Origin of the sequence: Slackia exigua ATCC 700122 (assembly GCF_000162875.1) — a bacterium.
Classification (GTDB): domain Bacteria; phylum Actinomycetota; class Coriobacteriia; order Coriobacteriales; family Eggerthellaceae; genus Slackia; species Slackia exigua.
In genome coordinates this window covers 1,334,832-1,392,502 of the sequence record NZ_GG700630.1, presented here as the reverse complement: position 1 = coordinate 1,392,502, position 57,671 = coordinate 1,334,832, and the positions used below count along the sequence as shown (strand labels likewise).

The 57,671-nt window shown below is 61.8% G+C and carries 48 protein-coding genes and 1 tRNA gene (1 of these 49 only partly in view); 32 read left to right on the top strand and 17 right to left on the bottom strand.

The window, feature by feature from the left end; all coding sequences use genetic code 11:
- Together HMPREF0762_RS06030 and serS are read right to left on the bottom strand one after the other, a co-directional pair.
- Positions 1-306 carry the 5' end (the start) of a hypothetical protein gene (locus HMPREF0762_RS06030; protein ID WP_245935512.1) on the bottom strand. 774 nt of this gene lie to the left of the window's left edge, so the window shows 306 of its 1,080 coding nt (coding positions 1-306); its start codon is at positions 304-306; its stop codon lies beyond the left edge, outside the window.
- 11 nt (positions 307-317) lie between these two features.
- Positions 318-1,598: a serine--tRNA ligase gene (gene serS / locus HMPREF0762_RS06025; protein ID WP_006362635.1), complete on the bottom strand. Its 1,281-nt coding sequence runs from the start codon at positions 1,596-1,598 to the stop codon at positions 318-320.
- 322 nt (positions 1,599-1,920) lie between these two features.
- Here serS and HMPREF0762_RS06020 point away from each other — a divergent pair, with 322 nt between their 5' ends.
- A complete protein-coding gene (locus tag HMPREF0762_RS06020) occupies positions 1,921-2,124 on the top strand; it encodes a DUF6724 family protein (protein WP_006362633.1) in 204 nt (67 codons plus the stop codon).
- Between the two features lie 120 nt (positions 2,125-2,244).
- Here the strand turns inward: HMPREF0762_RS06020 and HMPREF0762_RS06015 are convergent, their stop codons facing one another.
- From HMPREF0762_RS06015 to HMPREF0762_RS06005, 3 genes are all read right to left on the bottom strand, one after another.
- On the bottom strand, positions 2,245-3,240 hold the full coding sequence (locus HMPREF0762_RS06015; protein WP_006362632.1) for a GTP-binding protein: 996 nt from the start codon (positions 3,238-3,240) through the stop codon (positions 2,245-2,247).
- Between the two features lie 81 nt (positions 3,241-3,321).
- Entirely contained in the window at positions 3,322-4,380 is a 1,059-nt protein-coding gene (locus HMPREF0762_RS06010) for an NAD(P)-dependent alcohol dehydrogenase (RefSeq protein ID WP_006362631.1), read from the bottom strand.
- Positions 4,381-4,664: 284 nt separating this feature from the next.
- The gene (locus HMPREF0762_RS06005; RefSeq protein WP_040619101.1) at positions 4,665-5,549 is read right to left on the bottom strand and encodes a PfkB family carbohydrate kinase; all 885 of its coding nucleotides are present in this window, start codon (positions 5,547-5,549) and stop codon (positions 4,665-4,667) included.
- A gap of 233 nt (positions 5,550-5,782) precedes the next feature.
- Between HMPREF0762_RS06005 and HMPREF0762_RS06000 the strand changes: the two genes are divergently transcribed.
- Positions 5,783-5,869 (top strand) — tRNA-Leu (locus HMPREF0762_RS06000).
- A 148-nt stretch (positions 5,870-6,017) separates the two neighbouring features.
- Here HMPREF0762_RS06000 and HMPREF0762_RS05995 read toward each other — a convergent pair.
- Positions 6,018-7,025, bottom strand: coding sequence for a helix-turn-helix domain-containing protein (locus tag HMPREF0762_RS05995; protein WP_006362629.1), 1,008 nt, complete (start codon positions 7,023-7,025; stop codon positions 6,018-6,020).
- 104 nt (positions 7,026-7,129) lie between these two features.
- Between HMPREF0762_RS05995 and HMPREF0762_RS05990 the strand changes: the two genes are divergently transcribed.
- Genes HMPREF0762_RS05990 through HMPREF0762_RS05975 form a run of 4 tightly spaced genes read left to right on the top strand, consistent with a single transcriptional unit; the run spans position 7,130 to position 13,725 of the window.
- Positions 7,130-7,867, top strand: coding sequence for an energy-coupling factor transporter transmembrane component T family protein (locus tag HMPREF0762_RS05990; RefSeq protein ID WP_006362628.1), 738 nt, complete (start codon positions 7,130-7,132; stop codon positions 7,865-7,867).
- A complete protein-coding gene (locus HMPREF0762_RS05985; RefSeq protein ID WP_006362627.1) occupies positions 7,864-9,282 on the top strand; it encodes an ABC transporter ATP-binding protein in 1,419 nt (472 codons plus the stop codon). The genes HMPREF0762_RS05990 and HMPREF0762_RS05985 overlap by 4 nt, the downstream gene beginning before the upstream one ends.
- A gap of 60 nt (positions 9,283-9,342) precedes the next feature.
- Positions 9,343-9,948, top strand: a complete 606-nt coding sequence (locus HMPREF0762_RS05980; RefSeq protein WP_006362626.1) for an MptD family putative ECF transporter S component — start codon at positions 9,343-9,345, stop codon at positions 9,946-9,948.
- Positions 9,949-9,969: 21 nt separating this feature from the next.
- On the top strand, positions 9,970-13,725 hold the full coding sequence (locus HMPREF0762_RS05975) for an ABC transporter ATP-binding protein (protein ID WP_006362625.1): 3,756 nt from the start codon (positions 9,970-9,972) through the stop codon (positions 13,723-13,725).
- A gap of 246 nt (positions 13,726-13,971) precedes the next feature.
- Here the strand turns inward: HMPREF0762_RS05975 and HMPREF0762_RS05970 are convergent, their stop codons facing one another.
- On the bottom strand, positions 13,972-14,397 hold the full coding sequence (locus HMPREF0762_RS05970; RefSeq protein ID WP_009076707.1) for a flavodoxin: 426 nt from the start codon (positions 14,395-14,397) through the stop codon (positions 13,972-13,974).
- A gap of 449 nt (positions 14,398-14,846) precedes the next feature.
- On the opposite strand from HMPREF0762_RS05970, the gene HMPREF0762_RS05965 reads away from it, so the two are divergent.
- Both HMPREF0762_RS05965 and HMPREF0762_RS05960 read left to right on the top strand, forming a co-directional pair.
- Positions 14,847-15,968 (top strand): DNA/RNA non-specific endonuclease, encoded by a 1,122-nt coding sequence (locus HMPREF0762_RS05965; RefSeq protein ID WP_040619312.1) that lies wholly within the window; start codon positions 14,847-14,849, stop codon positions 15,966-15,968.
- A gap of 72 nt (positions 15,969-16,040) precedes the next feature.
- Positions 16,041-17,363 (top strand): homoserine dehydrogenase, encoded by a 1,323-nt coding sequence (locus HMPREF0762_RS05960; RefSeq protein ID WP_006362620.1) that lies wholly within the window; start codon positions 16,041-16,043, stop codon positions 17,361-17,363.
- Between the two features lie 47 nt (positions 17,364-17,410).
- Here the strand turns inward: HMPREF0762_RS05960 and HMPREF0762_RS05955 are convergent, their stop codons facing one another.
- Together HMPREF0762_RS05955 and HMPREF0762_RS05950 are read right to left on the bottom strand one after the other, a co-directional pair.
- The gene (locus tag HMPREF0762_RS05955) at positions 17,411-17,968 is read right to left on the bottom strand and encodes a DUF2812 domain-containing protein (RefSeq protein ID WP_006362619.1); all 558 of its coding nucleotides are present in this window, start codon (positions 17,966-17,968) and stop codon (positions 17,411-17,413) included.
- A gap of 1 nt (position 17,969) precedes the next feature.
- A complete protein-coding gene (locus tag HMPREF0762_RS05950) occupies positions 17,970-18,293 on the bottom strand; it encodes a PadR family transcriptional regulator (protein WP_006362618.1) in 324 nt (107 codons plus the stop codon).
- 300 nt (positions 18,294-18,593) lie between these two features.
- Here HMPREF0762_RS05950 and HMPREF0762_RS05945 point away from each other — a divergent pair, with 300 nt between their 5' ends.
- From HMPREF0762_RS05945 to HMPREF0762_RS05905, 9 genes are all read left to right on the top strand, one after another.
- Positions 18,594-18,971, top strand: a complete 378-nt coding sequence (locus HMPREF0762_RS05945; protein ID WP_006362616.1) for a RidA family protein — start codon at positions 18,594-18,596, stop codon at positions 18,969-18,971.
- 3 nt (positions 18,972-18,974) lie between these two features.
- Positions 18,975-19,766: an ABC transporter ATP-binding protein gene (locus HMPREF0762_RS05940; RefSeq protein ID WP_006362615.1), complete on the top strand. Its 792-nt coding sequence runs from the start codon at positions 18,975-18,977 to the stop codon at positions 19,764-19,766.
- Positions 19,767-19,919: 153 nt separating this feature from the next.
- Positions 19,920-21,131, top strand: a complete 1,212-nt coding sequence (gene ilvA, locus HMPREF0762_RS05935) for a threonine ammonia-lyase (protein WP_006362614.1) — start codon at positions 19,920-19,922, stop codon at positions 21,129-21,131.
- Between the two features lie 231 nt (positions 21,132-21,362).
- Positions 21,363-23,039 (top strand): 2-isopropylmalate synthase, encoded by a 1,677-nt coding sequence (locus HMPREF0762_RS05930; RefSeq protein ID WP_115314231.1) that lies wholly within the window; start codon positions 21,363-21,365, stop codon positions 23,037-23,039.
- Positions 23,040-23,208: 169 nt separating this feature from the next.
- Positions 23,209-24,477, top strand: coding sequence for a 3-isopropylmalate dehydratase large subunit (gene leuC / locus HMPREF0762_RS05925; protein ID WP_006362611.1), 1,269 nt, complete (start codon positions 23,209-23,211; stop codon positions 24,475-24,477).
- 68 nt (positions 24,478-24,545) lie between these two features.
- Positions 24,546-25,055: a 3-isopropylmalate dehydratase small subunit gene (gene leuD / locus HMPREF0762_RS05920; protein WP_006362610.1), complete on the top strand. Its 510-nt coding sequence runs from the start codon at positions 24,546-24,548 to the stop codon at positions 25,053-25,055.
- Positions 25,056-25,064: 9 nt separating this feature from the next.
- Entirely contained in the window at positions 25,065-26,126 is a 1,062-nt protein-coding gene (gene leuB / locus HMPREF0762_RS05915) for a 3-isopropylmalate dehydrogenase (RefSeq protein WP_006362609.1), read from the top strand.
- Between the two features lie 18 nt (positions 26,127-26,144).
- On the top strand, positions 26,145-26,966 hold the full coding sequence (locus HMPREF0762_RS05910) for an acyl-[acyl-carrier-protein] thioesterase (protein WP_006362608.1): 822 nt from the start codon (positions 26,145-26,147) through the stop codon (positions 26,964-26,966).
- A 273-nt stretch (positions 26,967-27,239) separates the two neighbouring features.
- Positions 27,240-27,758, top strand: coding sequence for a CarD family transcriptional regulator (locus tag HMPREF0762_RS05905; RefSeq protein WP_115314286.1), 519 nt, complete (start codon positions 27,240-27,242; stop codon positions 27,756-27,758).
- A gap of 142 nt (positions 27,759-27,900) precedes the next feature.
- Here HMPREF0762_RS05905 and HMPREF0762_RS05900 read toward each other — a convergent pair whose 3' ends face one another.
- Positions 27,901-28,875, bottom strand: a complete 975-nt coding sequence (locus HMPREF0762_RS05900; protein ID WP_248676496.1) for a Fic family protein — start codon at positions 28,873-28,875, stop codon at positions 27,901-27,903.
- Positions 28,876-29,718: 843 nt separating this feature from the next.
- On the opposite strand from HMPREF0762_RS05900, the gene HMPREF0762_RS05895 reads away from it, so the two are divergent.
- From HMPREF0762_RS05895 to HMPREF0762_RS05885, 3 genes are all read left to right on the top strand, one after another.
- The gene (locus HMPREF0762_RS05895; RefSeq protein ID WP_248676494.1) at positions 29,719-32,001 is read left to right on the top strand and encodes a molybdopterin-containing oxidoreductase family protein; all 2,283 of its coding nucleotides are present in this window, start codon (positions 29,719-29,721) and stop codon (positions 31,999-32,001) included.
- 2 nt (positions 32,002-32,003) lie between these two features.
- Complete coding sequence (locus HMPREF0762_RS05890) at positions 32,004-32,549, top strand: 4Fe-4S dicluster domain-containing protein (RefSeq protein WP_006362604.1); 546 nt, start codon at positions 32,004-32,006, stop codon at positions 32,547-32,549.
- A 289-nt stretch (positions 32,550-32,838) separates the two neighbouring features.
- Positions 32,839-33,639: a trimeric intracellular cation channel family protein gene (locus tag HMPREF0762_RS05885; RefSeq protein ID WP_115314229.1), complete on the top strand. Its 801-nt coding sequence runs from the start codon at positions 32,839-32,841 to the stop codon at positions 33,637-33,639.
- A gap of 111 nt (positions 33,640-33,750) precedes the next feature.
- Here the strand turns inward: HMPREF0762_RS05885 and HMPREF0762_RS05880 are convergent, their stop codons facing one another.
- On the bottom strand, positions 33,751-35,022 hold the full coding sequence (locus tag HMPREF0762_RS05880) for an ATP-binding protein (protein WP_006362600.1): 1,272 nt from the start codon (positions 35,020-35,022) through the stop codon (positions 33,751-33,753).
- 359 nt (positions 35,023-35,381) lie between these two features.
- Between HMPREF0762_RS05880 and HMPREF0762_RS05875 the strand changes: the two genes are divergently transcribed.
- Entirely contained in the window at positions 35,382-36,269 is an 888-nt protein-coding gene (locus HMPREF0762_RS05875; protein WP_006362599.1) for a MerR family transcriptional regulator, read from the top strand.
- A gap of 195 nt (positions 36,270-36,464) precedes the next feature.
- On the opposite strand, the gene HMPREF0762_RS05870 is transcribed toward HMPREF0762_RS05875, so the two are convergent.
- From HMPREF0762_RS05870 to HMPREF0762_RS05860, 3 genes are read right to left on the bottom strand one after another with little or no spacing between them, the layout of a single operon-like run.
- Positions 36,465-36,758 carry a hypothetical protein gene (locus HMPREF0762_RS05870; protein ID WP_006362598.1) on the bottom strand — a complete coding sequence of 98 codons (294 nt, stop codon included), beginning with the start codon at positions 36,756-36,758 and terminating at the stop codon, positions 36,465-36,467.
- Positions 36,755-37,549: a molybdopterin-dependent oxidoreductase gene (locus tag HMPREF0762_RS05865; protein ID WP_006362597.1), complete on the bottom strand. Its 795-nt coding sequence runs from the start codon at positions 37,547-37,549 to the stop codon at positions 36,755-36,757. The genes HMPREF0762_RS05870 and HMPREF0762_RS05865 overlap by 4 nt, the downstream gene beginning before the upstream one ends.
- 11 nt (positions 37,550-37,560) lie before the next feature.
- Positions 37,561-39,162: a molybdopterin-dependent oxidoreductase gene (locus HMPREF0762_RS05860; RefSeq protein WP_006362596.1), complete on the bottom strand. Its 1,602-nt coding sequence runs from the start codon at positions 39,160-39,162 to the stop codon at positions 37,561-37,563.
- A gap of 308 nt (positions 39,163-39,470) precedes the next feature.
- Between HMPREF0762_RS05860 and HMPREF0762_RS05855 the strand changes: the two genes are divergently transcribed.
- Entirely contained in the window at positions 39,471-40,505 is a 1,035-nt protein-coding gene (locus HMPREF0762_RS05855; RefSeq protein WP_006362594.1) for a tyrosine-protein phosphatase, read from the top strand.
- A gap of 51 nt (positions 40,506-40,556) precedes the next feature.
- On the opposite strand, the gene HMPREF0762_RS05850 is transcribed toward HMPREF0762_RS05855, so the two are convergent.
- Positions 40,557-41,822, bottom strand: coding sequence for an ArsB/NhaD family transporter (locus HMPREF0762_RS05850; protein WP_006362593.1), 1,266 nt, complete (start codon positions 41,820-41,822; stop codon positions 40,557-40,559).
- A 196-nt stretch (positions 41,823-42,018) separates the two neighbouring features.
- Between HMPREF0762_RS05850 and HMPREF0762_RS05845 the strand changes: the two genes are divergently transcribed.
- The 6 genes from HMPREF0762_RS05845 (at position 42,019) to HMPREF0762_RS05820 (ending at position 49,063) form a co-directional block, all read left to right on the top strand.
- The gene (locus HMPREF0762_RS05845) at positions 42,019-42,513 is read left to right on the top strand and encodes a phosphatase PAP2 family protein (protein ID WP_006362592.1); all 495 of its coding nucleotides are present in this window, start codon (positions 42,019-42,021) and stop codon (positions 42,511-42,513) included.
- Between the two features lie 113 nt (positions 42,514-42,626).
- Entirely contained in the window at positions 42,627-43,274 is a 648-nt protein-coding gene (locus HMPREF0762_RS05840; protein WP_006362591.1) for an MptD family putative ECF transporter S component, read from the top strand.
- 19 nt (positions 43,275-43,293) lie between these two features.
- Positions 43,294-44,001, top strand: coding sequence for an energy-coupling factor transporter transmembrane component T (locus HMPREF0762_RS05835; protein WP_006362590.1), 708 nt, complete (start codon positions 43,294-43,296; stop codon positions 43,999-44,001).
- The gene (locus tag HMPREF0762_RS05830) at positions 43,998-45,473 is read left to right on the top strand and encodes an ABC transporter ATP-binding protein (protein ID WP_006362589.1); all 1,476 of its coding nucleotides are present in this window, start codon (positions 43,998-44,000) and stop codon (positions 45,471-45,473) included. The genes HMPREF0762_RS05835 and HMPREF0762_RS05830 overlap by 4 nt, the downstream gene beginning before the upstream one ends.
- An 18-nt stretch (positions 45,474-45,491) precedes the next feature.
- Positions 45,492-47,342 carry an ABC transporter ATP-binding protein gene (locus tag HMPREF0762_RS05825; RefSeq protein ID WP_006362588.1) on the top strand — a complete coding sequence of 617 codons (1,851 nt, stop codon included), beginning with the start codon at positions 45,492-45,494 and terminating at the stop codon, positions 47,340-47,342.
- Positions 47,339-49,063, top strand: coding sequence for an ABC transporter ATP-binding protein (locus HMPREF0762_RS05820; protein WP_006362587.1), 1,725 nt, complete (start codon positions 47,339-47,341; stop codon positions 49,061-49,063). The genes HMPREF0762_RS05825 and HMPREF0762_RS05820 overlap by 4 nt, the downstream gene beginning before the upstream one ends.
- 129 nt (positions 49,064-49,192) lie before the next feature.
- Here HMPREF0762_RS05820 and HMPREF0762_RS05815 read toward each other — a convergent pair whose 3' ends face one another.
- A complete protein-coding gene (locus tag HMPREF0762_RS05815; RefSeq protein ID WP_006362586.1) occupies positions 49,193-49,519 on the bottom strand; it encodes a putative heavy metal-binding protein in 327 nt (108 codons plus the stop codon).
- Positions 49,520-49,651: 132 nt separating this feature from the next.
- Here HMPREF0762_RS05815 and HMPREF0762_RS05810 point away from each other — a divergent pair, with 132 nt between their 5' ends.
- From HMPREF0762_RS05810 to HMPREF0762_RS05795, 4 genes are all read left to right on the top strand, one after another.
- The gene (locus HMPREF0762_RS05810; RefSeq protein WP_006362584.1) at positions 49,652-49,966 is read left to right on the top strand and encodes a DMT family transporter; all 315 of its coding nucleotides are present in this window, start codon (positions 49,652-49,654) and stop codon (positions 49,964-49,966) included.
- A gap of 2 nt (positions 49,967-49,968) precedes the next feature.
- Entirely contained in the window at positions 49,969-50,325 is a 357-nt protein-coding gene (locus HMPREF0762_RS05805; protein ID WP_006362583.1) for a DMT family transporter, read from the top strand.
- Between the two features lie 158 nt (positions 50,326-50,483).
- The gene (locus HMPREF0762_RS05800; protein ID WP_040619099.1) at positions 50,484-51,071 is read left to right on the top strand and encodes a uracil-DNA glycosylase family protein; all 588 of its coding nucleotides are present in this window, start codon (positions 50,484-50,486) and stop codon (positions 51,069-51,071) included.
- Positions 51,072-51,111: 40 nt separating this feature from the next.
- Positions 51,112-52,029, top strand: coding sequence for a Ppx/GppA phosphatase family protein (locus HMPREF0762_RS05795; RefSeq protein ID WP_006362581.1), 918 nt, complete (start codon positions 51,112-51,114; stop codon positions 52,027-52,029).
- A 208-nt stretch (positions 52,030-52,237) separates the two neighbouring features.
- On the opposite strand, the gene HMPREF0762_RS05790 is transcribed toward HMPREF0762_RS05795, so the two are convergent.
- Positions 52,238-57,670 (bottom strand): Cna B-type domain-containing protein, encoded by a 5,433-nt coding sequence (locus HMPREF0762_RS05790; RefSeq protein ID WP_006362580.1) that lies wholly within the window; start codon positions 57,668-57,670, stop codon positions 52,238-52,240.
- Position 57,671: the final 1 nt, after the last annotated feature.

The following is a 57,671-nucleotide window of genomic DNA, read 5'->3' as shown; positions in this document are numbered from 1 at the left end:
CCGACGGTTCTGCACGGGCGGACGCGCTCCAGCGGGATTTCCTTTTCCGACGTTCGCGTCCGGCGTATCGGCCGGCGCATGCGCGGCAGGAACCTCGGGCTGCGCGGCGGTTTTGCCGGACGTCGATGCCGCAGCCGCGGCTTTCGCGTCGCGCTCAGGAGCACGCGTCCCGCGAGGTGCGTCGTTTTTCGGATCGATCCGCGTCGTGGAATCGGGCGCAGCAGAAGAGGCGAGGCTTTTCTCCGTGCGACGCGCGGAAGCCCGCCTCTTCCCCTTGACCGAAGGACGCCTTGGCGATTCGCTCATGCCCTCTGCTTCTATTCAGGCTTGATGCACTCGACGCCGCCCATGTAGGGAACGAGGACGTCAGGCACTTTGACGGAACCGTCGGGCTGCTGGTAGTTCTCGATGACGGCGGCCATCGTGCGCCCCACCGCAAGGCCGGAACCGTTCAGCGTGTATGCGTAACGCGTGCCCTTGAACGAAGCAGCATCGCGATACTTGATATCGGCGCGACGCGCCTGGAAGTCGGTGCAGCACGAGCACGAGCTGATTTCCTTGTAGCCGTCGTAGCTCGGCAGCCAGACCTCCAAGTCGTATGTCTTGGCCGCGGAGAATCCCAGATCGCCCGTGCACAGGCTGATGACGCGATGCGGCAGGCCGAGCAGCTTCAGGATGTTCTCGGCATCGGCTGTCATGAGTTCGAGCTGGTTGAAGCCGTCTTCGGGCGTCGCGAACTTCACCATTTCGACTTTGTCGAATTGATGCACGCGGATAAGGCCGCGCGTGTCGCGACCTGCGCTGCCCGCTTCCTCGCGGAAGCAGGGCGTGAACGCACAGTATTTCAGGGGCAGATCGGAGGCGTCGAGCACTTCCTGCGCATGGATGTTGGTGAGCTGCACCTCGGCGGTCGGAATGAGATACATGCCTTCACGCGTCTTGAACAGGTCGTCTTCGAATTTAGGCAGCTGGCCGGTGCCGAACAGCGTCGTGGCGTTCGCCATGGCCGGCGGCCACCATTCCTTGTAGCCGCGCGAGATGTGGGTATCGATCATGAAGTTGATGAGGGCGCGTTCGAGACGGGCGCCGAGACCGCCGAGCAGCACGAATCGGGTGCCGGCGAGCTTCACGCCGCGTTCGAAGTCGAGGATGCCGAGCTCGGGACCGAGATCCCAATGGGCCTTGCGTTCGAAATCGAATTCGGTCGGCGTGCCCCAGCGGCGGATCTCGGGATTCTCCGTTTCATCCTTGCCGACCGGCGTGGTGTCGGAAGGCAGGTTGGGCACGTGGCTCAGAAGCTCGGTCAGAGCGCGTTCGGCCTCATCGCGCTTCGCGGACGCCTCGGCGATCTTCTCGTTGATGACGCGGACGGACTCCTTGGCCGCTTCCGCCTCTTCGTTCTTTCCCTCGCGCATCAGCCGCCCGATTTCCTTGGACGCGGCATTGCGCCGGGCCTGAAGGCCTTCTTCCTCGGAGATGAAGGAGCGGCGCGATTCATCCAGCTCGTTGAACGCATCGGAATCCCAGGAACCGTTGCGGTTCTTCATGGCCTGCGCCACGACATCTTGGTGTTCGCGCACGAACTTGATATCAAGCATGCTTGCTCCTCACGTCGCCTCCGAAGATGGTGACCTAGTATACCCCACGCTTCCGCGCGGCCGCCGAGGGCATCGGGCATCACACCCTATTTGCAAGCCGAAATGCATACGGCGCGGAACGGGTGCCGCCTGCGCTGCCGAAGCGCGCCCATGCAAGGCCGCGATCCTCCGACGAAGAGGCGACGGGCGGTTTTTCGATGCGCTTCTTGCGTGCCCGCAAAGGGGTTTACTACAATGCACGGGTATTTCGAACGCACGTTCCCGAATCCGGCGGACCGGGCGCCCCGAGCGCGGGCGCGACAGGAAAGAGACGCGATCTTCCATGGACCTTCAGGCCATCTACAGCTTTCTGTTCGAATCGTACGCAGGCATCGGCGTGCTCGTGGCGAGCGCGCTCGTGCTCAGCATCATCGTCGCCGTCATCATGGAGTGGAACACGCGCCGCACGTTCGTCGATCGCGGACCCGCGGACGAAGAGGACGACTGGAGCTTCTTCGACGACGATGACGAGGAAGAGGACAAGTAGGCCGAAAACGGCATCCCGGAATCCGACGCACGCGCCGTCGATAAGGCGTATGCACCGTTCCGCTCGCACGGACGCCTGGCGCACGACGCATCGTCTGCAACATGGCGCCAGACTGGAACCCTAGGTGCGTTGCTCGTGCTCCCCCTGCTCATACGTGCGATGCTCGCAGTTGCGGCCGTGCCGATGCCCGTGACGGGCTTCGGCACCATCGCGCCGAAGCGCAGGGACGAATGCCTCGCGCAGGCCGTTGCGATACAGGTCATGACCGATGAAGATGCAGCGATCCTCCTCTATCTCGTCTGCCCCCGTCACCGCCCACGTACGCTCCACCAGATCGAAGCGAATCCACTGATTGCCGCAAGGCAGCGCCCCTTTGGCGCGGTCGAGGCGTCCGAACACGCCCGCCGACATGGCATCCAGAAGCCACAGAAGATGGCTCGGCGTCGGCAGGGCGGCATAATCGAGCATCATGGTTTCCAGCTCGTCCGGCTCGAAGCCCCCTTCGGCATCTGCGGCCCCGTCGAACGAACCGTCCACGCGTCGCTCCAGAAGAGACGACCACCATTCGTCCGGCAGGTCGGACCACGCGCCCATCACAAGCTCCGCCTTGGGATTGAGCTTTGCAGCCAGCTGTTCGACAGCCTGCTCGGCACCGAGGGCGCCGAGCTTGGACACGACGATGGATGCGGCGTTTTCCACCTGGTCGTCGAAGACCTCGGGAGCGTTTCTGCGCTGGGCTTCCCACGCGCCGGCATCCACGACGGCGACGGGCGCCAGAAGTTCGATGCGCACCCACGACACCTGCGCGAGGTTGTCCATCACGCGGCCGAGCCTCGCCACGCCCGTGGGTTCCACGATGAGATATTCGGGATCGAGCGTGTTGGAGATCGTGAGAACCGATGTGGCGAAGTCCTGCTTGCCTGAGCAGCAGATGCAGTTCTCTACCGATTCCCAGACCTTGAGATCGGAATCCGCGCGCAGACGCCGGGCATCGACATCGGCCTCGCCGTATTCGTTCTCGTAGATGACGACGTCCTTGCCCGTGCGCCGCACGAGCTCTTGGATAAAGGTCGTCTTCCCTGCGCCGAGAAATCCTGAGACGACAAGAACCTTCACGATACGACCCCCCTTGATGTGCCGACGGCATGCCGAAGGGGCCACCGCTGCAGACGATGGCCCCTTGATGGACGGATGGCGCTAGTCGATCACGACGACCGGCTTGATGAGGTCGGCGGGCTTGTCCTTCATGAGGAAGAGCGCCTCCTCGATGTGATCCCAGCCGTGGAACAGATGCGTGACCTCGGGATGCAGGTCGAGTCGACCGGAAGAGACGAGGCTCGCAAGCTTCTCCATGCGCAGACGGCCGCCAGGCATGAGGCCGCCGCGGATATCCTTGTGACCCATGCCGACGCCCCATTCGACGCGCGGGATGTTGATGTAGTCGCCGGAGCCGAGGTAGTTGACGTTGCCGATCTTGCCGCCGGCCTTGAGGGCCTTGACGGCGGGTTCGAAGGTCGCGACGGTGCCGCCGGCGATGCAGACGCGGTCGACGCCCTTGCCGCCGGTGAGCTCCATCACCTGTTCGTCGATGGGGCCGTTCTTATACGAGATGAAATCGGTTGCGCCGTAGCCCTTGGCGGCCTCGACGCAGACGGGACGGGTGCCTACGGCGATGATGCGGGACGCGCCGCGCAGAGCCGCGCCGGCGACGGCCATAAGGCCGACAGGGCCGATGCCGACCACGAGGACGGTATCGCCGAACTGCACGTCGGCGAGCTCGACGGCATGGAAGCCGGTCGGAACCATGTCGGAAAGGATGCAGGCATCCGCGGGGTCCATGCCCTCAGGCATGAGGGCGAGATTGCCGTCGGCATCGTTGACATGGAAATACTCGGAGAAGACACCGTCTTTGAAGTTGGAGAACTTCCAGCCGGCCAGCATACCGCCGGAATGCATGGAATACCCGGCCTGGGCCTCGAGGGAATTCCAGTCGGGCGTGATGGCGGGGATGAGAACGCGGTCGCCGGGCTTGAAATCCTTGACTTCGGAGCCGACCTCGACGACTTCGCCGGAAGCCTCGTGGCCGAGGATCATGTCGTGGCGATCGCCGATGGCGCCTTCCCACAGCGTATGGACATCGGACGTGCAGATGGCGACGGCAAGGGGTTTGACAATGGCATCGAGCGGACCGCATTTAGGCGTATCCTTCTCGATCCAGCCGGATTCGCCGATCCTGAGCATCGCGTAACCTTTCATGGAACACCCTCTTTCTCTTGAAAAAGCACTAATTCCACTTCTGAACAGCCGAAATACATCAAAGAACATGAACGTAGGACGGCTTTATCGAGTGTAGCATCCGAAGAGAATCGAGGGTGCGAAAGGGGGCGTGAACGACCGTTTGAACCGCCTGGACGGCGTATACCGATGCTGCTTCGATCGAAATCGAAGCAGCATCGCAAGAGCCTCTATGCGGATTCCCGGCTGCGCGCATGAAGGCGCGAGACCGCAGCAGGCATTCCGTTGCCGAACGATCGATCGCGCTATGCCAGCAGGGACGCGACCTTTCCCAAAAGCGGCTCGAAGCTCACGCCGCGGTTCTGGAAGTCGGGCTGCTGGGCGGAAACGAGCATCGCATCGTGCGTGAGCAGCCCCGCGAACGAGACGGCATCCGCGAGGGTGCGGCCGGCCATGATGGCGGCCAGGAGCGCGCTTGCGTACAGATCGCCCGTGCCGTGGAGCATATACGGCACGAATTCGTTCTTCACCTCGAAGAAACCGGTATCTGCTCCTGCGACGAAATTCCTGATGAGACCATCGCCGCGCTGGATGCCCTTCAGAACCACGTTCTTCGCGCCACGCGCGAGCAGCGCGTCGATGATGCGATGCGCCTCGTCGTCGGAGATGTTCTCCCCGCCCCACGCATCGCCGATCGGCTCGCCCAGGATGATGGCGGCTTCCGTCAGATTCGGCGTCAGAAGATCGGCGTCAGACGCCAGATCGGCCATGGCGGCGCAGAGGTCGGGCGTGTACGTGGGATAGACCTTGCCGTGATCGGCCATGACGGGATCGACCACCTTGAGGGCGCCAGGATAGGACGCATAGACGCCGCGGATGATATCGACCTGCTCGGCCGATCCGAGGAAGCCGGAATACACGGCATCGATATCGACGCCGATGCCCTTCCAGGCGTCGAGATAGTCGTTCAGGATATCGGTGGTGTCATGCATGTACCATCCCGGGAATGCGGTATGGCTTGAGAAAAGTCCTGTTGGAACAGGACAGACATCGCAGCCCGCAGCAGACAGGACCGGAATGGCCACGCCGAGCGAGCACTTCCCGTATCCGCACAGATCGTGGATGGCGGCGATGCGGGGGATGTAGGCGCCCTGGCGTTCGTACAGAACGGTTTCCTCGGCCTTGCTCATAGATAAACCCACCTTTCCAGTAGTTTTTAGCATTTCGATAATCATACAGGGGCCGATACATGAACGCGACCCCTGAAGAACAGATTACGCGAAAACGAAGGACCTCGGTGCCGCTACGACAGGGCCGCGAACACGAGCGAAGGATTCCGCGCTTTCTCGAAATCTCCCCTTGTCGGGCGTGATGCGTTCCGTTAGTATGCTCTTCTGCTTACATCGTTCATCGATTCAGGCATGCGGGCGTGGCGGAATTGGCAGACGCGCATGGTTCAGGTCCATGTGGGGGTTACCCCATGAAGGTTCAAGTCCTTTCGCCCGCACCACGTACATGCAAGGGGCCGTAACAGAAGTTACGGCCCCTTTCTTTTAAAGCGCCGAGCGCTCAAGCGGGATCATAGGGCGAAACGCCCTTGCTGCAAGGGCGGGATCGAGGCGGCGATGCCTCAAATGAAACGCGGCTTGCCTCGCGTGCTAACACAGCTCGACGGTTCGGACCGGATCGTCTGAAAACGCGACGCGCGCGAGCTTTCGGAACGTGCGAGGGGGCATTCCGACGCGTTTCGAGAACAGCGCCGAGAAGCTCGTCGCACGCGCGAAGCCGCACATGCGCGCAATCTGGCCGATGCTCAGCTCGCTCGAGGCGAGCAGCCGCTTCGCCTGTTCGACGCGCTCGATCGCGATGAACTCGGTGGTGGTGGTTCCGGTCGTCTGCCGGAAGAGCCGTTTGAACTTGGTTGCGCCCATCTGCGCCCTATCGGCGAGCTCCTCGAGACGAAGCGGGGCATCGATGTTGGCTCGGATATGATCGGCCACGAGCACGATCGCCTGACGGTCCCCGTCGTCGACCGCCTCGGAAAAACGCTCCTCCATGATCAGCAAACGCCCCATCACCTCGTTCGCGATGCCCGCGAAAAGCAGCTCGGCCGCCCTGCCGTGCGCCTCGGTGTTGCCGATCGTTTCGAGCAGATGCGGGATCTGCGGATCCCACATGCTCCTTCCGCGCATCGCGCCAAGGCATGCGGCAAGGCGGGACAGCGACCCGGAGCACCCGCTGCCGAACGCTTTCTCGAAATATCCGTCGTAGTACTCGATCTCGGTATAGGCGACGTGCGTGCCTGCCGGCATGAAGACGCGTCCGGTGCGAGGCCTGGTCTCCAGAAACGTCATGATCTGAGCGGGCGGAAGAATTCCCGCCGTTTCATGGCGGATCGCGAAGTAGTTGGTGAAATCGAATGCGAACGGAACCCGCTTGAGCAGCCTGAAGTCGCAGCTTGCCACGACAAGGTCCCGATCGAGCGACCACGCGTGGTACCAGCCCTCTGAAACTTCGCCGTCGCCCATGAAAAACACGCCGCAGTCTCGCGGATTCTCGCACGAGGGGGCAAGCCCGACATTCGCCAGAGGGGCGGTGAAGAGCGACTCGGCCCAGGAACCGCCTAGGGCATCGGAGTCGGATATTCGCGATCGGACACGATTCATACGCGTCGAGCCCTTTCCCTTCGATCCTCGTTCCCCATAGTTAGGAGTAGCTAACATCTATACGATACATCGGATCGTATACGTGGGATGCGAAGGAACAGCAAGTGGTTTTGACCAACGACAACGGGCTATGCGACCGTCTCGACGCGCGCATCAAGCTTGCGGTGCTCCTTGCGCTCATCGTCACCGGCGCGTTCGTCAAAGATTTCGCGTGGGGCAGCGCGATCTTTGCCTTCACATGCATGCTGACCTTCGCGATTGGGCGGAAGAAGATGGCGTTGTCGTTCGCGGCAAGCTATGCGCTCATCATGCTCGTCTTCTGGACCACCTTGTTCTTGCCGCGGAGCGTGTCGGGGGCCATCGGCTCGGCCGTCCTACTGGCGCGCACATGCATGCCGGTATTCCTGTTCGCCGCAGCGTTCGTGTCGTCGACCAAGATCGGAGACCTCACGGCGGCACTGTATAGCCTGCGCCTGCCGCGCGCTTTGGTGGTGCCGCTCGCGGTGTGCGTCCGTTTCTTTCCGACGCTCGGCCAGGAGGCCGGCGCCGTGCTCACCTCGATGCATCTGCGTGGGCTGGGCCTTTCGCCGCGCAACGTCGTCGTGCACCCGGTTCTCACGTTCGAATCGCTGCTGGTGCCTCTCATGCTGCGCTGCGCGAAGATAGCCGACGAGCTCGCGGCGTCGGCGGTGGCGCGCGGTATCGACCGGCCGGGCCTCCGCACGTCGTACAGCCCTATCCGCATCACGGCGGCCGACGTCGCCGTGATGGCGAGCACTATCGCCTGGTGCGCCGGCGTCATCGCCGCCAAGACGTATTTCGAAGGCGGCCTGGTCGTATGAGCGCGCCGGTCATCGAGTTCGAGGACGCATCGTTCACGTATGCAGGCGCCGACGAGGCCTCGGTGCAGAAAGTCTCGCTTGCGGTCGAGGCAGGAGAATGCGTGGTCCTGTGCGGGCGCTCGGGCTGCGGCAAAACCACCCTGACCCGCCTTGCCAACGGGCTGGCCGGCGGCTTTTGGGAAGGAACGCGCGCAGGCGCGGTGCGCGTCGAAGGACGAAACGTCGACGAGCTCGAAGAATGGCGGCTCGCCGAGCATATAGGCAGCGTGTTTCAGAACCCCCGCACGCAATTCTTCAACCTCGACACGACAGGCGAGATCGCGTTCGCCCTCGAGAACCTGGGCGTTCCGCGCGACGAGATGCATGCGCGCGTGGCACGCGTGGCAGACGAGCTGGGCGCGACCGACCTGCTCGATCGCTCGATCTTCAAGCTCTCGGGCGGCCAGATGCAGTCGATCGCCTTCGCAAGCGTTTCGGTCTGCGAGCCAAGGGCCTACGTGCTCGACGAGCCGTCGAGCAACCTTGATCCCGTCGGCATGGAGCGGCTCGCTGCGCTCATCGCCAAGGCGAAGGCCGCGGGTTCCGCGGTGCTTGTCGCCGAGCATCGCCTGGCCTACCTCTCAGATGCCGCCGACAGGTACGTCCTCATCGAAGAGGGCCGGGTCGCGCATGCATGGACCTCGAGCGAGTTCAAAGCGCTCTCTGCCCTGGAACGCACCCGTATGGGCCTGCGCTCGCCGGCACCGCCGCGCACAGCCGATCTCGTTGCACGGCTTCGCATCGGTGCGACGTCGGCGTTTCCGGCGCTTGAGGCGCGCGGCATCGTCGCGGAGTACGACCGCGGCGACGAGGTGCTGCGCAACGTGACCGCGGGCTTCGAGGCCGGGCACGTCACCGGCGTCGTCGCCCCGAACGGGACGGGCAAGTCCACGCTGCTCAAATGCCTGGCCGGCGTGCACCCCGAGGTGCTGGGGCACGTGCGCATCGACGGGGCCGTCACGGTTCCCAGGAAGCGCGCGGACGATGTCTTCCTAGTGATGCAGGATCCCGACTATCAGCTGTTCAGGCCGACGGTTCGCGACGAGCTCACGACGCTTCCCCGCGTCGAGGGCGGCATCGACCCTGCACGCGCCGACGCGATGCTCGAGCGATTCGGGCTGGCTTCGGTTGCGGATCGCCATCCCGCCTCGCTTTCGGGCGGTCAGAAACAGCGCGTCGCATGCGCCTTGGCTGCGCTCTCGGGCGCCCGCGCGCTGCTGTTCGACGAGCCCACAAGCGGCCTTGACCTGGACAACATGCGCCGGCTTGCGCGAACCATGCGCGAGCTGGCGGGCGAAGGCCGAACGGTCGTGGTGGCAACCCACGATCCCGAACTGCTCTCAGAGGCATGCGATCGGATTATGACGCTTGGATGAACTGCGCAGACGCGCTTCGTCAAGAGAGACCTGAACCTGCAAGCAGAAAGGACATCGCACATGGAAGCAAACGTTGAAGAGAGGAAGCTCACCTCGAGGGATCTCATAGCGCTCGGCGCCTTCTCGCTGCTCTTCATGATCGTGAGCATGCTCGTCGTCGGCATCACCTCGATAAGCGTCTTCGCCTACTGCGGCTGCTGCGCCATCGCGGCCATCCCCGCGGGCATCATCTGGATCTACATGCACGTGCGCATCCCGCGTGCGGGCACATCGCTCGTCATGGCCGCCGTCTTCGCCATCGTCGTGTTCGCCGTCGGCAGCGGCTGGCCGGTCGCCCTGGGCCTCCTGATCGGAGGCGGCGTCTCCGAATTGGTGCGCGGGGCGGTCGGCCGCAGGCGCTTTTCGGGGATCGCCGTCGGCTACGCGCTGTTCGAGACCTGCTGGGCCGCCGGCATCTTCGTCCCCATGTTCGCGGATCAAGACTACTACCGCGCCCTCATGGGCTCGAACAACATCGATCCGTCCTACATGGAATCGATGCTCTCGCTCGTGACGCCCCAGACGTTCGCCGCCATCGCCGCCGTCACCATCGTCGGGGCGCTCATCGGCGCCTTCCTGGGGCGCGCCGTCTTCAAGAAGCACTTCGAGCGCGCCGGTATCGCATAAAGGCAGAAAGGAGTGAGCCGCATGAAAGCGCAGGATGCCATGCAGGTCGAACCTGCGGCCGGGGTCGCAGGCAAGATCTCGGCCGGATCCGCGGACAGCAAGGGCACGCAGCCCAAACGGCCCGGAGTGTTCGCGCGCTGCATGGCGTTCGCCGGACCGCGCAAGCCCCTCATCGTGCTGTCGATGCTGCTGGCCGCGCTGTCCTCGGCGGCGTCGTTCATACCCTACATCGCCATCTATGCGACGATATCGGCGATCGTGTCCGTCTATCCGGATCTGTCTGCGCTCGACGCGCGCCAGCTCTCGGGCTACGGCATGCTGGCGCTGGCGGGAGTCGTCGCCGATGTGGGATGCTACCTGTGCGCGCTGCTGTGCTCGCATGCGGCTGCGTTCGACACGCAGTACCGCATCAAGATCGGCATCGTCGACCATCTGGGCAAAGTGCCGCTAGGGCACGTCGCCCGGCTGGGAACGGGACGCATCTCCAAGATCATGGACGAGGCGGTCGACGGCATAGAGCAGTTCATCGGGCACTCGATCCCCGATTTGGCCGCCACCGCCGTCGCACCCGTCGTGCTCATCGTGCTGCTCTTCGTGTTCGACTGGCGCTTCGGCGTGGCGACCATCGTCGCGGTCGCCGTTGCCTGCATCGTGCAGTTCTCGTGCTACGCCGACAAGCGCCTCATGAGCCAGATGGGGCGCTACCAGCAGGTCAAGGAGGAAATGGGCAACGCCGCCGTCGAATACGTGCGCGGCATGCGCGTCGTCAAGGCGTTCGGGCAGACCGCACGCTCGTTCAAGAAGCTCGCCGAAGCCGTCAAGGACTACACGGGGCTGGCGCTGGACGTCACGTTCTTCTTCCAGAACTCCATGCCGGGCTTCACCGCGCTGCTCAACAGCGCCTACCTGTTAGTCCTGCCGGTAGGAATCCTGCTCGCCCCCGGCGCGGACGACTGGCCGGCCTTCGTCCTCTCGCTCGTCTTCTACCTGCTGTTCGTGCATTCGATTTCGAGCGTGTTCCAGAAGATCCTCTATGTGAGCGAGGATTCCATGATCGCCGGCGCGAGCATCGGCCGCATCGATTCGGTGCTGAAGCTCGACGAACTTTCCTCCGTCGGCGAAGCGCAAGTCCCGCGCGATGCATCGGTGCAGTTCGAGAACGTGAGCTTCGCGTACGAGGAAAGCGGCCCGCAAGCGCTCGAGAACGTGAGCTTCACCGTGCCCGCCGGAAGCGTGTGCGCGGTCGTCGGGCCGTCCGGTTCGGGCAAGTCGACGCTCGCGAACCTCCTCGCGCGTTTCTGGGACGTCGATCGCGGCTGCATCCGCATAGGCGGCGCCGACGTGCGCTCGATGGGATCCGACGAGCTCATGGAGCAGCTGAGCCTGGTGTTCCAAGACTTCCACCTGTTTCGCGAAAGCATCGCGGACAACATACGCCGCGGCCGCGACGGCGCCACGGATGCCGAGGTGATCGCGGCGGCGCAGGCGGCCCAGGCGCACGATTTCATCGAGCGGCTGCCCTCCGGATACGACACCGTCGTGGGCGCCGCGGGCATCCATCTGTCCGGCGGCGAGGGCCAGCGCATCGCCCTGGCGCGGGCGATCCTTTCGGATGCCCCTGTCGTGGTGCTCGACGAGGCCACCGCATTCGCCGACCCCGAGAACGAGCGGCTCATCCAGAAAGCGTTCGAGAAGCTCATGGACGGCAAGACGGTGCTGATGATCGCGCACCGGCTGTCGACGGTGGTCGGTGCCGACAAGATCGTCGTCATGGACGACGGCAAAGTGGCGGAAGAGGGCACGCACGCCGAGCTGCTCGCTTCAGGCGGCACCTACGCACGGATGTGGGAACGCTACGAGCAGTCGCTCGCTTGGGGCATCGGCTCCGACGGCGGCGCGCGAATCGCTGCGGCGCCGCCTGCCGCAGCCCTCCCGTCCGAAGCGACGGCGCCTGCAGGATCCGCCGTCGCGGCAACCGCATCCGCGGCCGCCGCAAGCGCCGATGGAGACGAGGATGCCCCGGGCAAGAAGCAGCCGTGGCTCAAGCGGCTTCTGAGCCTTTCGGACGAGGGGTGCAGGAGCTTGGCGCGCTCATCGGTCGCCTGCACCCTCACCGACCTATCGCTCATGATCCCGTTCATGTGCACGGTCGCCGCGTTTTCCATCCTCATCGGAACGCTCGCGGGCGAGACGTTCGAGGCTGGGAAGCTATGGGCGGTGTTCGTCTGCGGCATCGCGGGCCTCGTCGTCACCTTCATCGCCGCGAAGAACGACTACAGGAAGACGTACGTCGCCGCCTACACCGAATCGGAAGCGATGCGCCTATCCCTTGCCGAGCATCTGCGCCGGCTGCCCATGAGCTTCTTCAACCGGCGTGGGACCGCCGATGTCGCCGACCGCATCATGAGCGATGTGACCGCGCAGGAAACGATGCTTTCGAGCACGGTGCCGCAGCTCGTGGCCGGATGCATCTCGACGGTCGCGATCTGCGCGCTGCTCGCGTTCTTCAACTGGATGCTTGCGCTCTGCGTGCTCGTGACGCTGCCGATCGCCGCGCTGATCGTCCTTGCCAGCCATCGGCGCGAGAAGCACCTGTTCGAGCGCCAGCAGGATGCGCGCATCGAATCGCTCGCCTGCATCCAGGATTATCTCGAGGGTCTCAAAGACATCCGCGCCTGCCATATGGTCGGCGAAAAGTCGCATGAGATGAACGAGGCGCTCCTATCGCTCAAGCGCATGACCATGAAAGTCGAGCTGGCGGTCGATATATCGGTATCGCTTGCCAACGCGATCCTGCGCTCGGGCGTGGGCATCACGGTGTTCGTCGGCACCGCCCTGCTTGCGGGCGGCAGCGTCGACTTCATGACGCTGCTCATGTTCCTCCTCATCGCCTCGCGCGTGTACGGGCCGATTCTCATGCTGGTCTCCAAGCTGCCCAGCGTGCTGAGCCTTTCGACCAAGACCGCGCGTCTCAGGGCCATCATGGACGAGCCCGAGGCATGCGGCGACGCGGAAGTCCTGGTGAACAGCCATCAGATCGCCTTCGAGGACGTGCGCTTCGCCTACGAGGAAAAGGAAGTGCTTCACGGTGTGAGCTTCATCGCGCGCGAGGGGCAGGTGACGGCGCTTGTCGGGCCGTCCGGCTCGGGCAAGTCGACCTGCGCCCAGCTCGCGGCCCGATTCTGGATTCCCGGCGGGGGACGCGTGACCTGCGGCGGACACGACATAGCGGGTTTCCGCGAGGAATCGTGGCTGTCGCATGTCTCGATGGTGTTCCAGGATGTGCTGCTCTTCGACGATACGGTGGCGGGCAACATCCGCATCGGACGCGAGGACGCGACCGATGACGAGGTGCGCGCCGCGGCGGAAACGGCATGCTGCACCGAGTTCATCGACAGGCTTCCCGACGGCTTCGACACCATGCTGGGCGAAAACGGAGCAGCGCTTTCGGGCGGCGAACGCCAGCGTCTCTCGATTGCCCGCGCCCTGCTCAAGGACGCGCCGGTCATCCTGCTCGACGAGGCCACGGCCTCGCTCGACCCTGAGAGCGAGACGTTGGTCCAGCAGGCCGTGGGGCGCCTGTGCGCCGGCAAGACGGTCATCGTGATCGCCCACCGCATGCGCACGGTGGCAGGGGCCGACCATATCGTGGTGATCGACGACGGCCGCGTTGTCGAGGAAGGGAGCCATGGGCTTTTGCTCGAACGGCAGGGCCTTTATGCCCGGCTGTGGGAGCTGCAGCACGAGAGCGCCGGCTGGAACGTCGAGAGGCGCTAACGCGGTCCGCAAAGGCGCACGAGGCTCCGGCGCAGGCATTCGAGGCGGATGCGAGCCTGGGTGCCTTGGACGAACGACGGAGGTTGCATCGATTCCAGCCATCCGGACTGCGAGTTCCGCATCATGAATGGATCCGTCGGCCATTTGGCTGCTTTCCGTCGGCCGGAACATACGGAAGAGGACCGGACTGCACGTCCGATCCTCTTCCGGGGGGTCGATGCAACCTTGTATAGTCCGGCGAAGCTTCTACCCCTTCGCGATGGCCATGCCGACGCGTGCACATTCGGCAGACGCGTCGTCGTCGGGGTAATCCTTGGCGATGACGGAATCCACGAGGTCGAGACCGGCGGCTTCCGCGCGCTGCTCCCACAGCTCCATCCACTCGCCGTCGTTCCAGTCATACGACCCGAACAGCACGACGCGACGCCCCGAGAGCAGAGGCTCCACCACGTCGTACATGGGGAGGAACTCGCCATCTTCGAGCTCTTCGTCGCCCATGGCCGGGCAGCCGAATGCGAACGCATCGAAATCATCCAGCTGATCGGGACCGAACTGCGAGCATTCGATGACGTCGGCGGTTCCGCCGGCCTCGCGCACGCCTTCGGCGATCAAGTCGGCCATGGCCTCGGTATTGCCGGTTCCGCTCCAATACACGACAGCAACCTTGCTCATTTTCATTTCCTTTCTTATTCGAGTGCGCATGCCCGCACGATTCGCTTCGGCGCCCTCGCCGTCCACGATCGAGCACGTACTTGAATCTCACGTCTCTGAACTGCGCATATGCGGCTTCATGAGACCGCAATCAGCATTCGCATCCAGAAAATGAAGCATGCTCGTGTTAGATTCGGCTAACATATAACCATAGGAACCTGAGGTGTCAACAAGAATTCCCGTGAATGAACGCGAACGGTTTCCTTCCCCAAATCTTGCCTACGTTTAAGCCTCTCTATAAAGAACGGCATGTCCGCATGGACGGAGCCGCCCCGCTCAACCCGTATGCGTATGGGTGCCGGTATGGCGTGTCCGCATGGACGGAGCTGCCCATTGAAGAAGACATCCATGGAAAAGAAGTAAACGCCTATCATAGGCGCAAGGGAATCGAATCTGCGCAAGGGGGAGCGATGAAATCAGCCAGGTTCTGGGAAGGGCTCTTTGCCGCAGTCGTTCTTGCCTCGACCTTGTTCGTAAGTTCGTGCGGATCGGCAGGCGGAGACGGCACCGCATCGAGCGACGCGTCTTCCGATCAAACCATCGAGGCAACCCAGCAAGACTCGCAGGAATCCGATTCCTCATCGCCTTCGGATGCGGCATCGGGAAAATCCGAAGAAGCGTTCCATGCCTTCCAAGCCTCGTCGAACACGGGCATTCCCGACGGCTGGGACGAATGGTCGGAAGATGCCGCGCCGAATTACATATACGAGGTCGGAGCCGCCGTCGTCCGCCACGACGCCGACGCGGGCGAATACCGCTACAGCGACCTGGACAGCCTGGGACGGACCCAAGAAGCCTATGCCGTCATCACGCACCAGGACCGTTCCCATGCGGAAAAACGCGGACGCACGCATATGGACAGCAGCATCAAGCCGAGCGGCTGGGGACATAACGACCGCTTCGGCATATCCCTCCCCAACGGGAAGACCTACCACGGATACCTCTGGAACCGATCGCACCTGATCGCCGACAGTCTCGGCGGTGCGATGCGCGTCGAGAACATGATCACGGGCACGCGCACCCAGAACGTCGGCGCGAACGACGGCGAAGGCGGCATGGGATATTGCGAGACCATCGCGCGCGATTGGCTCGACCGCCATGCGGATGGGGCGCTGTATTACGCGGCCATGCCCCTCTATGTGGGAGACGAGCCCGTGGCACGCGCCGTGCTCGTCGATATGAAGTCGTCGGACGAAACGATCGATTCGGAATACATCGTGTACAACGCCGCCAAGGGATGCGTTATCGACTACGCGACCGGGGAAGCATCCGCTCAGACTGACGAATCTGCAAGCACGGCTGCGGCAGCTTCGGTCGGAGCGGCCGAGGCGGGCGTCGCTGGAGCGAGCGATCCCGAAGCCGATGCCGAGGACGACGACTCCGACGATCCTATCGTCTATATCACCAAATCAGGTAAACGCTACCACGCTTCACCCGATTGTCCGGGTTTGAACAACGCGAACAAGATCATCGAAGTAAGGCAGAGCGAGGCCGAATCGAAGGGCAAAACACCCTGCAAAATAGAATATTAGATGCGAAACCCCTCCCCGTCCGCAAAGCCGCTACACTGCTAGCCATCGGCAGCGACGAACGATAGGAGCGCCATGCGCAGCATCAACATCGGCCTCATCGGCCTGGGAACGGTCGGGGGCGGCGTGGCTCGCCTCATCGCCAAGCATCACGACGACTACGTGAAGAACTACGGGATCGACCTGGTCATCAAGCGCGGATGCGCCCGGCGAATCGAAGAGGCGCGCCGTATCGGCCTGCCTATCGAGCATTTCACCGACGATTGGCGCGACGTCGTATCCGACCCCGACATCGACATCGTGGTCGAGCTCATCGGCGGCGAGCACCCCGCCACCGAGATCTTCGAAGAATCGTTCCGCGCAGGCAAGCACGTCGTGTCCGCCAACAAGGCCCTGATCGGACGTCATACCGCGCAGCTTGCGGAGATCGCGGCGGAACACGGCGTCGCCTTTCGCTGCGAGGCGGCCGCCGCGGGCGGCATTCCCGTCGTCCATGCGCTTGAGCACGAGCTCAACGGCAACGAGATCCTCACCGTCGCCGGTATCATGAACGGCACCACGAACTACATCCTTTCACGCATGAAGCATGAGGGGTCCTCGTTCGACGAGGTGCTGGCTGATGCGCAGGCGCTCGGGTACGCCGAGGCCGATCCCACGGCCGACGTCGACGGCTTCGACGCCGCCTCCAAAATCGCGATTCTCGGATCGATGGGCTTCCGCACGCGCATCACCACCGACGACGTCTATATGCAGGGCATCCGCTCCATCACCGCGACGGATATCGAAATCGCCGAGGAGCTGGGCAAGACCATCAAGCTGCTCGCCATCGCGCGAGCCACCGATACGGGCATCGACGTGCGCATCCACCCGACGATGATTCCCAACGACCATCCCTTGGCCAGCGTCGACGGCGCGATGAACGCCGTCTATGTGGTCGGCGACGGCGTGGGAGAGACGATGTTCTACGGCGCGGGCGCCGGGTCCTTCCCGACGGCAAGCGCCGTGATCGGCGACATCTTCGCGCTTGCAGAGCCGATTTCCCAAGGCCAGAAGCCGCTTGCGGAAAGCCGTCCGTTCGGCCGCGTGCGTCCCATCCGTCCGATGGCGGACCTGCATACGCGCTACTGCATCCGCCTTGTCGTGGAGGATCAGGTCGGAACCCTTTCGGCCATCACGCGCATCTTTTCCGAATCCGGCGTTTCCATCTCGACGATTCGCCAGGTAGCCGGCACGGCCGACGGCGCATGCCAGGTCGTCTTCGTCACGCACCGCGCGCTTGAGGCGGATATGGAAACGGCGCGTGCGGCGCTCGAGGCCGACGATGCGGTGCGCGCCGTCGGGTCGATCATCCGCGTCGAAGACATCGACGCATGGACGAGCGGCGTGTTGGACAATTAGGCACGGCAGCCTGCACGCGGATGGCACGACGGCCTCTTCGCACGCACCTATTCGTGCACCTGCAGATCGCGCTGCGCCTCACGCACGCGCTTGCGGCCCGGCGCGCCGAGCACGGCGTACTCGATGACGGCTGCGACGAGAAGCACGATGCCCGTGCCGACCGCAATGCCCGTGCCGAGCGTGAACGACCCGGTCGTAAGCAGGCTGTTGCAGATGATCGCAATGGCGGTCACCGCCTGGGTGATCGGGATGGCGGTCCATGTCGTTGCGGCCTTCTTCGCCTGATCGAGACGGGATTCCCCATCGCTGTGAAGGTCGAAGGGCGTTCCGTCGTTCTTCTTGCGCAGATACGCGCGGCCGGCATAGGAGGCCACGACTTCGACGCCCATCTCCTCGAGGAACGACAGGTAATCTTCCTGGGCCTTCTTGCCGGTGCCCATGATCTCGACGAGATACTGCCACGAACCGGGCTCGTCGTCGACGAACGCATAGGTTCCGCCGCTATATCCGATGAGCGCCTTTCCCTGCGCGCTCATATCGTTGATCCAGTCCTGTTCCTTCATGGTATCGGCGAACGTTTTCTTGATCATCGTGCTGGCGGCCATCTTAGTTCCCTCCTTGGATCGAGCGGGCATCTCTGACGAGAGCTTCCAGGCGTTTCACCTCGTCCGCGAACGCAAGCCTGCCTTCGTTGGTGATCGCATATTCCTTCCTGCGTCCTGAGCTGCGTTCGTTCAGTTCTGCAATCAGATCTTTCTCGACGAGCGCATTCAGGATTCCGTAGAGCGTCCCCGCGCCGAGGTTCACACGACCCCCCGTCATATCCTTGACCTTCTGCATGATCGCGTACCCATGCATGGGTTCATGCAGGCAGAGGAGCACGTAGAACGTCGATTCAGTGAGCGCTCCCGATGATTCGGCCTTTGCCATGGGCTTCCCTCCCTTTTCTTACGTTTCACGATATATCGTCTATCGTTATATCGTTGTGCATAATATATCGGCTAACGTAATAGTTGTCAAGGAAATGCACGGGCTATTTTGAAAATGAGGAATACCGAAGCCATGAAGGATTCGAAACGGGGAGCTCGAAGCTGAGAAAGGACGACACCGTGCCGAAGGCCCCCGCGTGTCATTCAGATGAAAAAACGGCCGATTCCGTCGGCGGCATCGGATGGAAACATCGCGCCCGTAAGATGGCCTTGTAGGAACAACCTCGGAATCGGAGGCATCATGAAAACCATCGCAACGCCCGGCGCACCCGCGGCCATCGGTCCCTATGCTCAGGGGAATATCGTGAACGGCCTGCTCTTCGCTTCGGGCCAAATCGCGCTCGACCCTGCGACCGGAGCTCTTGTCGGCGCCACCATCGAGGAGCAGACCGCCCAGGTCATGAAGAATATCGGCGCGCTGCTCGCCGCCGCCGGCACCGATTTCGGGCATGTCGTGAAAACGACCTGCTTCCTGAACGACATGGATGACTTCGCCGCCTTCAATGCAGAATACGGCAAGTCCTTCACCGGCGCCCTTCCTGCGCGCTCGGCCGTCGCCGTCGAGAAGCTTCCTAAAGGCGCCCTTGTCGAAGTCGAGGTCATTGCGGAGGTTCGATAGCAGATGGCGGCCGTTCCCCTCTTCGAGATCCATGACGCGACGGTCATGCGCGCCGGCCGCCCCATCCTGCACGTGGACGACTTCTCCCTCGCAGAAGGCGAGCACGTCGCGCTTCTCGGCCCGAACGGCGCGGGGAAGTCGACCTTCGTGCATCTGCTGACGCGCGAAGTGTTTCCCCTGTTCAAGGAGCATCCGCCGGTTCGCTTCCGCGGCCAGGACCGTCCGCTGCTGACCGATCTCAAGGACGCGCTGGGCATCGTGAGCTCCACGATGCATGAGCAGGTGCGCGTGCATCTGCCCGCCATCGATATCGTGTGCGGCGGCCTGTTCGGCACGCTCGGCCTGCCCCGCCACGTGACCTGCACCGAAACGCAGCGCGCCCTCGGCATGGCGCAGCTCGCGAAGCTCGGCGTCGGGCACGTGGCCGACCGGGACATCATGACGCTTTCATCGGGAGAGGCGCGCCGCGTGCTGGTCGCCCGCGAACTCGTCCACGACCCGAGCGTCCTCATCTTCGACGAACCCTGCACCGGGCTCGACCCTCAAGGGATGTACTACCTGCGCGAAACCATGAGCACGCTCGCACGAGAAGGGCGCTCCGTCATCATCGTGACGCACTACCCCGAAGACATCGTGCCCGACGTGAAGCGCGTCGTGCTCATGAAAGACGCGCGCATCTTCGCCGACGGTCCGAAGGAGCGGCTGCTCAGGAGCGAGCCCATGTCCGAGCTCTTCGACGTTCCGCTCGACGTCGACGAGCGGAACGGGTGGTATGCCCTGCGCGGCAGGTTCTAGAGCCTGGACGAAGGCTTTAGAACCCTCCCCCATGCGCAGACGGCGTGAATTCATCCCCCGTACGGCCATATCGAGGCCTGACAGCAAAAAATGAATCGTATACTGGCCAATTACCATCGAAAAGGGGTACGAAGAACGAGGTACGTCGTGGACATGCTCACTCTGAACGCATTCGAAGAGGCTTCCGAGAAGGTCAAGGAAGTCACGCAGGAGACGAAGCTCGTCTACAGCCCGTACTTCAGCGACCGAACCGGCAACAAGGTCTACTTCAAGCCTGAGAACATGCAGCGCACGGGCGCCTACAAGGTACGCGGCGCCTATTACAAGATATCCACCATGACCCCCGAGGAACGCGAGCGAGGCCTGATCACCGCATCGGCCGGCAACCACGCGCAGGGCGTTGCCTACGCCGCGTCGAAATACGGCGTGAAAGCCGTCATCGTCATGCCGGAAACCACCCCGTTCATCAAGGTCGAGCGCACACGCGCGCTCGGAGCCGAAGTGGTGCTGCACGGCAACGTCTTCGACGAGTCGGCAGCCTACGCGACCAAGCTCGCCGAAGAGAACGGCTACACCTTCGTGCATCCGTTCAACGATCCGGCGGTCGCCACGGGCCAAGGCACCATCGCCATGGAAATCGTGCAGGACCTGCCGCTCGTCGATTACATCCTGGTCCCCATCGGAGGCGGCGGGCTGGCTGCGGGCGTCTCCACGCTGGCCAAGCTGCTCAACCCGCATATCAAGGTCATCGGCGTCGAACCCGCAGGCGCGGCCTGCATGAAGGCGTCCTTCGAAGCCGGACATGTGGTCAAGCTGCCTGCCACGAACACCATCGCCGACGGCACCGCGGTGCTCGAACCGGGCGACGAGATCTTCCCCTATGTGCACGAGAACGTCGATGACATCATCACGGTCGACGACGACGAGCTCATCGTCTCCTTCCTCGACATGGTGGAAAACCACAAGATGGTGGTCGAGAATTCCGGCCTGCTCACCGTTGCGGCCCTCAAACATCTGGATATCAGCGGCAAGAAGATCGTCTCCATCCTGTCCGGCGGCAACATGGACGTCATCACGATGGCGTCGGTCGTCCAGCACGGCCTGATCGCCCGCGACCGCGTCTTCACCGTGTCCACGCTGCTGCCCGACCGACCCGGCGAGCTCGTGCGCGTGGCCTCCATCATCGCCGATAACCGCGGCAACGTCATCCGACTCGATCACAACCAGTTCGTCAGCACCAACCGCAATGCGGCGGTGGAGCTTCGCGTCACCATCGAAGCCTTCGGCCCCGAGCACAAACGGCAGATCGTCGATGCGCTCGAAGACGCGGGCTTCCGACCCAAGCTTATTCAGGCGCACCTGTAGGACGGCCTTTCGCCCCTGGCGAAACATCGAACTCGGGTCTGCGCCTTATAAGACTTCGCCGAAGACGGACGATGCATCCCCGCGGCGGCCCCGAGAACCTTCTCGACCCGCATCCGTATGACGGACATGCATCGACGCACCCGGCGCATCGCGCGGAGGCGACCATGCAAGCGCGTGCGTCCCAGGTCATGAACGATCGCGCAAGCGACACGAAGAGAGAAGGTACCTCCTATGTCCGGAATGCCAGCCCACACCAAGTACATGCGCGGATACTTCCTGCCCCCCGAACCCTGCTTCGACTGGGTGCGGAAGGATTCCATCGAACGCGCCCCGAAATGGTGCAGCGTCGACCTGCGCGACGGCAACCAGGCCCTCATCACGCCGATGAGCCTCGATGAGAAGCTGGAGTTCTTCAAGAAGCTGCTGGAAATCGGCTTCAAGGAAATAGAGATCGGCTTCCCTGCGGCCTCCGAAACCGAATACGAGCTGTGCCGCACGCTGATCGAAAACGACATGATCCCCGAAGACGTGACGATTCAGGTGCTGACCCAGGCACGCGAGCACATCATCAAGCGCACCTTCGAAGCGCTCGAGGGCTGCACGACCCCCGTCATCGTGCATGTGTACAATTCCACGAGCGTTGCCCAGCGCGAACAGATCTTCCGCAAGGACAAAGATCAGATCGAGAAGATCGCGACCGATGGCGCGAAGCTGCTCAAAATGCTGACCGACGAAGCGGGCCACGAGAACTACCGGTTCGAGTACAGTCCCGAAAGCTTCACCGGCACCGAGCCTGAATACGCGCTCGAGGTCTGCAACGCCGTCCTCGATGTGTGGCAGCCGACCGCCGAGCGCAAGGCCATCATCAATCTGCCCGCGACCGTCGAGATGAGCTCGCCGCACGTCTACGCGCAGCAGGTCGAATACATGCATAAGCATCTGGCCTTCCGTGAAGGCGTCGAGCTGAGCCTGCATCCGCATAACGACCGCGGCACCGGCGTGGCCTGCGCCGAGCTGGGCGTCCTCGCCGGCGCCGACCGGGTCGAAGGCACGCTGTTCGGCAACGGGGAACGCACCGGCAACGTGGACATCATCGTGCTCGCGATGAATATGTTCTCGCATGGCATAGATCCTGAACTGGACTTCCACGACATGCCGTCCATCGCCGAGATGTATGAGCGCGTCACCCGCATGACCGTCAACCCGCGCCAGCCCTATTCGGGCCAACTCGTCTTCGCCGCCTTCTCGGGAAGCCACCAGGACGCCATCGCCAAGGGCCTCGCCTGGCGCGCGGAGCACGATCCCGAACATTGGACCACGCCGTATCTGCCCATCGACCCGACCGATGTGGGCCGCCGCTACGAAACCGACGTCATCCGCATCAACAGCCAGTCCGGCAAGGGCGGCCTCGGCTATATCCTGGAGCAGAACTTCGGCTACGTGCTGCCCAAGGTCATGCGCGAAGAACTCAGCTACCACACGAAGGACGTGTCCGACCACGAGCATAAGGAGCTCACGCCGGACGAGGTCAACCGCATCTTCCATGACGAATACGTCAACCGCGCGGCCCCGATCGAGCTCATGGACTTCCACTTCGCCCACGCCGATAACAACAAGGCGTTCAAGGCCTTCATCACTGTCAAGGTCGACGGCATCGAGCAGGATGCGATAGGCAACGGCAACGGACGCCTGGATGCCGTCACCGACGCGCTCGCCAAGGTGGGCGTGAAAACCCATGTGGAAACCTATAGCGAACATGCCCTTGAGGCGGGATCGGACAGCCGTGCGGCCGCCTACGTGGGCATCGCGGGCGACGATGGGAAGACCGTCTGGGGATGCGGAGAGCACCACGACATCATCACCGCATCCATCAAGGGCCTGATAAGCGCCATCAACCGCCGCAAGTAGCCACGTCGTCGGAAGGCGGTTGCCCAGACGGGCAGCCGGCGGCGCAGCCGACAGCCTCAATGCCGGCGGACGATTGGAACGCAGGCTTCCGAACGTCGTCCAGCCGTTCGCCTGGGAGCCTACGCCGCAAAGCGCGCCATCCGATGACACGACCAAAAGGGGAACCCTCATGGGAATGACCATGACGCAGAAAATTCTGACCGCGCACGCGGGCCTCGACTCCGTCGTGCCGGGCCAGCTTATAGAGGCCGATATCGACCTCGCGCTCGCCAACGACATCACCGGCCCGGTATCCATCCGCGTGCTGCGCGAGGCGGACTTCGAGCAGGTCTTCGACAAGACCAAGGTCGCGCTTGTCATGGACCATTTTGCGCCCAACAAGGACATCAAGAGCGCCGAGCAGTGCAAGGAGGTGCGCGAATTCGCCCTCAAGCACGGCATCGTCAACTTCTACGACGTGGGCACGATGGGCGTCGAGCATGCGCTCCTGCCTGAGAAGGGGCTTGTGGCCTCGGGCGACGCCATCATCGGCGCCGATAGCCACACCTGCACCTACGGTGCCTTGGGTGCGTTTTCGACCGGCGTCGGGTCGACCGACCTGGCCGCCGGCATCGCCACGGGGCGCGCGTGGTTCCGCGTCCCTTCCGCCCTCAAGTTCAACCTGACCGGCACGCCGGCGCCCTGGGTGTCCGGCAAGGACGTCATCCTGCATATCATCGGCATGATCGGCGTGGACGGCGCGCTGTACCAGAGCATGGAATTCGCCGGCCCGGGCGTGGCGAAGCTATCCATGGACGACCGCTTCAGCATCTGCAACATGGCGATCGAGGCGGGCGCCAAGAACGGCATCTTCCCCGTAGACGACAAGACGCTCGCCTACATGGAAGGCCGCGCGCAGCACGAGCCGCGCATCTTCGCCGCCGACGAAGATGCGGCATACGAGCGCGTCTTCGACATCGACCTGGGCAGCATCCCGCCTACCGTCGCAGCGCCGCACCTGCCCGAGAACACGAAGCCCGTAACCGAGCTGGCCGGCATCCGCGTCGACCAGAGCGTCATCGGCAGCTGCACGAACGGTCGGATCGAAGACATGCGCATCGCCGCCAAGCTCCTGGCGGGCCATACCGTCAGCCCGCACGTGCGCACCATCGTGATGCCCGCGACGCAGCATATCTACCTGCAGTGCATCGAAGAAGGCCTGGCCAAGATATTCATCGAGGCAGGCGCCGTCATCAGCACGCCGACCTGCGGCCCGTGTCTGGGCGGCCACATGGGCATCCTCGCCGCAGGCGAGCGCTCCATCGCCACGACGAACCGCAACTTCGTCGGCCGCATGGGACACGTGACCAGCGAGGTCTACCTGTCGAGCCCGGCCGTCGCGGCGGCATCCGCCATCACGGGCGTTATCACCGACCCTGCCGATATCGAGCTGCTCTGACACCGCCGCCCGCGCCCGGCCGGATGCCGCACCGCATGCGACCGGACGCCGCTTCGAAAGGATGCCCTATGAAGGCACAAGGAACCGTTTTCAAATACGGCGACAACGTGGATACCGACGTCATCATTCCGGCGCGCTACCTCAACATCGCCGATCCGGCAGAGCTCGCGACGCATGCGATGGAGGATATCGACGCCGACTTCGTCAAGAACATGAAGCCGGGCGACATCATCGTCGCCACCAAGAATTTCGGCTGCGGATCGTCGCGCGAGCATGCGCCCCGTGTCATCAAGGACAACGGCGTGGCCTGCGTCATCGCATCGAGCTTCGCGCGCATCTTCTACCGCAACGCCATCAACATCGGCCTTCCGATCCTCGAATGCGCGGAGGCGGCCGAGGCCATCGAGGCCGGCGACGAGGTCGCGGTCGATTTCTCGACCGGCGTCATCGAAGACCTCACCACGGGCGCGACGTTCCAAGCCCTGCCCTTCCCCGAATTCATCCAGAACATCATCGACCACGACGGGCTGTTCAACGCCCTGAAGGCGCGCGCCCAGGCCGACGCCGACGAAGACTAGGAGGCTTCTATGGAATACCGGATCACCGTTCTCAAGGGCGATGGCATCGGACCCGAGATCGTCGACGAGGCGCTCAAGGCGCTCGCTGCGGTCGGCAGGAAGTTCGGGCATGAATTCGTTTGCACCGACGCCCTCATCGGCGGTGCCGCCATCGATGAGACCGGCGTGCCGCTGCCGCAGAAGACCGTCGATGCGTGCCTCGCGTCCGACAGCGTTCTGCTCGGCGCCGTAGGCGGTCCCACGTGGGACGCCCAACCGGCCGACAACCGTCCTGAACGCGGCCTGCTCGGCATCCGCAAGGCCATGGGGCTCTTCGCGAACCTGCGCCCCGCCGTGCTCTACGCGCCCCTGGCCGACGCCTGCCCGCTCAAGCCCGAGCGCATAAAGGACGGCCTTGATCTGGTTGTCTGCCGCGAATTGACCGGCGATGTCTATTTCGGCGCCAAGACGCGCGACGAAGACGGCACGGGACATGACGACATGAACTATTCCGTGGCCGAGGTCGAGCGCATCGCGCATCGCGCCTTCCAGATGGCACGCCAGCGCCGCAACCACGTGACCAGCGTCGATAAGGCGAACGTTCTGGAGACGAGCCGCGTGTGGCGCGAGACGGTCGAACGCGTGGCGCAGGAATACCCCGACGTCGCGGTGGATTATTACTATGTGGACAACGCTGCAATGCAGCTGGTCACGAATCCGAGCCAGTTCGACGTCATCCTGACGGGAAACCTGTTCGGCGACATCCTCTCCGACGAAGCGAGCTGCATCACCGGATCGCTCGGCATGCTTCCGAGCGCATCGCTCGGCGAGACGAGCTGCGGCCTGTACGAGCCCATCCATGGCAGCGCCCCCGATATCGCGGGGCAGAACATCGCCAATCCGATCGCGACCATCCTGTCCGCCGCGATGATGCTCCGTTATAGCTTCGGGCTGGAGGACGAGGCGCACGCCGTCGAAACCGCCGTCGAACGCGTTTTGGAAGCAGGGCATCGAACCGGCGACATCGCGAAGCCGGGCGAGAAGAAGCGCTCCTGCTCCGAAATCGGCGATTTGATCGCTGCCGCCATCTAGGGAAACGAAGCATCGCTCATGACCGGGTCCGAAACCGCACGCATGCGCGCCGTCGAAGATGCCGCCGCGAAGGAGGCGCCTGCGCACCGCGGGCGCTTCTCCCCCTCCCATACGGAAACCTTCCGGATCTTCGACAACGACTGCGACATGAACCATCTCTTGACGCCGCGGGGAGGCATGCGCCTCGCCCAGCAGATGGCGACCGATCACTGCACCTCGGCCGGCATGGATGCCGACTTCTACGAGCGTACGCGCACCGCTTGGGTGGTCGTGCGCTCGGCGTTGGCGTGGGCACGCGTGCCGCATGCGGACGAGGAGCTCACGATCACGACGCGCCCCGAGGCCCATCGGCGCGGCATGTGCAAGCGCATCACCGAATTCCACGATGCGCGCGGCAACGAGATCGGTCTCATGGACGCGCGCTGGGTGCTTGTGAACACCGAGGACCGCAGCATCTATCGGCACCTTCCCGAATCGTACGGGTGGGTTGCGTTCAACGAGAACATCGATCGCGAGCTGCGCGTACGCATCCCCCGCAAGCTTGAGGGAACGTACGTGCGCAGCGTCCATGCAGGATTTTCGTACTGCGACGCGAACGGGCATGTCAACAACACGCGATACGCCGACCTCATATGCGACGCCCTGCCCGATGATGCCATGCGCGACGCCACGCTGAAGTCGCTCGCGATCTCGTTCGAGCACGAGATTCCCTATGGAAGCGATTTCGACCTGACGCGCCTTCGGCTCGAAGACGGATCCTGGTACGTCTCGGGCGATCAGAACGGAGCGCATTGCTTCGAGAGCATCGCGACGCTGGCGCCGTGCACAGCCTATGCATGAAGGCGGATCGCTCGACGAACGACGGAGCGCGGAATACGCCGACGGAACGTTCTCGCGCGTATCGCCTTGCTAAGAATGCGCCGTCATGTTCGGCTCATGCATAACATGAACCGAACAAAAATTTTGTAGTATACCGCTCTATTCCATTGCTTCTATCAAGAATCCTGCTCTTTCATGATTCTTTTTGCCGTACATGATATTCTGGTACAACGTTATGGGCGTTTTACCAGGTGCGCCCTGATTTCAGAAATCGACGTTTTCGGGGGCGATGTCGTGTACAGCGTGAATGACCGGGTCGTGTATGCGAATTACGGCGTGTGCATCGTGACGAAGACGAACGAGCCCCTTTCCTTCGGCGGCGCCGATCGCCGGTATTACGTGCTCGAGGCGACGCGTAAACGCGGCGGCACCGTCTATGTCCCCATGGACCATGAGGATTTCCTGCGCCCCATCCTTTCCCGAAACGCGGTGCTCGACCTCGTCGACCGTTTCCCTCTCATCGAGACGGACGACTTCAAAGACAGCAATTCCCACACCGTGGAAGACCACTTCAAGCAGATGCTGCGTGAGAACGACTGCCTGCAGGCCATGCGCGTGGCCAAGACCATGCGCGAGCGCATCGCCGAACAGGAATCGAAGCGGCATATTCCCTCGTCCATGTACACGCGCCTATACGACCAGGCCGTAGGACTCGTTCTGAGCGAGTTCTCCGCCGCGCTCGACATGCCGGAAGACGAAGTGATGCGGATCATGCACGAAAGCGACCCCGACGCCCTTGCCCGCATGGCGTGAATCTTCCGGACAAGGATGGTCGACCGCGCGTTTTATCGAGCCGAAATCATCGCGATCCCCTGCATGCCCGACGCCTCATAAGGCGACTGGCCGTCCATGAGCCTTGACGACGACCGATGCTGACGCGGCTAAAGACGACGCGTTACGAAGGCTCGTCTGCCATCCAGCCCGCCTCGCCTAAATTGTACAGAGGAATGGAAAACCCCGACCCATCGAATGAAAGCATGTTCCTTCTCATGCGCAGCAGCACGCGTTCGCGCACCTCGAGATATTCCTCGGTCAAACCGCCTTCGACCGTATAGACCTTCGCGTATGCCTCGGGTGCATGCTGGCGAAGCATGTCGTGCACCCGTTCGCGCATGTCGTGTTCAGCCACGAACACCGATGTCGTGCCGGCCGGCATGACTTTCAGAAACCCAGCGTCTCTCAGCTCCGTCAGATCGGCGTAGGCAGACGCATATGCGACGTCGAAATCCTTCTTTACCGATCCATACGTGAACTCTGCGTCGACGTGCAGGATGGCTTCGAGCAAGATCATGCGTTGCCGGCCGTTCATCCACCCGACGTTCGATAAAAGATCCTGCAAGCGCATTCTCCTGAGCAGCATGCGGAAAAGCATTTCCTCCGTGCGCTCAAGATCGCTTCGCATGAATCCCAGAACCTCTTCGAACCAGGGCGTCCAATCATTCAGCCGTCCACGCATCCTTACGGAATCCTCGAACGCCATGCGCGGCATGAAGGGATCGTCGCTCGAGATCGCATCGGCCTTCCACCGCTTCAAAAACTCGACGATCGGCGCATGGCCTGCTATCGGATAGCCGGAAAAGCGCATCGACCATGCGAACAGCAGACGCGCCATGTAGATGTTCCCCACATGAAAAGGGCGCAGCGACAGAATGGCCTGGAACGCGATCAACGCCTTGATGAAAGGTGGATGAGCGTCGTCATCGGACTGCAGAACGACGCTCATGACCTCTTCGAGGACGGCGCGAAGACATCGGTCGTTTCTTTCTTCCACGAACGGAGACTCCGATTGCTCGGTATCCGAATAGAGCTCCTCGTATGAGGAAAGCACCGCGTCAACGTTTAGGTCGACCGGATCCTGAGAAACCATCATTCGTGTGAATTTCCTGATCACCCGCTCACGATCATCCCTCGGCTCGATCCTTCCGAGAAAAAGGTCGAGCACGCGCTTTCGATCAGAATCCCAACCTGTCAGGCGAACGCAGGCGACCACCTCCCCCATGATCCGGGAAATCGCAAGATGACGCCCTTCGGGCATCTCCGCCTCGCGGCTCGCCCACCCATTCCCGACAGCGGCCTGCCCGCAACGCATGAGCCGATTCGCGACGTAACCGTTCAGCACATAGAAATTTCTCGAGTTGTCCACGTCTTCGCCGTCCATGCAGAATGGAAGCCCGAAACCCATTGCATGTTGGATCTCGTCCACGACAGCGCCGGCAACCCTTTCGGCATCATCGCAATCCGAGCCGAGAACGCCGTTTGCAGTCGTTGGGGAACCCGCAATGCCTTCGCTCGTATGGCGAAGCCTTGCCAGCGCACCCCCGATCCGTTGGACCACGGCCCTCCGCTCCTGCGCAGCCTGCCGATCCTTCGCCATCGAACATCACCGCCTTGCCCCCTGAAGCGCCGTCTGATTCTCAATCATAGTTCTTCGAACGGAAACGCCCTATTCCTTTGCTCTCGCCTATCGTTTTCCGATACCGATAAGTCCTGCCTGATCCCCTGCTCATCGTTTCCTGATAGGTCGATGCGGCGGCCCTTGCGCAACCATACGCCAATTCGGACAATTTTCCATATCGAAATCATTTTCGACGAAACAAAGGGGGATGTAATGGATGTTTCGACCAGTATGCCCAAATCAAAGGGGAGCCATACGCGGCGACAGGCACATGGGGTCTCGCGTCGCAATTTCGTGAAAACAGGGGCTGCCGTCGGCATGGCCGCAAGCCTTGCGGGCATGGCCGGCTGCACCTTCGACAAAGGGTCTGACGGCGCAGAATCTCACGAGCAGTCTGTCGATCCTTGGGCAGACTGCGAAGAATTCTTCGCCGCATGCCCGCCCGAATGCCAGCATCACAATCTTCGCGCCCTCGTCAGGAACGGCAAGGTCGTCAAGGTAGACTGCGGCGCCTCGAATGAATCCAAGCCCTGCATGATGGGCATGTCCCGAATCGGGTGGCTGAATTCTCCCGACCGCCTCACCATGCCGCTGCTGCGCGATGGTGAAAAAGGCGAGAACGCATGGAAGGAAATTTCCTGGGATGAAGCCTTCGACCTGATCGCCGAGAAGCTCGAAGACGCCATCGACACGATCGGCAACCAGGCCATCGTCATCGATGGACATGCCGGCAACTTCAATGCGATTCCCGGATCAGCCATGTCCGCCTTCGTCGCGCGGCTCGGCGGAACCATGACCCTCAGCGGGTCCTTGTGCTGCGCCGCGATGAACGAATCGACGAAGGTTTCCTTCGGCAAGCGATTCATGGACCTGCGCAATCAATTCGAAAACGCCGACTACATGCTGGTATGGGGCAATAATCCTGCGGTGACCATGAACGGCTACTTCAGCCGCTTCATGCACGTGATGGACAAGGGCGGAACGATCGTCACCATCGATCCCGTATGCTCCGAAACCGCTGCCAAGTCCACGGAATGGGTTCCTATCAAACCCACCACCGATACCGCGCTCGCCATGGGCATGCTGAAGGTCATCGTCGACGAAGGCTTGACCGATGAGTCGTTCTTGAAAGAACACACCACCTTCCCCGCCCTCGTAGATGCCGACGGCGCTGCGGTCATGGAATCCGACGACGACCCGACGTCCATGATGGTCATCGATTCCAATACCGGCGAGCTTGTGCGTCACGATGCAGAAGGCGTCGATCCGCTTCTTTCGATGAAAGGCACGGAGCATGAGGGACGCTATTCGACTGTCTACGATCTGACCGTCGACGAGCTCCAAGAATGGACCCCGGAGGCCGTCGAGGCCGAGACCTCGGTCCCTGCTGAAAAGGTTGTCGAAATCGCCCGAGCGTACGCTTCGGCGGAACGGGCCATGATCATCCAGAACATGGGCGGTTTCATGCGTATCTCCTATGGAAATTACGCATGCCAGGCCATGAACAATCTCGCGTTGTTCACGGGACACATCGGGCATAAGGGCGACGGGGTCGCCGATGCCGGCGGCATCAACAACATCATCAAGCTTTCCCCGATGTTCGAGAATCCCAAACCGAAAGAAGGACTCCCCACCATCCCGCGCGTCCAGTTCGCACAGCACGTCATGGACGACGATCCGAACCCGGTCAAGGTCTTCATCTCCGCCCGTGAGAGCCCGATGACCCAATTCCCCAATACCGAGCTTGTGAAGCAGGCCCTGCACAAGATTCCCTTCGTCGTCGTCATCGACTCCCTCATGACATCCACGGCGCTCTATGCCGATCTGGTCCTTCCCTGCACCACGGTGTTCGAAACCGAGGATATTCTTCTTAATGGACGCAGCCACCTCATCCAGCTGTCGCAGAAAGCCGTCGAAGCGCCTGGAGAAGCGCATGACGATCTATGGATCTTCACGAAGCTGGCCGAGCGCATGGGCTTCGGCGAGGATTTCCAGCACGACAACGCCTTCTTCATACAGAAAGCCCTGGAAGGCACCGACTATACCTATGAGCAGCTGCAAAAAGAGCACGCCATCGACGCATATCCCGCGGACTTCATTCCCTACGAGGACGGCAACTTCTGCACGAAGACAGGCAAGGCCGAGGTCTATATGTCGAACTGGGTCGCCAAAGGATTCAAGCCCGTCGTCACGTACATGCGCTGCCCGGAAACCGTCGGCGGCTCATCCGGACTCGGAGAGAAATATCCTCTGGCCGCCGTGCAACGAAAACTGAACCGCAGCGTGCATTCCACCTTCGCAAGTCTCACCCGCATCGAAGCGCTTTCACGCGACTACGCATGCGCGATGCTGAACGACGAAGATGCCGCTGCGCGCGGAATCGCCGACGGCGACGCGTGCGTCGTCTATAACGACCGCGGAGAGCATAAGGCTCGGGCTATCGTCACCACGCACGTCATGAAGGGCGTCATTTGCCTTGAAAACGGCTGGTGGGAGCAACAAGGAGGGTCGTCAAGCTATGTCACCAACGACGCGGCGGGGCCCATCGCGACCGAGCACTGCTGCAATGAGACGCTCGTCGAGATTCGAAAGGAGGCATAGCGATGACCCTCGGATTCTTCTTCAACAATGCCCACTGCTATGGATGCAAGACGTGCGCCATGTCGTGCGCAACCACGAACCTGCCGGAATTCGACGACGTATCCATGCGCGAAGTTCGCACGGTCATGACCGACGACACATTGGCGTTCGCGTTCGTCTCGATGGCATGCAACCATTGCGCTGACCCTCAGTGCCTTGCCAACTGTCCCGTAGGCGCATACACGAAGCTTGAAAACGGCATCGTCGTGCAAGACCACGATGCATGCATCGGCTGCCAGACCTGCGTGAAGGCATGCCCGTATGGCGCGCCTCATTACGTCGAGCGTGAACAGAAGGTCCGTAAATGCGACCTCTGCCGCGATCGGCTCGATCGAGGGGAGCTGCCTGCGTGCGTTGAAGCATGCCCGGGAGCGAACCTTGAATACGGCGAAATCGACGGCCTGAAGGCATCCCATCCCGATGCGACCGACAAGATCGCCAATGTCTTGCCCGATCCGAGCACAACGACTCCGAATCTGCTCGTCGCACCTGATCCGAAGCTCGCATAGCAACGTTGCCGCACATCTTACGGAAGCGAAATGCGTTTCGCTTCCGTAAGAAACGTGCATACGGAAGCGAAACATGTCCTGTCGGACGCCTCGCGGGAAATGAGGTGCTGGCGAATCCGCGCGCCATACGTTTGTATCGAACCAAGATTGCATACAGTCGACGCTTGGTCGAAAAACGATGCAGCCCGCACGACGAATCGCATGCATTCGCATCTCGAAAAACGCGCAGACTCGCGCTATCATCGCCGCATCGTCATCACTTCCGCCTTGCATGCGAAAGGAGCGCCGGTTGGAGCACTTCCTCGCCGCCTTGATTCCCGAGCTCGTCGATACGGGCGGAGGCCTGACGCCTGCCATCATCGACTATCTCGCGGTGGTCGTCGGCGTCATCGGCGGCGCGACGTTCGCGTGCAACCGCAAGCTCGACATCATCGGCGTCGTTTCGCTCGGGCTCATCACGGGCTTCGGGGGCGGCATCCTGCGCGATATGCTCCTCCAAGACCAAGGCGTCTATTTCACGCAGCATCCGTACCTCGTGCTGGCGAGCATAGTCGTATGCGTGCTGGCATTCTATTTCAGACGCATCTTCCGCAACCTCGAACCTGCGGTATTCCTCCTGGATACGCTTTCGGTCGGGCTGTTCGCCGCAGCGGGCGCGAGCAAGGCGCTCGGCTGCGACAGCGGACCTGTGGTTTCGTTCATTCTCGGCGCGGTGACGGCGGTGGGAGGAGGCGCCTTGCGCGATGTGTTCGTGGGCGAAGTTCCCGCCATCTTCAAGGCAGGATCGTTCTACGGCATGGCGGGCGTCGCAGGCTCGTTCTCATTTGTGCTGCTTGCCTCTATGAACGACTTTATCGCGCTGGCCGTATGCGTCGTGCTGACCACGGCGCTGCGATACGCGAGCATCTGGTTCAACTGGAGCACCTCGGACGATCCGCGCGACCTGACCGACTATCTGGCACGCGGGGGGCACGCGCTGCGCGGGCTCTATCATCGCGGGCGTCTTCCCCGCCCGACGCGCAGGATAGAGCGAAGGGATAGGAGGCATTCCCGCGATGCGGAATGCGACTGCGACCGGAAGACCGACTAGAACGAAGAGTGGGGGGCGCTTAACAGCATCGTCATGCGTGCTATACGGCAGCAGCCCGATGCCAAGCGAATCCGCAACCTCGCAGCTGCGCAGCCCGCCATACGCTCCAGCCTACACCCCGAGCGTCCGAACGGGCACAACAAGCACCCCGTCTTCGCGCGTATAGCTGAAGCCGCCCGTAGCCGTAAGAACCATGAGGAACGAAGGATCGCGCATCTTCTTAATATCTATCTTCTGCGCAAGCACCTTGAGGCTCTTCGCACCTTCCTCTATGAGAGCCGAGCCGCCAAGCTTGATTTCCACAAGCCCATACTTCCCATTGCGAAGACGAACGACCGCGTCCGCCTCAAGCCCCGATCGATCGCGATAATGCATCACTTCACCGTCCAGAGCCTGAGCATATGCCCTGAGATCGCGAATGCAGAGGGTCTCGAACGCAAGGCCGAACGTACTCAGATCGTCCAAGAGCTCCGCGGGCGTAGCTCCCAGCGCCGCGGTCGCGATGGACGGATCGGCGAAATGACGCGTAGCGGACGTTCGTATAGCCGTCTTGGAACGGAGGTTCGGATTCCAAGCAGGCAAATCGTCTGTCACGAACAGCCGCGAAAGAGCTTCGAGGTATTGATTCAGAGTGCTCGGACTTACGTCATGTCCGCTCTCCGTTACATCTTGGAATATGGATACGCTCGTTCCCTGCGAAGCGCTCATGCGTGCATACGAACGCATGAGCGCTCGGGCTGTCAGAGGATTGCGCTTCACTCCATCAACGCGGGATACGTCCGTTTCAGCCAGTGCGTCAAGATAATCGAATGCCTGTTGAAGAGCCACATCATACGGTCGGTCAATACTTTCGGGCCATCCGCCGCGACAAGTCAGAAAAGCCATGGTTCCAAGATCGTCTTCACATGACGCAATAGGCATGTCCCTTCCGGAAAACAACTGACCGAGCGAAACATCGCCCGTCGACTCTCCTGATTCGAACAGAGACATCGTACCCATGCGCATGCGGGCGATTCGCCCCGTTCCTGAATGCGCCATTTCGCTCATGTCCGCCGGGACGCTCGATCCGGTCAGGATGAACTGACCGAATTCTCCCCTTTCGTCCACCTCGAACCGCACAGCGTCCCAGAGTTGAGGCGCATCCTGCCATTCGTCGATCAATCGTGGTGCCGAACCTTCGAGAAGGCGGCTAGGATCAAGCTGCGCAAGTCGAAGGTTCTGCGCCCTGGCACGAGGATCCTGCAGATACAAGACGCTCTTGGCATGCTGTTGGGCCGTGGTCGTCTTGCCGCACCATTTCAGACCCTCGATAAGCACCGCACCCTTGGCTGCAAGCCTTTTTTCAAGAATCTGGTCGTATACGCGCTTCCGGTAGTTCCGCATGGATACCTCTTTTTATAATGCCTGCTAGATTATTTGAATTAAATCTTACTACAAAGATTGGCGCTTTTTCACTACTAAGATTGGTAACTTTTCATTACAAAGATTGGCATATTTTCACTGAAAAGATCGGCAATCCCTCCGTCGCAAGAATGGCTGCCATCCGACGAATCCAGGCTGAAAGGTTTAACGCGTAAAGCGAACCTACCCCTGTAGAATAGTCAACTGAGAATTGGTGCTGCAAGCGATCGAACTCGGGGGAGGCTCAGTGCGCAATCCGATTCGGATGCGGAAAGCCGAACGCTTCGCACAGCATGCGCAATTCGGACAGAGCCCATTCCGTTTGGCAAAGGGGAACGCCAATGGAGGAATGCAGTATCGGTCGGATGGCCGAATTGAACGGCATCAGCGAACGAGCGCTCAGGATCTACCATGAAAAGGGAATCCTGAAACCCGCACGCATCGACCAGGAAACCGGCTACCGCTATTATAGCTGCGAGCAAAGCGCGACCATCGATATGATCCACCATCTCCGGAGTCTGGATTTTTCCCTCGATGACATCGCGCACCTGGTGCATCAACGTGACCGATCCTTATGGGAAACCTCGCTTAGAGAACGGATCGACGACGTTCAGGAAGAGATCGACCGGTTGACCCTGGCGCAGAAGAGCGCCGAAATGATGTTGAAGAACTACAGCATCCTTGCAGACCATCCCATCTGCGATCACGTGATCCTCGAACATATCGAGGAGCGCACGGCCCTGTTCTTCGAGGTTCTTCATCCGGGAGCCGGGGTTCTCGACGGCGATGCCGACCGCGTCATCCAGGACTGGGAGATAAACCTGCGGCTCACGAAGCGGCACCTGAAGGAAAGCGGCTTTCCGGTATGGTTGTTCGCGCTGGTAGGAGGTCATATCAAAAAGGAAAGCCTCCTGGATGGAAGCTTCTCCGTGGACAAATCGTTCATTCTCATTCCGAGCGCCGGATTGCCTGGCTCCTACAGGGGGAAGCTTGAGACCATCCCTGAGAACACGTACATGACCATGTACCGGAATTCCTATAAAACGCCCGAGGGAGAAAACAGCGAGTATCAAGGCATCATCGAAATGCTTGATTTCGCCGAGAAGAACGACCTGGAAATCGTCGGCGACTATTTCGGAGAGATCATCGCCGACACCCCGGCATTCCTGTACGAGGGCCGAGAGATGTTCTACAAGCTGCAGATTCCCGTACGGAGCCGAACCGCGTAGGATTCCGAAAGCGAGAAGGCGCCCGCCTCCTTCTCGCGAGCGCCCGTCCCTGCATATGCAGGGACGGGTCGAGCAGGAATGCGACGACCGGCACTCCGTCCACAGCCTTGGACATGCCGTGAAATCAGAAGGCCCGACTCTCATCGGGCCCTCTATGGTTCCAGCGCGCCGCCGACACGCGGCACCGCGCCTCGATCACAACTCGACGTCCTCCCGCACATCCACGTAGGCATGCGCCGGCTCCGGCGTCACCGCGCCGTTCCGATCGACCGCACGGATAAGAATCTCGTATCGGCCGACCTGCTCGGGAACGAATGAATATTCCCAGTTCACATTCGAATCTTCATCGACATGGTTCACAGGATACTCCGTCCACGTCTGTCCGAGATCGCTCGAGAACTGCATCGAATCGATGGCGGAATCGAAGTCCTGGGCATAGCCTTTCAGGATGACCTCCTTCCCCACCATGCCGAGGACGGTCCCGATCACTGCGCCACCTCGGCGCTGAGCACGCCCACGTTCGGTTGGTTGACATCGGCAGGGCTCTGCGGAATCTCGGGGACCTCGCTCTCCGCCGTGATATCGATGCGCACGATGTCACGCGCGAAGTATCGGGCGGACACGCTGCCGAGCCACAGCTGGTTGCCCGAGCCCACCGCCGAGGAAACGGCTTCGCCGTTTATCCCCGTCACGATGATCGAATAGCGCTGGGTGACGTAGCTGAGAGGAAGCGCGACCTTGTAGCCATCGGCGGAATACAACGTGATGGTATTGGCGTCGGCAGAGGGCTTTGCGTCGGCGATCAGCGATTTGAGCAGGAATCCTTCGACTTCGGCATTCGCGCTTGCGCGGCCGTCGTTCGGATTGCCTGCACAGGTGCAGCCCATGACGCGCTTCGCAGGAGCCTTCTTCTCATAATCGGCTATGTTCGCCGTGAACGCATGCTCGACGTCGCCCTGCACGCGTATATCCTTGATCTCCTGCGCAGACAGCTCCTCTTGATCGGCAGAGCCGCACAGGTGGTCGGAACCTTCGAACACGGCCTTTCTCAGCTCTGCGTTCGAGAACGTCACGTCCTGGTTATAGGAAAACGTCCCCTCGACCGCGCGATTCACCCGCGTGAAGCCGGTCCGCGCGGATGCGTCATCCTGCGCGATACCGGAATCCGAGCCGACGGCATCGATGTGCTGATCGGCGAGAGCGGCGCTGGTCAGCGTGCCTGAAGCAATGAAGGCGCCGGTGGTGGCGACCGCCATGACGGTCTTGATCGTCTTGCTCATGACTCTACCTCCTATTCGCTCTTCGCGTTGAACAGCATCTCGACGGGCTCATCCGTGACCGTGCCGTCGTCGGCGACCGAGCGCACCGTCAGCACGCCTGCGCCGTCTTCTTCGGGGGTATAGGCGAACTTCCAAACGATCCAGTTGTCTTTCGTCGTGCCCGGAGTCTCTCCGCGCGTCCACGTGGCGCCGCCGTCCATGGAGAATTCAACCGCGGTTATCTCACGGTCGTAGCCATGGGCGTAACCGGTGAACTCATAGGGCTGCCCCGTCTTGATGACCTGGCCTTCGCTGAAGTTGAAAATACCGACGTTAGGCTTGTTCAGGAAGCCGTTGCTCGTGACGTAGGGCCAGCCGGCGGGCGTATAGGTCTCGCCGTCGCCCGCTTCCTTGGGCCATCCGTTCCATTCGTACATCGAATCGCGTTCCGCCTCGGTATTGACGATGATGTCGGACACGCTCTTATTCCACGCCGGAGCACCGGAGCCGGGAACGGCCATCTGCACGGGATAGCCGTGCTTCCAAGGAAGGGGCTTCCCGTCGATCTCGTAGACCAGATAGCCTTCCTTGAAATCGTCGAACATGACGTTCGCAGCGTTGCCGTCGGGGGAAAGGCTCGTGAATCCGACAGCCCCGTCATTGATGCCCAGGTCGGCGAAGATCTTGCTGAGCGGAATGCCTGTGTAGGTGCAATTGCCGATAAGAGGGCCGCCGACCGGGTTCATCGTGCAGTGCATCGTGAGCGGAACCTGCACGCTGCCGTATTTCTCGATAAGCTCGGGAAGCGTGTAGGTGGCTTCCTTGCCCACCGCGCCGGAGAAGGTGATGGTCCAGGTCTTGAACAGATCTTCGTCGATCGGAACGCCCGCAGCCGTCTTTGCCTTGCGGTCGTAGTCGCCGTCGTAGCTCAGCCAGGAGAAGTCGAACATCTCATCGGCGGAAATGGTCTTGGTCTGATCGAAGCTGAAATCGCCCTTCACGTTCTCGACCGGCTTGATGCCGCGAAGCTGCTGGTGTTTGACGATGTCCCATAGCTGCATGCCGTCGCCGGAACCGGTTCCCACGTGGCAGTTCCAGCACTCGGCCTTCTGGGATGTGTTATGGATGCCGTGAACCATCGTGCCGAACGATTTATTGTTGGTCAGATAGCCGGCTCCGTAGGTATGGCAGTCGATGCACATCTGAACCGTGACCTGTATGCCGAACGGATTCTCTAGGTCGGGATGGTCGTACGGCATGGAATCGATAGTCTTCGCCAGGTCAGCATGGCACGCGTTGCACCCCTTCTCGTCCGCCTTCAGATAATACGTGTTGTAGGGAACGTACACCTCGGGCGTGTGGTACGGGACGCTCCCATCAAGCGTTCCCGGATAGGCCTCGTCGGGCGTGCGTTGAATCTGGATGCCGCCTTCGAGCGTCCTGACCGCCGGCTTCGGAAAGCCGTTCTCGTCGAGCTCGCCGCTCTGCCCCATCAAAGCCGTCGTGCTCTTCGCCTCCGTACCCTGCGTTTCCGCATCCCCCTGTTTCGGCGAGCCGCATGCGCTCAATCCGACCAACAGGGACAGGACGCAGGTGATAGCAGCAACGGAAACGATGCGCCATCGCTTTCCCATAATTCCTCCTTTATTCGTCGTCCCTTTTCCCCGCGAGCACCATAAACTTTGACGTCCAGGTCAAGTCAAGAAAAACAAAGGGTGCAATTGATTCATGCCGCTATCTGCATCGACCGCGCATTCGTAACGATTCGGATGGGCCGAATGCGCGGAAACGGTCGGGAACTGGTATCTTGCTATGCATGGAACGCAAGCGCCGCCTACGACGCAACCGCCGGACGCGGCCGTCGGGGGCGAACGCCCCGTGCCGTGGGCCTCGGCATGCGTGTTCGATTCAGCGCCCGCGATCGAGGAGGACCTCACGCGTCATGACCGAATACACCGACAATGCAGCGCTCTATTTCGTCGACGAGCCCATCGTGTTCTCCGGATACGTGGACGAGTTGGAACGCGGCGTATCGGCCGTGCAGTTCTCCCTTGACGACGGGAAAAGCTGGACGGCCTATCCGGTAGTCGGGACCGACCCGGATCGCGGCGTGCGATGGAGCTTCGAGCACACGCCGACAAGCGCAGGGACGTTCGTGCTCAGGGCGCGCGGAGTCGGCTCGAACGGCACGCCTTCCCTCGTCACCACGAACTTCGCGTTCACTGTGCACGAACGCGGCACGCTGATCCGCGAATACGGGCCGTTTCACCTCAGAGCCGTCGGCGGAGGCGCGCTCTACGGCGCGAAGCTCTTCCGGAGCGCCGCGCTGGACGGACTTTCGCACGAAGACGCGATTTTCATATCCGAACGCCTCGGCGTACGATCTATCTACGACATCCGCACGGTCCACGAGGTCGCGTCGTCCGCCGATCCCTGCATCGTGCATGTGCGGTCTATCACGCTCGAGCCGTCGGAATCGCGGAGAAAAGATGCCGGCAAGCGCCTGATTGCCGGCACGATCGGGCGGTACGGGGCGCCCGGAGAGCGCATGAGCGCGAACTACCGACGTTATGCACGTGAGTATCCCCTGATCGGATATGCCCTGCGATCGATAGCCGCCGAAGGGACGCCCGCTCTCGTCCATTGCGTGAACGGGAAGGACCGCACGGGCGTGCTCAGCGCCGTCGCGCTCTACGTCGCCGGCGCTTCGTACAATGATATCCTCGCCGACTACCTCGATGCCAATCGAGTGAACGCCCGGGAAATCGCCGCCGAACGGGATCGCCTTTCCCTGGGAATGTCTCCCGAAGAAACGGAAATCCTCGATTCGTTCCTCGAGGCGCGCAAAGGCTATCTTGACGCGTTTTTCGACGAGGCGGAACGCACCTTCGGCACGCTCGAGGCATATATCGAGACGGGGCTGAGGCTCACGCCCGCCCATCAAGAACGGCTAAGCGAGCTTCTGGCGAGGCGATAAGCAAACCCGGCGCGCGTCGGCCATCCGGTAGGCGAACCGAACGCCCGCTCCTTATGCCGGGAAGCGCATGACCAGGTAGATCGCCGCAATCGCAACGGACATGACCATCATCGGGAACCCGATCTTCAAATACTGCATGAAGGTGATCGCATGCCCGTGCTTCGCGGAGATATCGGACAGCACCACATTCGCGGACGCGCCGATGAGCGTGCCGTTGCCGCCGAGGCATGCGCCGAGCGAAACCGCCCACCACAACGGCGTGACGTCCATGCCGGTGCCTTCCATGGCAAGCAGGATGGGGATCATCGTCGCCACGAACGGAATGTTATCGAGGAACGAGGAGACGACCGCCGAAGCGAAGACCAGCACGATCATGGTCAGGAACACATTGCCGCCCGTCACGTCGATCAGGCCGTTGGCAAGCGCGGATATCGTGCCCGTCTCCACCATGCCGCCGACGATGATGAACAGGCCTGCGAAGAACGCGAGCGTGGTCCATTCGACGCCATGCAGCGCCTTGGTCACATCGGAACGCGACAGAAGCAGGATCAGCGCGGCCGCCGTGATGGCCACGACCGACGACTCGATGCCCAGCTGGCCATGCACCATGAATCCGACGACGACGAGCATGAGGATGCCGACCGACAGCTTCATCAGGTGCACGTCCTCGAACGCCGGTTCGAGTTCCATGACCTCGCGTTCCTTCTCGGCGGACACGCTCATCTTGCGGCCGAACATAACGTAGAACGACACGATAAGGGCCGCCATGATGACCAGCACCACCGGTGCATCGTAGGCGATGAAGTCGACGAAGGTGTAGCCGGCAGCGCTGCCGAGCATGATGTTCGGAGGATCGCCGATAAGGGTCGCTGTGCCGCCGATGTTCGAAGACATGATCTCAATATAGAAGAACGGGATCGGATCGATCTCGAGGATCTCGCAGATGGTAAGCGTCATCGGGCCGATGAGCAGCACCGTCGTCACGTTGTCGAGGAATGCCGAAAGCACGGCGGTCAGAAGCGCGAAGAGCAGCATGATACGCCACGGATCGCCCTTCGCGATCTTCGCCGTCTTGATGGCCAGGAATTCGAACAGGCCCGATTGCCGCACGACGGCCACGAACAGCATCATGCCGAACAGCACGCCGAGCGTGTTGTAATCGATATGCCCGATGGCGGTATCGAAATCCATCACATGGAAGATGATGAGCAGCATCGCGCCCGAAAGCGCGACCACCGTACGATGCACCTTCTCGGACATGATGAGGACCATGGCCACCACGAAGACCACGATTGCGAAAAGCTGTTCGAATCCCATAGCTCGTCTCTCTGCCCCGCTCTTGGCGCGCGCACAGCGGCCCGCCCGGGGCCGAAGCGTCAAGAATGTATACGAAGATATTCTATAATATCCGCCATCAGGCACTTTGCGTTTCAGATACGTTTCATATCGTATAAAACCGTAATTGCCTGCATAAGGATCCGCCCATACAACGAAGGTGAAGGAGGGAAGCCGCATGTACGCCGAGCAATACCGAAGGATGAGCGAGCCGCTGCGTCGCGATCCTCGGGCGAAATCCCTCGTCCTTCATGCGAATTCCCTGCTCACAGCTGTAGGCTACATCGCCTATCCCCTGCTCGTCATTCTGCTCGCCGCAACGGGAAGCCCTCTTTTGGTTCGGGCCGTGGCCATTCCTGCCGCGGCCTTCGTCGCCGTAAGCCTTCTCCGCCGCGTACTGGACGCACCGCGCCCTTACGAGAAAGACGGCATCGATCCGATCATCTATAAGGACACGAAGGGCCGATCGTTTCCCAGCAGGCACGCATTCTCGATGGCGATGATCGCGATGACCTGGATGGCATGGATGCCTGCGGTCGGAAGCGCGCTCTTGGCCGCGAGCGTCTTCATGGCGGCCGTCCGCGTCGTCGGCGGCGTTCATTATCCGAAGGATGTCATCGCGGGCATCGCTGTCGCCGTCATCTGCGGCATTGCAGGATTCTGGATAGCTTAGCCGCTCTACGGCCCCACACCGAAATAACATCGTTCTATGCTTCATTCTCATATATCCATGAGGTAGTATCCTTAAGAGTTACCTATATCTAACTTTTTAAAAGGAGCTCATCCATGGCAGACGAGAAGGAGCATCTCGAACGGGGCAGGCGCACGATCTTCGAGAAGTGGGGCGTGCGCGAAGTCGTGACGGCCGTGCTTCTCAGCGCGCTCACGATCGTCATCATGTTCGTCGGCGCGATGCTCACGCTTTTCGACACGAATTTCCAAATGGTCGCCTCGGGAGCATGCGGGGTATTCCTCGCCGCCCCGGTCTTCATGCTCATGACCATGCGCGTCAACAGATTCGGCAGCACCCTCGTCTTCTGCTTGATGGCCATGCTGCTCTTCTGCGTCGCAGGCAACTTCCTCTATCTGATCCCGTTCTACGTCGCAGGCGGCATTGCGATCGACGCCGTCTTCCTGCGCACCGGGTCCCAACGCCAGAATCCCTGGTGGATCACCGCAGCCTGGACCGTCTTCAGCGGTCTGTACCTGCTTTCGACCCTCGTGCCCTACCTGGGCAGCATGGATGCCTATATAGAGCAGACGGTTGCGAATCGCGGCGTCGACCAGGCATGGGTCGATACGTTCCTGCATTTCTACAGCGACCCCGTCTGGATCGCCGCCATATTCGTGATCACGATGATCGCAGGGTTCTTGGGAAGCCTCGTCGGGCGCGTCCTCACGAAGAGGCATTTCTCGCGCGCCGGCGCGCTCTAGGACGATCGAGGGAAGTCGCATGCATATCACGGACCGCGACACCGGGCTCTCCGTTCCAACGAAGGTCCTCGTGCTCGCGCTCGCCATCGCAACGGCGTCGCAACATCTTAGAATCCTTCCGATGCTCGCGCTGAACCTTTCCATGATCGCCTATATGGTTTTGGCGCGCCAAAAACGAATGGCCGTCGGAATGCTCGCGTACCTCGCCGTCATAGGCCCCGTATACGCTGCCTATACGATCTGGGGCGTGCGTCCCTTCATCCTGTCACCCATACAGATCAATCAGATGTGGAGCGTGTTTTCCGTGATGGGGGCCGTATGCGTCCTCTTCATGACGCCTCCTGGCCTCATCAGCGCTGCGCTCGCGCGCATTCGCTGCCCCAAGAAGATCATCCTCGGCACGCTCGTGTTCCTGCGTTTCTTCCCCACCTTCGCTGCAACCTGGCGCCTTTTGCGCGACGCCTTGCGCAAGCGGGGGCTTGCTACGGCACGCCGGATGATCGCGAACCCGATCGATACGTATGAATACGTCATGGTGCCCATATTGCTTTCCTTGATCAGCAGCGCCGATCAGCTCTCGTCCTCGGCCGTGACGCGCGCCGCCGAGGCGCCCATGGCGCGCACGAGCTATTACGCGCAGCCCCTGCGCCTCATGGATGCGACCTGCGCCATAGGCGCCGCTGCCCTCTGCATAGGCGTTGTCGTCGCGAACGGAACGCTCGCATGACGGCCGGCGCGACATCGCGTACGACCCTGCACCGCACGGTGCCGCACGAGGCGCGCGCGACCGCCGCATCTCTGCGCAACGTTTCGTTCGCGTACAAGAACGCGCCGGAAACCGTCCATGACGTGTCGCTTTCCGTGGCCTCGGGTGAATGCGTCGTGCTCTGCGGGCCCTCGGGCAGCGGAAAGACCACGCTCGTCCGTGTGATCAACGGTCTTGCCGGCAGCTACTGCAAGGGAACGACCGAAGGCGTGGTGACGCTCGGCGAATGCGATGCGACCGACCTCGAGCAGTGGGAGCGCGCGGAACGGGTCGGCAGCGTGTTCCAAGACCCGTCGTCGCAGTTCTTTTCAAGCCAGCTCGCAGGAGAGGTCGCCTTCACCTGCGAGAACCTCGGCTACGATCACGAGCGGGTCGTGGCGGCGACCGATCAGGCCATCTCCGCGTTTTCCCTTGACAGCCTGAGGAAGATTCCCAATGACAGCCTTTCGAGCGGACAGAAGCAGAAGGTCGCCATCGCATCGGCCCTCGGACCGCGGCCGCAGCTTTTGGCCATGGACGAGCCGTCGTCGAACCTGGATGAGGAAGCGGCCGTCCATCTAGGGCGCACGCTTGCAAGGCTCAAGGCGGAAGGATTGTCCATGGTGATCGCGGAGCATCGCCTGGCTTACCTCATGGATGTCGCGGACAGGTTCCTCCTCGTGCGTGACGGACGGATCGAGCAGGAGCTTTCCCGCACCGATGTCTTCGCAGCATCCGACGACCTGAGAAGATCCTGGGGATTGCGCGACCCGAGGAGGACCGCGCGGCCTAAGCTGCCGCACCCGAACGAGTCCGCGACGAAGCTTTCAGATGCGACGGAACCCCCTGCGCTCGAAATGCGCGGCTTGCGCGCCGCATACCGGTCGAACCGCATTTTCGAAGATGTGTCGCTTACCGTCGAGGCAGGACAAATCGTTGCCTTGACCGGCAGGAACGGCGCAGGCAAGACGACGCTCGCACGAATCTTGGGCGGGCTGAAGAAGACGCAGGCGGGTTCCATCCGCGTGCATGGCCGGACCTGCTCGTATCGCGACCTGCGCCGCCGCGTGTGGTTCGGCCCCAACGACGTCAAGGCCGAGTTCTTCACCCCGAGCGTGAAGGAGGAAGCCATGCTTTTGGTCAAGCCTGATGAAACGCATAAGAACCGCGCCCGAGGAATCCTGCACGACCTGGACCTTTGGGAGTTACGCGAACAGCACCCCGCGACGCTTTCGGGCGGACAGAAGCAGCGCCTCTCGATAGCCTGCGGCCTTATGTCCGACCGTACCGTGCTCGTATTCGACGAACCGACGAGCGGACTCGACGCCCTCAATATGGAGGTCGTCGCAGGCGCGCTCGAAACCGCCGCACGCGAAGGCCGAGCGATCATCGTCGTGACGCACGACAATGAATTCATCGGGCGATGCTGCACGCATATCTTCGAACTCGAGTAACCGAAAGGAGATCGGCCCATGTCAGCATCCACTGAAGTCGACAACGACCGCACGAGAACCGGGCAGGAGGACGCACAGGCCAAGAAGGAGAGGAGCGCGCGCCTGAAGAGCCTCTACCTGCAACTCACCGAACCGGCTCATCCGCTCATCATCCAAGGCATGGTCATGTCGGCGCTGTCGGCGGCCTGCGGATTCGTCCCCTACCTGATAGCCATCGCCATAGCCCAAGCCGCCCTGCGCGACGCCATGCCCTCCGCAGGCGCGCTCGCCCTCATGGTCGTCGCGGCCATCGTATTCGCGGCGGCCGACCGCATGCTCTTCGGCGGCGGCACCGGCATCTGCCACAAGGCCGATGCCGACTTCCGCGTCCACGCGCGCCATGTCCTGCTCGACCACTTCTCCAAGCTCCCGCTCGGATGGTTCGACGACCGCAGCTCGAGCGAGGTCAAGCAGGCGGTTTCCGACGACATCCTCGGCATGCACCAAACCATCGGGCATGCTCCGACGGAAATCGTGAAGGCCGTGCTTTCGCCGCTCATCCCCCTCGTCATCCTCTTCGTCGCCGACTGGCGCATGGCGCTTGTGTTCCTGGTCTACATGACCGTGCTCGTCGTCGTATCGATGGCATTCATGATGCGCGACTACAAGACGCTTGCCGCGCGCTACGGCGAAGCCAACGTCGAGCTTTCGTCCGCAATCGTCGAAATAGCGGACGGCATCGAGGTCGTGAAGACGTTCGGCAGCGCGCGAGAGGCCGGATCCCGCTACCGCGATGCGGTCGAAGAGCTGACCGACGTCACGTTCGAATGGACGAAGGTGACCGCCGGCCCCTTCAGCATGCTGGGCGGATTCGCCTCGCCAGGAACCGTGCTCGCATTCCTCGGACTTGCGAGCAGCCTCTTCGTCGCGAAAGGATGGTTCGATTTCGCCGACTGCGTTCCCTTCCTCGTGCTGGGACCGAGCATACCCATGGGGCTCGTGACCTTGGCTTCGGGTATGGGGTTCCTGCGCACGGCGAAGCAGAACCTCGAGCACATCGCGCGGGTCCTCTCCGCCGAACAGCTTCCCGAGACGGAGAAGGCCGAACGGCTTCCCGGCTCGGATCTCGACGTCGCCTTCGACGAGACCTCGTTCTCCTACGGAGAAAGCGCCCGTCTCGCGCTCGATCATGTGAACGCACGCATCGCGCCGGGAACCATCTGCGCCCTGGTAGGCGATTCGGGCAGCGGAAAGACGACGTTCGCGCGCCTCATACCCCGCTTCTGGGACCCGACTTCGGGTTCCGTGCGGCTCGGCGGGCATGACCTGCGCGATGTATCCTCCCAATCGCTTCTCTCGCAGGTGGCGATCGTCTTTCAGGAAAGCATGCTGCTATCTCTCAGCATCCGCGACAACATCAAGCTCTCCTGCCCCGATGCGACGGACGATGAGATGATCGAAGCCGCGAAGGCCGCGCAGATTCACGAGCGGATCCTTTCGTTCCCCCAGGGATACGACTCCGTCATCGGATCGGCCGACTGCAACCTCTCCGGCGGCGAAGCCCAACGCATCGCCATTGCGCGCGCGATTCTGCAGGATGCGCCCGTGCTCGTGCTGGACGAGGCCACCGCACACGCCGATCCCGAGAACGAAACCGCGATCCAGACGGCGCTCAGCCGCCTGTCGCACGGACGGACCACGGTCGTTATCGCCCACAGGCTCAACACCGTGACGGGAGCCGATCAGACGCTCGTTCTGGAAAACGGCCGCGTCATAGAATCCGGGCGACACGACGAGCTGCTCCAGGCGAACGGACGATATGCGAAGCTCTGGCAGACGCAGCAGGTCAATGCATTCCACGCGCACGACACCGAGGAGGCGGCGCTATGATCGTCGATAGGATAGACAGGCTCGCCGGACGCTCGACGGGCATCAAGGCGCAGGTCGTGTACTTCGTGATCTGCGGCGTGCTCGAAGGCGGCGTGTACGCCGCGCTCCTCCCGTTGCTTCAAGCCCTGTACGAAGGCGATGGCCATGAAGCCTTCGTCTGGTCGGTCGTCGCGTGCGTTGCAGGCATCGCCTGCGCCGTCGCGAACTACCTTTCCGAAAACCACGGATACATGATCGGCGATGTCGTGATCCTGCGCAGCATCCAGGAACGCTTGGGCGACCATATCGTGAAGCTTCCGCTCGGATGGTTCACCGCCGGACGCGCAGGCGAGCTCGCCGCCCTGCTCGAGCGCGATCTCCAGATGATCATGAATTTGCCGGGCATCTTCCTGAAGCAGCTCGTGATCGCAGTCGTCGTGCCGACCTGCATCGCCACGCTCTTCCTTGCTGTGGATTGGCGCGTCTTCCTCGCCTATATCGCGCTCATGCCTGCGCTGTACGTCTGGTCGAAGAAGATGGCCGGCGCCGCAGGCGCGGGACATGCCGAAGAGGAGCGGTCGAACGCGCATTTGGCGGGACGCGTGCTCGAATTCGTTCGGGCGCAGCCGATCCTGCGTGCGACGGGCACGGCTCGAAACGGCTGGCAAGCCCTTGAGGACGACATCTCCCGCGACCACGAGACCACGGTGCGCACGCTTGAAATGACTCAGAAGCCCATAACCGTTCACACGCTGCTCGTCTATGCGTCGTTCGGGCTTACGTTCCTCTGCGCGACGATGCTGCTGGCGATCGAAGCCGTGACGCCGGTCGAGTATCTCTTCGTGATCGTGCTTGCACTACGTTCGACCGATGCGCTCCATAAGGCGGCAAGCCAGGCCATGGCCCTCAACGTATGCCAGAACGCCATAGACGCATCCGAGAAGATCCTGGCTGCGAAGCCCCTGCCTGAGACCTCCGATCCGAAAAGGCCGACGGGCGCGTCGATCGAATTCGACGACGTGCGCTTCTCCTACGATGGGGCGCGTCGGGTCATAGACGGCGTGACGCTTTCCTGCCCCGAAGGACGGCTGACCGCCCTCGTCGGTCCATCGGGATCAGGAAAGACGACACTGACCAGGCTTATCGCACGATTCTGGGACGTCGATGCAGGAGCGGTGCGCATCGGCGGCGTAGATGTGCGGGATATGGCGGTCGACGAGTTGCTCGGCATGATCTCGCTTGTATTCCAGGACGTATACCTATTCGACGGCACGATAGAGGACAACGTCCGCTTCGGACAACCTGATGCGACCGACGAACAGGTCCGCCGTGCCGCGCGCATCGCACGCCTCGACCAGGTCGCAGAGCGTCTGGAGGACGGATGGGGCACGCGCGTCGGCGAAGGCGGCGGACGCTTGTCGGGCGGTGAACGTCAGCGCGTGTCGATCGCCCGGGCCCTGCTCAAGGACGCGCCCATCGTGCTTTTCGATGAAGCGACCGCGGCGCTCGACGCGGAGAACGAAGCTGCGATCGTGGATGCCATGCACGAGCTTGCGCGCGACCGGACGGTCGTCGTCATCGCGCACCGACTTTCGACCATCGCCGAAGCCGACCAGATCGCCATGCTGGAAAACGGACGCGTCACGCAGCTCGGCTCCCATGAGGAACTGCTCGCCCAAGAGGGGCGTTACCGCAGCTTCTGGAGCGACCGCCAGCGCGCGCAAGGTTGGAAGGTGCGGTAGCAGACACCTCTCGTGTTACACGCGCGCATGCACGTGAGGAGCGGGTCGGCGGCGTACCTGATCCGCTCCTTGCACATCAGCCTCTCGCGCGAAAGGGCGTAAAAGAAATGAGGCGCGAGGAGCTCAATGCTACAGCGCTTCGAGCGTGACGGCGGTTCCGCTCACGGTCACCATGAGCATGTTGTTGCTCGCACCCAGAACCTCGTAGTCGACGTCCACGCCGACGATCGCATGCGCACCCATGGCGGCAGCACGTCGCTCCATCTCATGCAGAGCTTCCGTGCGCGCGCCCATCAGCTCGTTCTCGTATCCGGCAGACCTGCCGCCGATGATATCGCGAATGCCCGCGCCGAAATCCTTGAGGAAGTTCACGCCGGTAATGACTTCGCCGAAGACGACGCCGTAATATCCCGTGACCTTATACCCTTCGACCGAAGGCGTGGTAGTGGTGATCATGAAGAGTCCTTTCGCTCGGGTGTTTGCGCTGTGGGCATCATAGTGTCGCCATCGGCGCGCCCTTTCATCTGCAGCCGATTCGTTATAGTGGATGGAATACGTACGCATCGCTTCGAAAGCAGGAACATACGCATGGCTTGGCTCATGCTCGCAGGATCGGTCATATTCGAAACCTTCGCGGACACGTCGATGAAGCTCTCGGACGGCTTCCGCAAGAAAGCCTGGATCGTCGGCATCGCCGTCGGCTACCTCGTTTCGTTCTACCTCATGTCGCATGTGCTGGCCGAACTGCCGCTCGGACTCACCTATGCGATCTGGACCGGCGTGTCCATCGTATTGACCGCCATCGTCGGACGCATTATCTGGAAAGAGCTTTTCACCTGGAAGAAAGTGCTTGGCATGGCGCTCATCATCGTCGGCGTCGCACTCTTGAGGATGGGGGCGTAACGATGGTTCGGACGAAAGAAGAGACGAAGGCGCGCGAAAAAAGCTGGCTTCTGCTCGCAGCGGCCATCGGCCTGGAGCTCTGCGGCACCACCTGCATTAAGCTTTCGGAGGGCTTCACCCAGCCTATCTTCGTGCTTGGGGTGATCGTCGCGTATTCGATCTGCTTCACCGCGTTCTCCGTCGCGCTGCGCGACCTTCCGCTCGGGCTCGCCTACGGGGTCTGGGGCGGCATCGGCACCATCGGAACCGCCGTCATCGGATTCTTCGCCTTCGGAGAGCCGATGACGGCGATTATGGCGCTCGGCATCGTGCTCATCATCGCAGGCGTCGCGTTCATGAACGCGGGGACGGACCAGTAATCGGATCCGGAGCGCGCTGCGGATCCGGCAAAGCCCACAGGGCGTCCATGACCGAGGAGTACCTTAAGCATCAGGAATCCATGCGAACATCGAGCGTGCATGACGCACGGCGGTTGCCATGCACGGATCCTATGAACTCCGCGAGGAAGAAGGCAGCCATGCAGGAAGAATTCCAGCGCATCTTCGACGCCATCCGCGCCGACGAGCAGAATGCGACGTTCACGAGCCAGGGCATCGACCCGCTCTACGCAGCCGCATCCGGCGCGCGCATCGCGATCATCGGGCAGGCCCCGGGGCGCGTGGCGCAAGAAGCGCGTATGCCCTGGAACGATCGCAGCGGCGATAGGCTGCGCGACTGGCTCGGCATCGACCGCGACACGTTCTACGACCCCGAGAAGATCGCCATCATCCCCATGGACTTCTATTTTCCCGGATCCGGAAAGTCGGGCGACCTGCCGCCCCGCAAGGGATTCGCGGAGAAGTGGCATCCTAAGCTCTTCGCGCTCATGCCCGACATCAGGCTGACCGTGCTCGTCGGAAGCTACGCGACGCGCACGTACCTCGGGCTCAAATCTTCCGCGAGTCTGACGGATGTCGTGCGCAACCATGCCGCATATCTTCCCGATTTCTTCCCGCTCGTGCATCCCTCGCCCCGCAATCAGATCTGGATGAAGAAGAATCCCTGGTTCGCGGCCGACGTGCTTCCTGAACTGAAGCACTGCGTGCATGACGCGCTCGCGAACTAAAGGAAACGAACGCACCGACTCTCATGAAAGGCCCTTCACTGTGAAACAGCCCCAGATCGGCATCATCGATATCGGCTCGAACACCATCAGGCTCTGCACGTATGCGCTTCCCGACCGCTCTGAGGCCGCGCCCGTGAAGACTTTCACCGAGAAGAAATCGGTCGGGCTGTCTGCGTACGTGCGCGACGGCATCATGACCGAGAGGGGCATCAAGGCTGCAGCCAAGGCCATCGCGAACCAGATGCAGCATGCGCGCCTCATGGGCTGCCAAGACATCAGGCTCTTCGCCACGGCGGCCCTGCGCAACTGTAGAAACTCCGCAGAGGCGACGCATGCGCTTGCGGAGCGCGTGGGCGCGCGCATAGACATCCTCAGCGCCCGACAGGAAGCCGAATTCGGGTTCATGGGCATAAAAGCCGAGCTCGATGCGACCGACGGCATGGCCGTGGATATCGGCGGCGGCTCGACCGAGCTCACCTATGTCAAGGATGGAAACGTCGTGCGCTGCTGCAGCATCCCCGCAGGATCGCTCTCGCTCTGGAACGCCCACGTAGCCGGCATCATTCCGAATGCCGACGAACTCGCTGCCTGCACGCGCGCGTTCCTCCGCGCGCTCGACGAATCAGGATTCGAAATCCCCCGGGTTCCGCGTCTATTCGGAACGGGCGGCACCATCCGCAACGCCGCGCGCGTCATCGCGTTTCGCGCAGAGGGAACCGATGCAGCAACGTTCACGGCTGCGCAGCTCGACGACCTCCTGAGCTACACGACCGAAGAGCCTGGGAGCTATGCCCGGGCGATCCTCGCCGTCGAACCCGCCCGCATCCATTCGCTCACACCGGGTACGGCCATCCTGAGGGCCGTATTCGAACGCTCGGGCGCCCGATCCATAGCCGTCTCGAAGTCAGGCGTGCGCGAGGGATACCTCCATAACCTGCTCGCAACGCGCACTGCATAGCAGCGGCGCATCGCCGGCCGTCTCACGACGCGACGCCGCACGAGCTTCGAAGAGAATAGGCAGGGGACATCGGCATTGCGAGCATGGCGATGAGCAGCACTTCAACGAATCGCTTTCCTGCAGAAAAAAGGGTGCAGCCCCTACGAGCTGCACCCTTTCAGCGTTCGATGCGACCTATCGGCTTACCTGGGCCGCATGGATCCTTCGCCTAATGCTTGTTCCTGCGACGGATGATGGCGAATGCCAAGACCGCAAGCGCGATGATCGCGACGATGCCCACGCCGAGCGCGTAGTTGGCTTCGCCGGTCCGGGGTATGACCTTGTCCTTGGATGTGGACTGAGCATCCGTCGACTTCTTATCGGAAGGCTTCGCCTTGTCGTGCGCCTTATCGGTCGTGCTCGGAGTCTGAGGATCAGGGTCGGGGTCGGGGTTGGGGTTGGGCGTGACTCCCGGCGTATGGGAGTTCGTGACCACGAACCCGTTCGCCGCATCTCCGCCAATAGCGGCCTTATACCCCTCGGGGACATCCTCGGAAACCGAATAGTCCGCCACGTCGCCGTTGTCGTCGTAGACGGGAACGCCGTCGAAGCTGCCCTTCCAGTCGCCATCGGCATCAAGCGTCAAGGTCCTGCCGGTATCCGTGCCGTCCGCACGCAGCAGGTGCAGCACGACGGAACTCGGACGGGAGCCGTCCTTGTCATCGGAATCGTCCCAGACCTTCTCGGCCTTGATGGACGTGACCGCCTTCGTTAGCTCGACCGTCAGGCGAATCGAGTCGTCACCCGCAGGGGCCACGGCATCCTTGCCGTCCGGCCACTGCATGCCGGTCCACTTGAAGGAGAACGCCTTGCGCGTACCGGATTGCGAAGTCGCAATGGCTTTGAAGAAGCCGTCGACCGTTCCGACTGACGTCAGCTGCGTGCCCTCAGCGAGGTTCGTCGCGACCTTGACGCCGGGGATGGTGAGCTTCATCCAGCTGTGGTCGGCCGAGGCGTTGTCGCCCGCGCCGTCCACGACGGCCTTGAGGTCGGCGTAGGTCTTGATGGCGCCAGGGTCGGCGAGCGAGAAGCCGACGGTAAGCGTCTTGCCATCAGAGGAAACCGTAGCGGCATCAACCTTGAAGCCGCTGCCGAAGTATTCGCTCTGAAGCTTCGAGGCATCGAGCCCCTCGGGAAGCTTCATGCCGTCGGGCACCTTGAAGGTCGCCGTGAAGCCGAAGCCCTTGACGTCCACATCGATGGTATCGGCCGCAGGGTTGTTGAACTGCGCCTCGATGGCGGCCATCTGGCCTTGGACCGTCCTCATATCCACCGCACCGGTGAGATTGAGCACAGAACCCTGACCGGTCTTGTACACGGCGTCATGCTCGGTATCGGCGCCGACAAGCATATCGGCCGGGAGCTCGGCATCCGTCGTGCTCGGCGTATGGGCCGTGAACTGGATGGTCTCGTCGTCGGTCGCAACCTTGTCTTTGCCGTCGGTCCACTGAGTCCCCGTCCAATGGAACGAGAACGTCTCGCGCGTGCCTGCTTTGGAGGTTGCAACGGCCTTGAACACGCCCTCGACCGTACCCGTCATCGTGAGGTTCGTATTGTCGGCGACATCCGACTTGACCTTGACGCCGGGGATGGTGAGCTTCATCCAGCTGTGGTCGGCCGAGGCGTTGTCGCCCGCGCCGTCCACGACGGCCTTGAGGTCGGCGTAGGTCTTGATGGCGCCAGGGTCGGCGAGCGAGAAGCCGACGGTGACGGTGGTGTCATCGGCCGTCACGCTCTCGACCTTGAACCCATTGCCGAAGTGCTCGGCAATAAGATCAGAAGGATCGTCGAGCCCGCCGGGAAGCTCCATGCCGTCGGGAATCTTGAAGGTCGCCGTGAAGCCGAAATCCTTGACGTCCACGGAAATATCCTGGGCCGCAGGGTTGTTGAACTGCGCCTCGATGGCGGCCATCTGGCCCTGGACCGTCTTCATGTCCACCGCGCCCGTCAGATCGAGCGTGGAGCCCTGGAAGGTGTCGTACACGGCGGTGTGCTCGGTGTCGGCACCGACGAGCATGTCGGCCGGAAGCTGAACATCCGTCGGCTTCGGCGTCTGAACGGTGAGCTGGATGGTGTTATCGCTCGCTTCGGCCGTCGCATCCTTGCCTTCAGGAGTCTGCACGCCTTTCCACTTGAAATCGAAATCCTTCTCCGTGCCGCCGGCTGAAGTCGCAACGGCGTTGAAGAAGCCTTCGACCGTGCCCGTCGTCGTGAAGGACGAGCCGTCGTACACGTCGTCCTCCACCAGAATGCCGGGAATGGTGAGCTTCATGGTGTCGCTGAGCTTGCCGACCGCGGCCTTCAGGAGCGGATACGTGTAGGTGCCGCCCGCATCTTTGACGAGATCCTTGTTAAGACCCATCGTGACGGTGATCTTGCCTTCGTCCACCTCGACGTTCGTGATGGTGAAGGTCTTGTCGAATCCTTCGAGAACCAGATCGTCGGCGCTCAGATCCTCGGAGAACGTGAGGCCTTCGGGCACCTTGAAGACCGCCGTGAAGGACGAATCCATGTCGTTGGACAGGGTGACGTTCGAGCCATCGTTATTGAACTGGGCCTCGATGGCATCCATCTGATCCTTCACAGGCTTGACGTCGACGGTGCCGGTGATGTTGATCTTGGAACCCTGGTAGACCCCGAACACCTTGTCGTGCTCGGTGTTCGTGCCCGCCTGCTTGAGCTGTTCGGCAGTGGGCTCGTCCGGCAGCGCGCCCACGAGCATGTCGGCGCCGAGCTCGAGCTCGTAGGGCTTCTTCACGAGCATGGTCTGCTGGATAGTGACGGCATCCTTGGCCTTGACGTCCTTGCCGGAGGCGTTCTGCTCGCCCTTCCAGGCGAAGGCGAAGCGCTTGGCCTTGCCGGTAGAACCCTGGGCGACGGCCGAGAAGTCGCCGGCCACGGTGCCGACGGCCGTAAGCTCGTCGCCGTTCGCGACCGCATCCTTATCGAACGTGAGGCCGGAGAGCGTAAGAAGGATGGCATCGTCGATAGTGTTCAGGGAATCGCCTGCATCGTGGCTGTTGAGGCTGCCCGTCGAATCGACGGCATCCTTAAGCTGCTTGTAATCGGCGAACGCCTGCTTAAGCTCGAAGGTCACCGTGACCTTCTGCCCGGAGACGGACACGCCCGTAACCTTGTAGCAATCGCCCAGATAGGCATCGGTCACTTGGGGGTCGGCAGGCACGGTGACGCCCGCAGGAAGCTCGAAGGTCGCCGTGAACGTGGATTTGGCATCCGTGAGCTTGATCTTGGAGAAATCGTCCGCGTCCCGGCCGAACTGCGCTTCGATCGCTTCCATCTGCTTCTTGATGCCCGAAACGTCCACCGCGCCGGTCAGGCTGAACGTAGAGGAGCCGTCGGCCTTGACTTTGAGAATCGACGTGCTGGCCTTCTGGCTGCCGACGCCGGCGTTGCCCCACATGTCGGAGTCAAGAGTGCCGTCGGCCTTGATCAGCTCGACCGAAGGATCGTCCTTCCACTTAAGGTAATAGGTGGTATCGGAGGTTATTTTGGGATTGTCGCCGCCGAATGTGAAGCCGAACAACGTCTTCTCGTCGAACCGGAACTTGTCGCCCGTCCCCGATGCATTTGCATACCAGTTCGTCGTGTCCGCGATCACCGAACCGGGTTTCGACGCTATATCTTTATTAAGCTTGAGATCGTTATGGGAAACGCCGCCCAACAGCTCGCGCAGCTTCTGCCCGTACGACGCCGTCTGCTTGAGCACGGCGACTTCTCCGCCGGTCGCGTCCTGCTCTATCGTGAAGACGCCAGGATTGGCCTTGAAGACGCTGGAGTCGGCGAACGTTCCGCCGTTCGCCGAGAACGCGACCTTGTATGCATCGTCATCGAACTGCGCATACAGGTCGATCTGGGAAACGCCCGCCGTAAACGTGAGCGTTGCGCCTGCCGCGACGGCATCGCCCGAGCCGTCAGGCGCCGCGGTCCACTTCGTGAACTTCTTGCCAGGGACGGCGAAATCGGCATCGGCCTTCACGACATCTTCGAAAGAAGCCGCTTTGGCGGAGCTGGCAGCCGCATCCACGGTCTGGATGTAGCTTTCGCCCTTGCCGTTATGGTAGACGACCGTCTTCGCATCCCATTTGGCATACACCTCGGTATCGGCGGCGAAGGCGTCGTCGGCATACGCATACTCATGTTCGACGCCCGAGGCGTCCTTGTAGAACCACCCGAGGAATGCGGTGCCGTTCGCGTCCACGGGCGTGCCCGGATCGGCGGCGGCCGCATTGCCCTCGACGTCGCCGAGCTTGTATCCGCGCATCGTCGAATACGTCTTCTTATCGACCGTACCGTCCGCGAATTTGGCGTTCGTGTTGTTCAGCGTGAACGTCACCTTGGCGGCCGGGGTCCAGACATGCTTCTTGCCGTCGGCGGACGCATGCGCGACCGCGTAATCATATGCATCGCCGTTCTTGTTGATGGGATGGAGCACGCTTACGGACGTGTCGGTCAATGTGAAGAGGGAAAGCCACTCGTCGCCGTTCGCCGCGCCGTTGGTCGGCGTGGTCACGTCATGGTTGTACCCAGGGTCATAGGCGACCAGATACGAGCCGCCGGTCACGACGTAGGAGCTCCCGCTGTCGCGGTTCGCGCCGCCGTCATCGGCCGTCTTGTCCTTCGCGTCGGTGTTCACCACGCAATCGCCTTGGAAGGTGATGGAGCAGGGGCCGCTGGAGTGGCCCGCGCCATAGGAGGGAGTCCAGCGCATGTTGGTGGTTTCGAGCGTTGAATTGGTGAATGTCGCCGACGAGGGCGTGTAGTTGATGTTCAGGCCGCCGGCGTTGCTGTTCTTGATGACGACCTTGGAGTCGTCCACGGTCATCTTGGCGGAAAGCGTGATGCGCGAGCCGTCGCCCGTCAGCGTGGAGCCGTTCTTGAGGTCAGAATCGGCGAGGATGGCCATGACCTGCTTGTAGGCGGAAGCACCTGTCGCCTTGTACGCATAGAAGTCGGAGTGGTCCAGATGGACGCCGCCGCCGGGATTGAAGTAATACCACACGCCGCGCGTGGTGAGCGACGCGTCCTTCATAGTGAGGGCGCCGTACTGCTCGCCGCCTTCGTTCTTGGCCTGAACGCTCACGTCGCACCCGATGAGCTCGGCGGTCGCGCCCGTGAAGGTGCTGCCTTTCTCGGTTAAGGCAGAAACGGTCAGTTTGTCGCGACCGGTGCCGTTGAACTTGCCTTGAAGGTTGAAACCGTACATATTGCCGTCGAAGTTGTAGCGGCCGTCGTTCACCTCTGCGCCGGCTTTGACGATGAGCGCGGTTTTGAATCCGGTCATCGTGAGGGTCTTCCCATCATCGCATGTGAGGAATGCACCGCTTTCGAGCGTGATGCCGTCCTTGCCGAAACCCGTCATCGTCGTATCGTCCGAAACTGAAAGCGTGACGCCCGAGGGGATGGTGGCCGCCGCGGAGAGCGCGAGGTCGCCCTTGACGTGGATCGTGGTGACGGAGGGGTCGGCCGCCTGGAGCTCGAGCGCCTTGGCGAGCGTCTTGAGCGCCGCGGAGGCGGAGCCGTCGTTGGCGTCGTCGCCGGCCGCGCCGTCGACCCAGAGCTCGGTCAGCGCCGCGGGGGCCATG

Coding starts and splice junctions, on each gene's coding strand:
- serS (WP_006362635.1), bottom strand. CDS start 1,598: ATGCTTGATATCAAGTTCGTGCGCGAACACCAAGATGTCGTGGCGCAG.
- HMPREF0762_RS06020 (WP_006362633.1), top strand. CDS start 1,921: ATGGACCTTCAGGCCATCTACAGCTTTCTGTTCGAATCGTACGCAGGC.
- HMPREF0762_RS06010 (WP_006362631.1), bottom strand. CDS start 4,380: ATGAAAGGTTACGCGATGCTCAGGATCGGCGAATCCGGCTGGATCGAG.
- HMPREF0762_RS06005 (WP_040619101.1), bottom strand. CDS start 5,549: ATGAGCAAGGCCGAGGAAACCGTTCTGTACGAACGCCAGGGCGCCTAC.
- HMPREF0762_RS05995 (WP_006362629.1), bottom strand. CDS start 7,025: ATGAATCGTGTCCGATCGCGAATATCCGACTCCGATGCCCTAGGCGGT.
- HMPREF0762_RS05985 (WP_006362627.1), top strand. CDS start 7,864: ATGAGCGCGCCGGTCATCGAGTTCGAGGACGCATCGTTCACGTATGCA.
- HMPREF0762_RS05980 (WP_006362626.1), top strand. CDS start 9,343: ATGGAAGCAAACGTTGAAGAGAGGAAGCTCACCTCGAGGGATCTCATA.
- HMPREF0762_RS05975 (WP_006362625.1), top strand. CDS start 9,970: ATGAAAGCGCAGGATGCCATGCAGGTCGAACCTGCGGCCGGGGTCGCA.
- HMPREF0762_RS05970 (WP_009076707.1), bottom strand. CDS start 14,397: ATGAGCAAGGTTGCTGTCGTGTATTGGAGCGGAACCGGCAATACCGAG.
- HMPREF0762_RS05965 (WP_040619312.1), top strand. CDS start 14,847: ATGAAATCAGCCAGGTTCTGGGAAGGGCTCTTTGCCGCAGTCGTTCTT.
- HMPREF0762_RS05960 (WP_006362620.1), top strand. CDS start 16,041: ATGCGCAGCATCAACATCGGCCTCATCGGCCTGGGAACGGTCGGGGGC.
- HMPREF0762_RS05955 (WP_006362619.1), bottom strand. CDS start 17,968: ATGGCCGCCAGCACGATGATCAAGAAAACGTTCGCCGATACCATGAAG.
- HMPREF0762_RS05950 (WP_006362618.1), bottom strand. CDS start 18,293: ATGGCAAAGGCCGAATCATCGGGAGCGCTCACTGAATCGACGTTCTAC.
- HMPREF0762_RS05945 (WP_006362616.1), top strand. CDS start 18,594: ATGAAAACCATCGCAACGCCCGGCGCACCCGCGGCCATCGGTCCCTAT.
- HMPREF0762_RS05940 (WP_006362615.1), top strand. CDS start 18,975: ATGGCGGCCGTTCCCCTCTTCGAGATCCATGACGCGACGGTCATGCGC.
- ilvA (WP_006362614.1), top strand. CDS start 19,920: ATGCTCACTCTGAACGCATTCGAAGAGGCTTCCGAGAAGGTCAAGGAA.
- HMPREF0762_RS05930 (WP_115314231.1), top strand. CDS start 21,363: ATGTCCGGAATGCCAGCCCACACCAAGTACATGCGCGGATACTTCCTG.
- leuC (WP_006362611.1), top strand. CDS start 23,209: ATGGGAATGACCATGACGCAGAAAATTCTGACCGCGCACGCGGGCCTC.
- leuD (WP_006362610.1), top strand. CDS start 24,546: ATGAAGGCACAAGGAACCGTTTTCAAATACGGCGACAACGTGGATACC.
- leuB (WP_006362609.1), top strand. CDS start 25,065: ATGGAATACCGGATCACCGTTCTCAAGGGCGATGGCATCGGACCCGAG.
- HMPREF0762_RS05910 (WP_006362608.1), top strand. CDS start 26,145: ATGACCGGGTCCGAAACCGCACGCATGCGCGCCGTCGAAGATGCCGCC.
- HMPREF0762_RS05900 (WP_248676496.1), bottom strand. CDS start 28,875: ATGATGGTTTCTCAGGATCCGGTCGACCTAAACGTTGACGCGGTGCTT.
- HMPREF0762_RS05895 (WP_248676494.1), top strand. CDS start 29,719: ATGGCCGCAAGCCTTGCGGGCATGGCCGGCTGCACCTTCGACAAAGGG.
- HMPREF0762_RS05890 (WP_006362604.1), top strand. CDS start 32,004: ATGACCCTCGGATTCTTCTTCAACAATGCCCACTGCTATGGATGCAAG.
- HMPREF0762_RS05880 (WP_006362600.1), bottom strand. CDS start 35,022: ATGCGGAACTACCGGAAGCGCGTATACGACCAGATTCTTGAAAAAAGG.
- HMPREF0762_RS05875 (WP_006362599.1), top strand. CDS start 35,382: ATGGAGGAATGCAGTATCGGTCGGATGGCCGAATTGAACGGCATCAGC.
- HMPREF0762_RS05865 (WP_006362597.1), bottom strand. CDS start 37,549: ATGAGCAAGACGATCAAGACCGTCATGGCGGTCGCCACCACCGGCGCC.
- HMPREF0762_RS05860 (WP_006362596.1), bottom strand. CDS start 39,162: ATGGGAAAGCGATGGCGCATCGTTTCCGTTGCTGCTATCACCTGCGTC.
- HMPREF0762_RS05855 (WP_006362594.1), top strand. CDS start 39,471: ATGACCGAATACACCGACAATGCAGCGCTCTATTTCGTCGACGAGCCC.
- HMPREF0762_RS05850 (WP_006362593.1), bottom strand. CDS start 41,822: ATGGGATTCGAACAGCTTTTCGCAATCGTGGTCTTCGTGGTGGCCATG.
- HMPREF0762_RS05845 (WP_006362592.1), top strand. CDS start 42,019: ATGTACGCCGAGCAATACCGAAGGATGAGCGAGCCGCTGCGTCGCGAT.
- HMPREF0762_RS05840 (WP_006362591.1), top strand. CDS start 42,627: ATGGCAGACGAGAAGGAGCATCTCGAACGGGGCAGGCGCACGATCTTC.
- HMPREF0762_RS05835 (WP_006362590.1), top strand. CDS start 43,294: ATGCATATCACGGACCGCGACACCGGGCTCTCCGTTCCAACGAAGGTC.
- HMPREF0762_RS05830 (WP_006362589.1), top strand. CDS start 43,998: ATGACGGCCGGCGCGACATCGCGTACGACCCTGCACCGCACGGTGCCG.
- HMPREF0762_RS05825 (WP_006362588.1), top strand. CDS start 45,492: ATGTCAGCATCCACTGAAGTCGACAACGACCGCACGAGAACCGGGCAG.
- HMPREF0762_RS05820 (WP_006362587.1), top strand. CDS start 47,339: ATGATCGTCGATAGGATAGACAGGCTCGCCGGACGCTCGACGGGCATC.
- HMPREF0762_RS05815 (WP_006362586.1), bottom strand. CDS start 49,519: ATGATCACCACTACCACGCCTTCGGTCGAAGGGTATAAGGTCACGGGA.
- HMPREF0762_RS05810 (WP_006362584.1), top strand. CDS start 49,652: ATGGCTTGGCTCATGCTCGCAGGATCGGTCATATTCGAAACCTTCGCG.
- HMPREF0762_RS05805 (WP_006362583.1), top strand. CDS start 49,969: ATGGTTCGGACGAAAGAAGAGACGAAGGCGCGCGAAAAAAGCTGGCTT.
- HMPREF0762_RS05800 (WP_040619099.1), top strand. CDS start 50,484: ATGCAGGAAGAATTCCAGCGCATCTTCGACGCCATCCGCGCCGACGAG.
- HMPREF0762_RS05790 (WP_006362580.1), bottom strand. CDS start 57,670: ATGGCCCCCGCGGCGCTGACCGAGCTCTGGGTCGACGGCGCGGCCGGC.